A 57,671-nucleotide genomic window follows, 5' to 3' on the forward strand; every position below is an offset into this window, starting at 1 on the left:
CTTAAACTTCTTTTCAATTGCAGTATTATTTACAAAAACCCCATATTGATAATAATATAGTATTTTATTGATCTTTTTTGAAAATTTATCTCCTAAAAAGCTATACACTTTATTGTTTATTCTAAGAGTCTCAATATCTGTATAGCCAGTACCTTTGCGATGAAATGCTGTCTTATATAAGCTTAAGAATCCATTTTGTACTAATTTTAAATTATGAAAATAACAATCCAAAAATTCCTTTTTAGCTATCCAATGACCTTGTACTTTACGCTTAACAATACTGCCAAAATCAACAAACATTGGCTGATTATACTTAAATAAAATATTATATGGATGCGCATCTTTTAACTCGTAACCATATTTATTTGCACATTCATTTACTTCTAAAACACACAATGCTGCTTTACGTAACATTTCCGGTGACCATTCAAAAGGATAAATAACTCGGCTAATCTTTTCATGCTGTAGAACAAATTCATCGCCATTTATTTGTTTTTTTGAAATCTCTGTTTTTGGAAAAATACCTCTTGAAGTTAATTCTTTTATCAAACCAGAATCCAGTAATTTCTTTACATCATTCACATGATCAAAATTAATCACTCGATAAATATATTCTTCCCCAATATAAACAGTACCAATATCATCAACAACACTTAAATTAGATCTGATAATTCCATCCTCACTTATTTTTCTCATTGTATAATCCCCCTCATTACTCACACTATATGTCATCTTAAGAAAATCTGTAAAATTAAAATTTTAAAAAACCAATTCTGATTAATATTCCCCACCTTCTATTTTTTAACTTTTAAACTATTCAAAAAAAAATATCCATCACACCCTGCTACTGCGCTTTCTCTATGTGCAATAATCACCATTGTTATTTTTCCATTGAGACTCTGAATCGCTTCATTGACAGCTTGCTCAGTTTCCGTATCTAACGCACTCGTTGCCTCATCCATAAAAATAACTTGTGGTTGCTTATATAGAGCACGTGCAATCCCCAAACGTTGCCGTTGTCCACCAGACAATAAAATGCCACGTTCCCCAATCATCGTATTATAGCCATCTTTCAAATTTTGAGTAATAAACTCATCTATTTGAGCAAGTTTTGCAACATTTTTGACTAATTGAAAATCAATCTGATCTTTAGCAATACCAAATGCAATATTTTCAGCAACTGTCATATCTGCCAAATAAATAAATTGTGGCACATAACTCACTAAACTTTGCCAATCTTGCACATTACTATCATTGATTACTTGACAATCAATTTTTAAAACACCAGATGTGGGTTTTAAAAGTCCCAACAAAATATCCATCAACGTACTTTTACCAGAACCACTTTTTCCTGTAATCCCTAAACTGCTATTTTTATCTATTTTAAGGTTAATATGTTCTAAAATTTTCTTCTCAGGACTATTAGGATAAGCAAAGCTCACATCCTCTAACTCAACACTATGATTAAACTCAATCACTTCCTGACGAATACTATGCTTCGCTTCATTTGAATCAAGTTCAAACTCACGACTGACACTATTTAAAATATGCTCAGAAAACTTATAAGTTGTGATCGCTCGATAAATATTTTGTGCCGCAGGTAACATTCTATATGCTGCTACTCCATACAATCCTATAACAGGTAAAATTGTTCCAACATTGTGATTCTGTAAAACTAAAAAAATAGCCAAAAGAATCAAACAGCCATAACCAATCGTTTCTATAATATGTAATGGTATTTGCCCCAATGATTCTTGTGAAGCTAGATGGCGTGCATGTATTCTGGAGTTTTGATTAAATCGTTTAGAATAATAATCATGCGCATGATTGATCATGACATCTTTTATACCACCAAAAACTTCTTGACAGCTTTGGTAGCGTTCTTGGTTTGCTTTAGAATACTCCTGACTGATTCTTTTCATAAATTTTTTCACGACAAAGAACATTAGTGTATAAAAAGCAATAATTACACTGGCGATCGTCAATGCCATTAAAGGATCATAAAAGATCAATATCAAGATCATTGCAATCACAATAAAACCATACGATAAAATCACTAATAATGGTTGAAGCACCCCCCATACGACTTGATCTACATCATTTAATATAATTTTTATCAAATCTGCACTATTTCTCTGAATAAAAAAGCTGTAATTCTGTTTTAAATAAATATCGAGTAATCGACTGGAAAAATAATGACGTTGTAAATTTGAAAATCGATTTAAACTATGCTGAGTTATAATTTTTATAACAGCTGAAAAAACAACAATGAATAATGAAATACCTCCCAAATAAATAATAAATTGATTACTATTATTTACACCCAACAGTATATATATTTTTTTTAATAAAAAATTTTGTTGAATACTCTCAGGATTTGCCAATACAGCTAAAAAAGGCATTATAGAAACCACACCTAAAGACTCAATAATTGTCATAAAAACAACTAAAACGGAGACAATACTAAGCTTTCGCTTATCGAGTGGTGTTAATATTTTCCAAATATTTTTTAGACTAGAGATCAAAATAAATCTCTCTCATCTTTCTTATACATCAAAGCTGTAATCTGTTCTGAAATTAACCCCATCAGAAAAATCATAATACTTCCTGTGTAAAGTAAAGCACTCATATTTGTAAATCTTTGATATTCATACAAAGTATAACCATACCAACCTGTAGCCATCATAAATAAAAGAACCGCGATTGGAAGGAACATTTTTAAAGGTGAATACAACGTTGCAATTTTAAAAATAATTAAAAAGAAACGTACACTATCCTTTACTGGATGAATATGACTTTTACCAATACGCTTTGCAGCATGTATCGGCACATAAGTCACAGAATAACCGGCTCTAAAAAACGCCATGGTGCTGGTGGTGGGGTAAGAAAAACCATTAGGCAAAAGATAAACAAACTCTCTAAATTTTTCTGCACGTACAGCTCTAAAGCCCGATGTTAAATCCTCAACTTTATGATCAGACATATATGTTGCAAGATTATTATATAAGCTATTTGCAACACCACGACCTACACTTGCTTGTGATCCCTTCTGGCGAGCACCTACAACGAGATCATACCCTTGTTCAATTTTCTCTATTAATTTTTTAATATCGTTTGGATCGTGTTGACCATCAGCATCCATAAAAATAATAATATCACCCGTTGCATTTCTAGCACCAGTCTTAATTGCTGCACCATTACCCTTTGAATATGGATGAGTAATGACTTTTGCCCCAGCTGTTTCTGCAATATCTTGGGTATTATCTGTAGACCCATCATTAATAACAATAATTTCATCTACTAATTGTAATTCCTGAATTCGTTCAATTGTTTGACCAATTGCTCCAGATTCATTCTTAGCAGGAAGAACGACAGAAATAGCCATTAAAAATCCTCAGATTTAGCCTTAAATGCAAAATACTTTGCATAATAAAAATTAAATATTAAAGTAATTCCTGCAGCCATAAAAAATCCAATATTCTGATTTTCAGTAAAATAATAAACCACACTAAAAACAAAAATATTTATTAAAAATCCTTTCACTTGCCCTAATATATACGCAGTATAAATTGCATTAGAGCGAGAAAAAGTAATAAATTTATTCATAAAATATGTAAGCTGTACAGCACACATAAATCCAATAAATTTAGAAAAATGAGTCTTAAGAAATATATTTGCTGCAAGAAAAACAACGTAATCGCATATAAATCCAGCGCCTCCGACTAAACAAAAAAAGTAAAACTTTTTCATATAGTTTTAATTGATCGATAAAAAAGCTAATTTTTTCATCTCACGTCGCGACTTTGATATCGCACTCAGAACAATACCAATAAAAGCAGTGAAAATACCAATAGTAACTAATGCTGAAGCCAAGATTGCACGAGGAAATTTTGGCACCAAACCTGTATAGATATACTCTAAAACTACCGGTATTCCAATAAAAAAACCCATCAAGATAAAAGACATAGCCAAAATAAAGTACACAACTTTCGGGGAATAATCTTTATAAAGCTGAAATATTTCTTTACTGATTTTGAAACCATCGTGCCATGTATTAAGCTTGCTTTCAGTACCTTCTATACGCGGCAGGTAAGTGATTGGATGTTCAATTATTTTTGCCCCAACTTCAATTGCATGAACAGTCATTGCTGTTTCTACCTCAAAACCTTTTGAAAATAACGGCATCGTTTTTACATAACGTCTAGACATTACTCTATATCCGCTCAGCAAATCATAGGCTTCAGTTGCAAATAATTTATTCACTGTATTTGTTAGCAACACATTACCTAAAAAGTGCTTCTTCCTGCTTTGACTGCTTTTATAAGTTCCCAAGCGACTTCCTATCACTAAATCAGCATCATGGAGCATAAGTAAATCAACCATTTCTTTGGCTTCTTTTGCAGGATATGTACCATCTCCATCCGCAAGAATATAAATATCCGCATCAACATCCCGAAACATCGCTTGAACAACATGCCCCTTTCCTTTCATCTTGACGACTCTAGTCAATGCTCCAGCAGATTTAGCTTCTTCTATCGTATTATCTGTTGAATTGTTATCAAATACATATACTGTACAATTTTCGACATGCTCGATAAACTCCCGCACAACACTCGCAATAGCCTTTTCTTCATTCAAACATGGCAGGATTACGCAAACTTTCTTTTGACCCACTTTATTATCTCACTGAATGTAATTGCAAATATAATCATTGCTGGAATTTTAAAAGGAATACCATAGCGGGGAAATGGGGCGACAATAATATGAATCAAAATAGCATATAAAAAAACTGCACTAATGACTATAAGAGCAAAACTCAAAGTCTCTCTTTTTAAAAACCTTTTAATAACAACAATCAAACCAGAAAAAGCACCTATCAACCAAAATAAATGAATAAATTTATTTACAGAATATGTAAATAATGAAATCTTTTCCCCATAATAAGGTGAAGCTAAAGTTGGATAAATAAAAATATCACCTTGACCAGCAATGATACTCCATTGCCATAAGAAAAATTGCTTCCCAACCAGATACCAAGATAGGTAATTTAGAGGGTCTGCAATAAATCTCTCAAAAATAATTTCAAGGGTTCTGCCAATACCTTGATAGACTTCACTTGCTTGTGGATCAAAATGGTAAGGAAAACCAAAACTTTCTGGAATATCATTGTACATAAACCATGGAAAACTCCCATGATACAACCCATTAATCATTAAAGTCGGATCCGACCATTGACCAATAACTAAAATGTTGCGCCCTCCCCACAACAGCATCGGAAGTAGGGAAATAATCAAGATCCAAACTGCGGAACGAGTAATTTTTCGGTAATAAAAATAGAAAATAAAAAATAAAAAAATTGGGAAATATTGCAATGTTGGACGTACAAGAATTGCAAAACCTAATAACAATGCAAAAGCCATATAATAAAGTATTTTTTTTCTCTCGGAAAAATGAGATAAAACAGCCATCCCAATTAAGGAAGCTAACAATGATGTGAACAATGATTCTGATAAAAAATAAATATTAATGTTTACAAAATGTGGAAATGTCCACAAAAACCAACCTGTTATTAACGAAACAAGCGCCCCATAAAAACGATATAAAACAAAAAAAAGAAATGCAAAGGAAACTATTTGTAAGATAGTTTGAGCAATAAGAATATTTTTAACAAATATATCTTGATTTGAATTATAAAAAATATAGGCAAAATCAGGAAATCCTGGACTTCTTAGTGAGTCTGGTTTTGGGCTAACACTTGCTTTATATTCATTTGAATATACCCCCCACTCTCGCATATTTACTGCGTAACTGTAATAATCCTGTGCATCTGCCCTAACTGGTGAGTCAACAATAGAGTATTGAACAGCCAAATAACGAATATATACGCCAAGCATTATCATTAAGAGCATAGATAAATAAATAAAATGCTTTCGCTTCAATACCATTTCAATCTCCAACCCCATAAGAACAAACATTAAATTTTGCTTTCAATATCATTAAAACCAAGATTAATATTTCAAATTTTATGTTCTATGCCATTTTTTAAAACTATTTTTAATCTTTTAATTTCAAAATCATATTCCGCTTTACTGCGCTTTAATGTGTTAGCATCTTGATTCATATATATCCCCTCTACCCTCTGAAGAAGATATAATGCCTCACTGTAATTTCTGGTTGCCCCAATTTCAGCCACCATCATCATTCCCGCCTCAACATCATTATATAGAATTATTGCATCACTATAATATTTTAAAGAATTTTCTATATTTCCTTGCTCTAAATAAATTTTAGCTTTCAAATAAGGTATTAAACGTTGAAATACTGAATAATTTTTATATTCATTATTTGTCTCTAATTCATTTATCAGCTGTAATGTCCATTTACCATAATACTGCGTTTTATGATTATCTGTAATATATTCAACTAAATTACGTAAAGCCTGAACAGCTTGTGCATCAAAAGGCTGTTTTCTCAGCATTTGAGACGCTATTAAAAAATCTTGTTCTGTTGCTATATCTGAATAAACTTTTTGCAATAGTAAACGCATGTTCAATAAAGCACTTTCAGGCATGCGTTGAGTTGCTTTTTCTAAAAAGAGATTAGCCTCAAGCACTCTACCCTGATCAAATAACATACCCGCTATAGAGCTTTGAGCCCGAGGTGAATTAAGTGAGTTTTGGGCCCAATACAACTCTAAAGCAGGAGTATTTCCCCAGAGTTTAGCTCTTTCATAGGTAAAGAAGCTCAACCCACTTAAAATGAAAATAGTGATCAAATTAACCAATTGAGCATCTATTTTCTCTTTGAGAATGACAAGACCGCTTACTATGGGTAAAAATAAGAAAATTGCAGCTAAATAGTTACGATGCTCAAAATATAATTCCAGACCAATAACTGTTGACTCCATTAAGTGCGCAGTTAAGAAAAACAATACTGCTAATGCATATAATGGATATTTCTTTTTAAATATTAATGCTGATAATAGTAATGTTATTAAAAAAACTATTGAATAAAGCGTAGTAATAGGTTTAAAAATATTTTTTGATACAACGAAAGCATCTTGATATAGTCCTCTTAATTCAATTTGAGGAATAATCAAGTTAAATAAATATTCACATAATATTCGACTTTCACTATAAAGCCGTTCGATCATATTAAAGTTTCTATTGGGCCATGGGTCTTCCGCAAAAGTCACATACTTACTAAGTAAAACCAGCATAGCTATTGATGGAAGCCACAAAAATATAGCTCTCCATTGCCAAATAGGATTATTTTTTTTATTAGGATTACAAAACTCGATCATTAAAATCAAAAATGGGAGTAAAGCTCCATTTTCCTTACTATATGTTGCAAGAATTGTACCTAATCCTAGAAATATTGTCATACCAACGTATGCTTTAATAGGCTTAGTAGCTAGATATAGTCTATATTTTAAATATCCTGCGATTCCAATTAAGCTAAATAGCGTAGCAAGTTGAGCCATTCTTTGTACAACATATAATGTTGTTGAAACAAAATATGGATGTAATAACCATATAGCTGATGCTATCAACGAAATATATAAAGTCTTCGTTTCATTATAATTATAATTTTTAAGAAGTAAAAATATTACCCAATATAAGATAACACCATTTAACAAGTGAATCATTAAATTAGTATATTTAAATGAATATGGATCTGCTGGCCAAGTATTAGCATCAATCAAAAAACTGAGTAAGGATATAGGCCTTCCAGTAGGACCAGAAAAACCATTTAAAATAAAACTTCGTGCCTTATCCCAACTATCAATAACGCCATAAGTCCCTAAATCTTGTAAATTTGGATAATCATCAAAAAGAAAATCCCCTTTCAGCCCAGACCAATAAACGAATAATGTTATAAACAAAATAAGATAAAATAAAATACCTAGACCATATTTTTTATACATATTCTACTCACAAATTGATTCGTTTATAAAAAAAGCGCCCATCTTTGATGGGCGCTTTTTTTATATTAAATATTAACGGCAGTTTGTTGGAACAAATTTAGTATCAATACCTGATGCACCAGTTTGTGCTTTACAAGTCCACTTCACGCCACCAATAGATGTAATTGGACTTAAAATTAAGTCTTTTTTAGTACCATCAATTTTAGCATTATATTGAATTAAAATTTGACCATCTGCTACACCACTTGAACTTCCAGAACCAACAAATACTTTATCAACTGCATTACCAGTAATTTTGTCAGCATCCGCCAAACCAACACTTGAGTTAGCCTTTGGTAAACGGTTATTAGAAGAATAGAATTCTGCAACGGCTGCTTTCGCACCGCCAGCAAGACTTAGACCTTCAGAAACGTGAGCACGCTTCGTATAGTTTTGATAAGCAGGAATCGCAATCGCAGCAAGAATACCGATAATTGCCACCACGATCATTAATTCGATCAGGGTAAAACCCTTTTGAACTGATTTCATAACATTCTCCACAAATGTTTTTTAATTTAATTATTAAGCTTTCAGCTTATTTTATGTATAGCACTATTTATGCCAAGATTTATTATATTTATTTTGTGAAAAAAAACAGCACTTTAAAAAAATATTTTTATTTTTATGTACTTTATGTTTCTTTATGTGTGCAAAAGTGACGATTTACGTCACTTATTTACCAACAATACACCTAGTCAAAAATGACCGGTGTGTTGCTCAGTTCATTTTCGGCATCCGGCCGGTCATATTGATAGAAATCACTCAGCACATTGCCAATCTCAAATACACCGCGCAAGATTGCCTGACGGTGCTGCTGCTGCTTCATCAGCTCAATAATCTGAATGCAGATTCCCTCCCAAACCTGCTGCTGAGTTGCATTTTTAATGCCGCGGTCAATCACAATCTCGACTTGACGCTCACATAGGTTCAAATACAGCAGCACGCCGCTGTTATATTCTGTATCCCATACGCCCAGTTCAGCAAAGAGCTGTTCGGCCCGGCCGCGGGTATTCAGATGATAGGCATGGTTCGCTGGGATATGCCCCTCAATCACCACCTGTATTTCACCCACATGACCCTGTTCAGCTTGCGCTACAGCATGCGCAATCGCGTGCTGATCCTGTTTATTAAAATAGCGCTTCGTGGCCGGCAGGTAAAAAAAATGCTTCAGCCAGCGCTTTAAGCTGGGCTGATTGATTTCCAGCAGTTTGGGCTGCGTTAAAATTTCTGTTGTTTCAGATTTAGTTACCATGAGCCTGATGCCCCTCCCCCGCCAAAACCGCCGCCTCCGCCGCTGTAGCCTCCACCGCCGCCAAATCCTCCGCCAGAACCGCCTCCGCCGCTGCGTCCAGCGCCAGACAGAACCGCCTGAAAGATCAGCTGCGCCAAAGCTGTAATGAGCAAAAAGAATATCCCGCCGCCGATCAGCAGACTGGTGAGCAATCCCGCACCATTCACTAAGCCGGCAACCGTTCCAGCGACCGCGGCCGTTGCCGCGCTTAAACGGTTGCCCACCACATAAGATCCAATAATGCCCGCAACCAGGATAATCAAGGCTGTGCTGAAGGTTTTTTGCTTGGCCTGCTGTTCATGCAGCGCCTGTTCTTGACGTTCTTTCAGCTCCTGCGCCGCCTTCGCCGCCACCTCCGGATCCATATTCAAGACTTTTTCAATTTCATTCAGCCCGGACTGGATGCCTTGCGCATACTGATTTTGCTTAAAATACGGAGTAATTTGATTGCGGATGATCCGGCTCAGCACAATATCCGGCAGCACGCCTTCCAAGCCGTAGCCGCTGAGAATCTGTATTCGATGGTCATTTACCGCAATCGCCATCAATAGGCCATTATCCTGTTTGGCTGAACCCAGCTGCCATTGTTCCGCCGCGCGCATCGCAAAACCGAAGATGTCTTCCTGCCCTGTTGTCGGCACAATAATCACGCCAATTTGCGCCTTGCCTGAATCATGCAGCTTTAAAATCTGCTGGCTGATGGCCTGCTTGTCTGCAGGGCTAAGCAGATTCGCCTGATCCACAACCGGCTCATTCAGCGTTGGCAAATGCCGTATCGACTCACCATCCGCCAGATCATTGGCAATTTCAGGCGCTGGCGGTGATTGCACGGCCGGACGATCGGCCGCAGATGAAGCGCTTGGCCCCTGTGCATTTTTTTGCTGATCCTGAATGATTTTACCGGCAGCAACCATTTCGGCGTCATCCGCGGCGGCCGTTTCACTCCAGGCATTTGCACTGAGCGCAAATACGCTTGCGATGAATAAAAATACGGCACAAAGCTGCGGCCATCTCATCGAAATGTCTGGATTATCCTTATGGCGCAATTTAGACCATGCAAGCATCAGCATTCCTTCTCATATTCAGAATCGGGGCATTCAATCAGTTGAATGAAACCTTTGGCGCCGTTTGCGCGCCCTGCTCCGCACTGAAGTTCGGCTTCGTATCCATGCCAATGACTTTTGCCGTCATCACTTGCGGGAACTGGCGTGCATAGCCATTGAAATCCTGCACCGTAGTAATATAGCGGTTGCGCGCCACAGCAATGCGGTTTTCGGTGCCTTCCAGCTGAACCTGCAGATCTTTAAACTGCTCATTGGCTTTTAAGTCAGGATAATTTTCCGACACCGCAATCAGGCGGGATAATGCGCCAGTCATCTGCGCCTGCGCTTCCTGGTATTTTTGGAATAAAGCCGGATCTTCCAGCACTTCTTTGTCAACTTTCAGCCCAGCCACATTGGCGCGCGCCTGAGTGACTTCTGTCAGCACCTGCTCTTCATGCTTGGCATAGCCTTTGACTACATTCACCAAATTCGGCACCAAGTCCGCACGGCGCTGATACTGGTTCTGCACCTCAGACCATGCCGCAGTCACAGCTTCATCTTTGACTTGCAACGTGTTGTAACCGCAGCCAGTCAATATCAAGGTGCTGGCCAACGCAATGGCCAATGCACTGTTTTTCATTAAGTTCATCTGCCCAGTCCTCAAGTATTTATTTGTATTTGTTTAAGTATTTTTTCATTCTAGCGGGAATTCCGCATCAATATGTAGCTTTTTTTTAATGAACGCCCATTCCGTAAAAAAGCCCAGCGTGCTGCTGAGCTATTTTTGAATGGAATCATGAACGGCATTCATGCATTTTAAAAACCGCCCTCCGCGCTCATCAGCTGAGCCTCTGCGGCAGCATTTCATCCTGAAAGCTTTCCAGCTGATACTCCTCCGCCATGCGGGTTTTCCAATACTGAATGATCTGACTGCAGTCAATTTCAGCAGGATGAAAATCCTTTTTATAATAGGATAAATACTCCGGCAGCATCTGCACCAGCATTTTGCCCAATAAATACGCGCCGAAAAGATTGCCGCCGACTTTAGGCAGGCTGTTTTTGCGGTCCTGCATGAATAACTTGGAAGCGGAATAAAAAGTCAGGCTGGCAAAGCCTGTGGTGACGCTGCGCATAATCATGCGGCGGATCCGGTCATCGCCATATACCGCCTGATAGACATCAAAAGCCACGGCGCGGTGCTCAATTTCCTCAATCGCATGCCAGACCCAAAGTTTCACCGCATCATCATCCAAGGTGCTCAGCACTTCGGGGTGGCGTAAAATATAGCCGCCCAGCAGCGCTGTAAAATGTTCAAAGGCGCAGGTGATGGCCAGCTGGATTTTCGGATGCAGATTTTTCACATAGCTGTCTTTACGCGCCAGCCAGGCCTGAAAACGGTCTAAGTTGTAATCCTCCCTGCGCCATGCATCATTAAATTCGGCATGCGCTTTAGAATGCATGGCTTCCTGGCCAATAAAGGCTGCAATTTGCGCCTGCAGGCGTTCATCTTTCACCTGATCACGCACATTGCGCACACTGTGCACAAAAAACTGCTCGCCAATCGGAAAGGTGGATGACAATGCCGTCAAGACATGCGACATCACTGGCGAATTGGCAAAGTAGTGCCGGCGGATCGCTTTCGGATTGAACTGCGGCCTGCGCACCGTAATGCCAATGGCTTTAGGACGATTTTGATATGATTTTTCTGCCGTCACGGAAGTCATTTGAGTATCTCAATATGCAATACATTCACTCAGTATGGACAGCAATGACGCTTGCACACATGGCGAAAATGCTTAGCTCATTTGCATAATCCAACAATTTAGCGGCGATTTCTGCCATAAAACTGCAGTTTTATCCGCATAATCCTCAAAACAGTCATTTCAGGCATAGCCCATCTTTTTAAGCATGGCCCGATTGCCGCAAATAAAAAAACCCGCCGAAGCGGGTTTTCCAGTTTATCTGCAGCGGAATGCATTCACATCCGCATTCTGCATTACAGCTCTAAATAATCCAAGATGCCTTCAGCAGCCTGACGGCCTTCCCAGATAGCCGTCACCACGAGGTCAGAACCGCGCACCATGTCGCCGCCGGCAAAGATTTTTGGATTAGAGGTCTGGAATTTATACGCTTGCTGTTCTGGCGCAACCACGCGGCCTGAACCATCCAAGTTGATTTTCACATCATTAAACCAATCTGCAGGGCTGGTGCGGAAACCGAACGCCAACAGCACTGCATCCGCAGGAAGCACCTCTTCAGAACCTGGAATCGGCTCTGGGCTGCGGCGGCCGCGGCTGTCCGGCTCGCTCAATTGCGTTGTGACGAATTTAACCCCTGTCACTTTGCCGTTTTCACCGACAATTTCAATCGGCTGGCGGTTGAACTGGAATTCAACGCCTTCTTCACGCGCATTTTTCACTTCGCGGCGCGAACCCGGCATGTTTTCTTCGTCACGGCGGTATGCGCAGATGACTGATTCAGCGCCTTGACGGATGGAGGTACGGTTACAGTCCATCGCGGTATCGCCGCCGCCGAGCACGATAACTTTTTTGCCTTCCATGCTGATGTATTCAGCAGGATCTTTTTCCCAGCCTTGCGTCCGGTTGACATTGGCAATCAAGAAATCTAGCGCATCCACGACACCATTCAGATCTTCGCCGGCAAAACCGCCTTTCATGTAAGTGTATGTTCCCATCCCCATGAATACCGCATCGTAATCGGCAAGCAGCTGATCAATCGTGATATCGGTGCCGATCTCCGTATTTAAGCGGAACTCGACGCCCATGCCGGTGAAGATTTCACGGCGGCGTTTCATCACGTCTTTTTCCATCTTGAATTCTGGAATGCCGAAGGTCAGCAAGCCGCCGATTTCAGGGCGCTTATCAAACACCACCGGCTTAACGCCGTTGCGCACCAGAATATCTGCACAGCCCAGGCCTGCTGGGCCTGCGCCGATGATGGCGACTTTTTTATCGGTCCATTTTACAGAGGACATATCTGGACGCCAGCCTAAAGCAAAAGCGGTATCGTTGATATATTTCTCTGCATTGCCGATGGTCACTGCGCCAAAACCGTCATTCAGCGTACACGCGCCTTCACACAAGCGGTCCTGCGGGCATACACGGCCGCATACTTCAGGCAAGGTATTGGTCTGATGGCACAGTTCTGCCGCTTGGAAAATACGGCCTTCCGCAATCAGTTTCAGCCAGTTCGGAATGTAGTTGTGCACCGGGCATTTCCATTCACAGTACGGGTTGCCGCAGCCCAAACAGCGGTGTGTCTGATTGGCAGCAATTTCAGCTGTAAATGGCTTATAAATTTCCACAAACTCAGCTTTGCGGACAGTGAGATCTTTTTTCTCTGGATCTTGGCGTGCTACATCCAGAAATTGAAAGTCATTATTTAGGCGTTCGGCCATGTCTCTCTCCGTGGGTGAGCGTGGATAACTTTTTTCTCTTGATCAACTTGTGCATAAGTTGAAAGTTATCCACACCTACCTAATATTTGAGTAGTGGAATTATTGAGGATCAGCTTGAGTTGTTTTCAGCAAAGTCTGCAAATTCGCAGCTTTTGGTTTCACCAGCCAGAATTTACGGCTGTAGAAATCAAACTCATTCCGGATCTTATACGCCCAAGCACTACCTGTTTCTTGAATATGCTCATCGAGGATGCGGCACAGGAATTCTTTGTGCTCTTCCATCGCTTCAGTTGAAATACGGTTCAGCTCGATCAATTCGTGGTTGTAATGGTCAACAAAATCGTTATCTAAATCCAGTACATAAGCAAAACCGCCAGTCATGCCTGCACCGAAGTTGTGTCCCACTTTACCAAGAACAGTCACAATACCGCCAGTCATATATTCACAGCAGTGGTCACCCGCGCCTTCAATCACCGCAAACGCGCCAGAGTTGCGCACCGCAAAACGCTCGCCCGCAGTCCCCGCAGCAAATAATTTACCGCCAGTTGCACCATATAAGCAGGTATTGCCGATGATGGCGGTATTCTGCGTTTGGAACGGCGAACCTTTCGGCGGGAAGATCGAGATGCGGCCGCCCGCCATGCCTTTACCCACGTAGTCGTTGGCATCGCCTTCAAGGCTGATATGCAAGCCGCCTGCGTTCCACACACCCAGTGACTGGCCGGCTGTACCGTTCAAGTTCACTTTTACTGGATGCGCTTCCATGCTCAAATTGCCATAGCGTTTCGCAATTTCACCCGAGATGCGCGCGCCGATTGAACGGTCACAGTTGCCGATATTGAAGCTGTATTCACCGCTGGTGCTTGCTTCAATCGCAGGAAGCATTTCTGCCACCATTTTTTCAGCCAGCAGGCCTTTGTCAAAGGGCGCATTGCCTTCCACTTGGCAGTACTGCGCTTTGCCGTCCGCAGCCGGATGCGACTGAAGCAAGGCGCTGAGATCCAGATGCGCATGCTTATCCGTTTCACCCGGCAGAATTTCCAGCAAGTCGGTACGGCCAATCAAATCTTTCAAGCTTGCTACGCCCAGCGCCGCCAGCCATTCACGGGTTTCTTCCGCAATGAAGTGGAAGAAGTTGATCAGCATTTCAGGCTCACCGATATAGTGTTCCTGACGCAAGTGATCCTGCTGTGTCGCCACACCGGTCGCACAGTTGTTCAAGTGGCAAATACGCAGGTATTTGCAGCCCAAGGCGATCATTGGTGTAGAACCGAAGCCGAAGCTTTCTGCGCCCAAGATGGCTGCTTTCACCACATCCAGACCAGTTTTCAAGCCGCCATCGGTTTGTACACGCACTTTACCGCGCAGGTCATTGACGCGAAGCGCCTGATGCGCTTCAGACAAGCCCAGCTCCCAAGGCGAACCTGCATGGTGAATGGAAGAAAGTGGAGAAGCCGCTGTACCGCCGTCATAGCCAGAAATGGTAATGAAGTCGGCATACGCTTTCGCTACACCGGCCGCAATCGTACCGACACCCGGCTCTGAAACCAGCTTAACGGACACCATCGCCTGCGGGTTAACCTGTTTCAAGTCAAAGATTAACTGTGATAAATCTTCGATTGAATAGATGTCGTGATGCGGCGGCGGAGAAATCAGCGTGACACCCGGCACAGAATAACGTAAACGCGCAATTAAGCCATTCACTTTACCGCCCGGCAACTGACCGCCTTCACCCGGTTTTGCACCTTGCGCCACTTTAATTTGCAGCACTTCTGCAGAGGTTAAATACGCAGGAGTGACGCCAAAACGGCCCGATGCAATTTGTTTGATTTTCGAGTTGCGGATGGTGCCGTAACGCGCAGGATCTTCACCGCCCTCACCTGAATTTGAACGGCCGCCGATCGTATTCATGGCAATCGCAATCGCTTCATGCGCTTCAGGAGACAAGGCGCCCAAAGACATGCCTGCAGAGTCGAAGCGCGGCAGAATCGCTTCTACAGATTCCACCTCTTCCAAGGCGATTGAATTGTCCGTTTTCAGCTTGAATAAATCACGGATGGTCGCAATCGGACGGTGATTCACCAATTCTGCATATTCTTTAAAGTCTGCATATTTGCCTGAACGAACAGATTTATGCAGCGCATTGATCACGTCCGGGTTGAAGGCATGATATTCCTTGCCGAAGACAAATTTCAGCATGCCGCCCTGATCGATTGGCTTGCGGTTTTTCCACGCAGTATCCGCCAATTTTTTCAAATCATTTTCAAGGTCAGCGAAGGTTGCGCCTTTAATACGGCTTGGAACGCCAGTAAAGCATTTGCCAACCACTTCATCCGACAAGCCCACGGCTTCAAACAATTGACCGCCGCGGTAAGACGCTACTGTCGAGATGCCCATTTTTGAAAGCACTTTCAGCAGGCCTTTCTCAATGCCTTTGCGGAAGTTTGCTTGTGCATGAATTGGGTCGCCCAGCAATTCGCCTTTGGCAATCAAGTCATTGATGACGTCATAGGCCAAGTACGGATAGATCGCTGTCGCGCCGAAGCCCAGAATCACCGCAAATTGATGCGCATCACGGGCAAGGCCGGTTTCCACAATAATATTGGCATCGGTACGCAGGCCAGCATTGATCAGGTGGTGATGCACGGCGCCGGTCGCCATTAAAGCATTGGCAGGCAAGTAGCCTTCACGGATTTTCTTATCAGAAAGCACCAGCAATGTTTTGCCGTCACGGATTGCTTGCGCCGCTTCTTCACAGATGCGGCTGATGGCAGCTTCAAGCCCTTCAGCTTCTGCATAGTTTAGGTCAATATCCGCCATCTCGTAGCCTTTACGGCCGATGGTGCGGATTTGATGCACTTTTGAATTCGACAGCACTGGGCTGGATACAATCAAACGGTCTGCATGCTCTGGGCCTTGTTCAAACACGTTTTGCTCACGGCCAAAACAGGTTTCCAATGACATCACGATGGATTCACGCAATGGATCGATCGGCGGATTGGTGACCTGAGCGAACTGCTGACGGAAATAGTCAGAGACGTGGCGCACTTGACGCGACAGGACCGCCATCGGCGTATCATCGCCCATTGAACCGACCGCTTCCTGACCGCTTTCAGCGATTGGGCGCAGCAATTGGTCTCGCTCTTCAAAAGTGACCAGGAACATTTTTTGCGCCGCTTTCAGGTCATCGCCTTTCAAGCCTTGATCGCATAAATATTCTTCCAGCTCTGGGCTGCCTTGAACGCGCACTGAGTTTTCACGCAGCCATTCACGGTATGGACGCATGCGTTTCAGGTGATTGCTGACATCATTGGTGTCGAGCATTTTGCCTGTGTGCGTATCTATCACCAGAATTTGCCCTGGGCCGACGCGGCCTTTAGACACCACATCTTCAGGTTCATAACCCCATACGCCAATTTCAGACGCTAAGGTAATGTAGCCATTTTTGGTGATGACCCAGCGCGCTGGACGCAAGCCGTTGCGGTCAAGCATGCAGATCGCATGGCGGCCATCCTGGATCACCAGACCCGCAGGGCCATCCCAAGCTTCCATATGCTTCGAGTTGAACTCGTAGAATGCGCGCAAATCAGCATCTAATGTTTCCACGTTTTGCCATGCCGGCGGCACCAGCATGCGCAGCGCGCGGAATAAATCCATGCCGCCGCCGACCAGTAATTCCAGCATATTGTCTAAGCTTGAAGAATCCGAACCGGTGCGGTTCACAATTGGATTCAGCTCAGTGATGCCCGGCAGCAATGGGTTTTCAAATTTTGGCGTGCGCGCTACAGCCCAGTTGCGGTTCGCAGTAATGGTATTGATTTCACCGTTGTGCGCCAAATAGCGGAATGGCTGAGCCAAAGGCCAGCGCGGCAATGTGTTGGTCGAGAAACGCTGATGGAAGACCACAATATGCGATTCTAAACGCTCATCAGCCAAGTCTGTATAGAAGTCTGCAATATAAGCAGGCATCATCAAGCCTTTGTAGCTGATCACAGTGGAGCACAGCGTGGTCACATAAAAATACGGGTCAGCTGTCAGCTGCTCTTCCGCACGGCGGCGTGCCATAACCAGCTTGCGGTTGAATTCAACCTCAGTCACGCCCATTGGGCAGTTGACAATAATCTGCTCAAAGCCCGGCAAGGACTGCATCGCAATTGAGCCCAAAGCGCCGTTATTGGTCGGCACGACACGCCAGCCCAATACCTTGCAGCCTTCAGCTTCAATTTCTTTGCTTAAAATTTGTTTTGAGTGTGCGGCAATCGCAGGATCAAGATTCAGGAAAACCGTACCGACCGCAAAAATTTCACTTAAAGTAATATCGCTGATCTTCTTCGCTTCTTCACGGAAGAATTTCTTTGGCATAGCCAAAAGCAGGCCGCATCCATCCCCTGTCTTGCCGTCGGCAGCAATACCGCCGCGGTGGGTCATACAGCTGAGGCTGTGAATAGCGGTCTTTAAGAGATCATGGCTTGCATCACCCTGCATATGGGCGATTAAACCGAAACCACAGTTATCTTTAAACTCATCCGGTTGGTATAAACCTTGAGCGGGAGCTACAGTATTAGGCGATGGCATGTGCATAGCGTACCCTTCTTTTCTACACTGCTCTTTCGAGCCAATAACAATCTAAATTCTTTTTTTGCGATTTAGTCTTAATCCACTCACATGAATTGTGATGCTGAGCAAAGATGATTCTTCTGTCGCATACTTAAGATAAACCGAATTTACCTTTTATGCATGGCCATGAAGAAACAAATTGCTTCTGTTTAAATTCAGTCTGTCAGCATGACTGTTTCGCACACTCATCGAATCATTTTCGCGCCAAAATAGGGAGATTAATTCAACTCATGCACCATTAAAGCAATATGCATGCCAATATGATGCATTTAGCCGAAACATTACTGATTTAAAACACTTTAAATTATGAGTAACCTCGTACCCAGCGTATTCTTATTCTTTTTCGCACCACAATCGAGCACAACAACCTGCAGCGGCATGAAAATGCTCTATTTTGGCTCCTTAATTAAAAGGATCTGTGACTTCCTGCTGCGCTGGAGAGTTTTTAGAATGCGGAGCTTCCGCACCGCTTTGCGACTGCTGTACATTCACTACATTGCCATCCGCATCACGGCGAGTCACCGTCGTGGTCGTGGTTGCAGCAGAATCCGCTTTAGCCTCTGCTGCCCGCTGCGCCTGAGCTTCGGCGCGTTTCGCGGAGATTTGCGCTTCATCCACCGCCGGCAATGGCGCCGCTTTTAAATTCACCGCATATTGCTTCGAACCGGCTTTCAGTTCATCCGAACCCAAATCATTGACATAAGGCTGATACTGGCCGATTTCAACCGCAACCGGCTTGACAGAGGCCGGCAGATTCAGCTTCAGCTCAGACAATGCCTGCTTTGCATCGCCAGCGCTGCGGTAAACGCCATACAGCAGCACATACTGTTCCGCGTGATCTTCACCCGACAGCCTCAAATAGAGGAATTTGGATTTATCTGCTTGTTTTTTTAAAAAATTCTTTAAAATCGCTTCATCAGAAACCCGAAATAATTCAATCGTATACGATTTCTTCTGATCATTGACAAACTTTGTGCCGCGGAATTCAGCTTCATGCTGGGCGGTTGCCACCACGCGCGCTGTCATATCGAGCGGTTTCACCTCATCCGTTAATGCACCAAGATGGTTCATTGCTGACACTTTTTCAGGCTGAATCTGCAGTTCAACTTCAGTTTCAGCCTTTTTTTCAACCTCAACCAGCTCATCTTTATCCGTAATTGCCCAAAACACCAAAGCAAAAAAAAGACAGGCTCCGCCGAACACAAGCCAAATATAATTCTGTATCTGCTGCCAATGTGTACGGAGAGCCACGCTGTATTCCTTCTTAATTACTGCTGATTTGCTAAAATTGCCTGTTTCATCAATTCCGCATCAAATTCTTTAGTGATGACGGCTTGGCCCAATTGCTTCATCAGCACAAGGCGAAGCTGGCCATTCAGCACTTTTTTATCATGCGACATATAAGCCAAGAATTCATCCAAAGGAATTTTAGGGCATTTGACCGGTAAATTGGCGCGTAAAATGATTTTTTTTGTACGCTCCAGATCGGCCGCTGAAATCCAGCCCATGCGCTGCGACAGATCTGCCGCCATCACCATGCCGGTTGCCACCGCTTCGCCATGCAGCCAAACACCATATCCCATATAGGATTCAATGGCATGGCCAAACGTATGCCCCAAATTCAGCAGCGCGCGCTCGCCTTGCTCTTTTTCATCATTGGCGACAATACGCGCCTTATGCGCGCATGACCGGTAAACCGCTTCCGCTAAAAGCGCCGCATCACGCTTTACCAGGCCATCCATATTGGCTTCGAGCCAGCTCAAGAAATCCACATCGCCCAGCAACGCGTATTTAATCACTTCCGCCAGACCGGCAGACAGTTCACGCTCCGGCAGGCTGTTCAGCTGCGCCATATCCGCCATCACCACCTGCGGCTGCTGAAAAGCGCCGATCATATTTTTACCCAGCGGATGATTGATGCCAGTTTTTCCGCCGACACTGGAATCCACTTGCGAAAGCAAGGTGGTCGGCACTTGGATAAAATACACGCCGCGCTGAAAACATGCTGAGGCAAAGCCAGCCATATCCCCAATCACGCCGCCGCCCAATGCCAGCACCGTACAGTCGCGGTTAAAGCCAGCCTCAAGCAAGGCATCAAAAATCAGATTCAGGTGCTCAATGTTTTTATACTTTTCACCATCTGGCAAAGTGCAAACTGCAACCGTTTTACCCAAAGCCTCAATGGCATGCTGATAATGCACCAAATATAAAGGCGCAACAGTTTCATTGGTCACAATCATGACTTGCTTGCCATGAATATAAGGTGCTAAAAGCGCTTGAGGATCCAACTGGCTGCCAATAAAAATAGGATAACGGCGTTCACCGAGTTCAACATGAAGGGTTTGCATGATTCTAACCAATAGATTTACTTGGAAACATTTTGTGAAATAATCAAGTTTAAGATTTTTTGCGCCAAATCGCGGGCAGCGCCTTGATTGGTTTCAATAATATGATGCGCCACTTCCCGATAAAGCGGGTCGCGGATTTTCAGCAAGTCCCTTAATTTTTTTTCTGGATTTTCGACTTGTAAAAGAGGGCGGTTTTTGTCGCGGTAAGTCCGCTGCAGCTGAATTTCTACTGGAGTATAAAGATAAACAACAATACCCCGCTGTTTTAAAAACTCCCGATTAGGGGCTTGAGTGACGGCGCCGCCGCCGGTCGCTAAAACCAGCTGTTTGCGTGCTGTCAGCTCATCAATGACAACCGTTTCCCGGCTGCGGAAACCCTGCTCCCCTTCTTTTTCAAAAATCCAAGGAATGGTTGCACCTGTCTTGCGCTCAATTTCATGATCACTGTCCAGAAACTCGCGCCCTAACAATTCCGCCAAATGCCGGCCTACAGTTGTTTTTCCTGCCCCCATTGGCCCTACCAAATAAATATTTGGCAGGGTATCAAACTCTTTGCTTGGCAAGGAGTCACCTATTTATTCTGCTAAATTCAAAATATATTAATGATTTCTGGTAACACTGTCATTAACAATTCGTGGTGTAACAAAAATTAGCAACTCTGTTTGCGCACTGCTTTTCACATTATTTTTAAATAATGCTCCAAGGTAAGGAATATCACCTAAGAATGGCACTTTTTGATATTGGTTTTGCTTAATATCATCAAAGATGCCGCCAAGGACTACAGTTTCACCATCTGCCACCAATACATTTGTTTCTAATTTATTGGTGTTAATCAAAAAACCCGCTGAAGTTAAACGGCCTACCGTATCTTTATTCAGCTTCAACTCCATCTGTACTTTGCCATCTGGTGTGATGCTTGGTGTCACTTCAAGTTTTAAATTTGCATCCACAAAACTTGTAACTGTGCCGCCCTCAGCGCTCCATGACTGATAAGGAATCTGATCACCGCGCAAAATAGATGCTTTCTGCTTATCGCCAGTCAATACTTTAGGCGCGGACAGCACTTCGCCATGGCCGTCAGACTGCAATGCCGTCAACTGAAGATCCAGCATAAAGTCCGAAATTTTCAATAAGCCAAAATTAAATGTTCCAGCAGTTGCCGTACCCAGATCAACACCTAAATCAAATTTCGGTGAAAACTCTCCGCCCCAGATATTAGAGCCATTAGCGCCTGCATTTAAGCTTGGGTTATGGCGCTGTAATCCCCAGTTAATACCTAACTCACGGGAGAAGTCAGTTTGAGCCGTAACAATACGCGCTTCCACCATCACCTGCTTGACTGCCACATCAAGCAAATCAATCATCTTACGGACTTTATCAATATTCTGCGCCGTATCATTCACAATCAATGTATTGGTTCGATTGTCTGAAACCACACTGCCCCGTGAACTCAGCAAACCTTCCAACGCAAGAGAACCCGAACCTGCCGTGCCATTTGAAGCCGCTGACTTGCCGTCTCTTGAATCTTCCAGCAACTTCAATATCTCAGCTGATTTTGCATAGCTTAACTGAATATATTCCGTTTGAATCGGCGCCAATTTAATACTTTGCGCCATGGCTTTAGCTTCATCATCTTCTGCCTTAATCAATTCAGCAACAGGCGCAATCCAAATCACATTGCCATTGCGGCGCTTATCCAGATTCTTGGTTTTCAGTACAATATCCAATGCTTGGTCCCAAGGCACATCTTTCAAGCGCAAAGTAATATTGCCCTGCACACTGTCCGACGCCACCATATTGATGCCAGTAAAATCTGCCAGCAGCTGCAGTACACGGCGCACTTCAATATCTTGAAAATCTAGAGAAATCTTTTTACCCGTATAAGCATTTGACGCTTTAGGGCGCGCAGGGTTCTTATCTTCAGGACGTTTCAGGCTAACAGTCAGCTTATTGTCCGTTTGATAGGCCATATATTCAAAATTGCCTGCAGACTGAATGGTGATCACTCCATTGCCGCCGTCATTGCGTGCATCCACAGTTGAAACTGGAGTTGCAAAATCATTCACATTCAAGCGGCGCGCCAAATGTGCAGGAACCTTATTGCCCAAAGTGCGGATGACGATCTTGCTGCCCTGCTGCTGTACATCCACTGGCGTATTGCCGCCCAGCAAATCAACAACAACTTGCCCTTCACCATTTGGACCGCGGTTAAAGCCAATATTTGAAATGCCCTGAGCCTGAACTCTTGCTGCAGGCTGAACAGACGCATTGGCTGCTGAGTTGATTTTCAAAATAAAGGTGTTGCCTTCAACACGCGTAGTAAATGCGCCCGCATCTGCCAAATTCACCGTCAAGCGTGAACGCTGCGCATCGGAAGTGATATCCACCGAATCAGCTTCGGCTGTTGCCACTGGTATTGAGTTCTGCTGCAGCTTTTGGTCCGCTTTATCAAAATCCAGAATCAGCCGGGAAGGCTGTTCCAATTGATACGCTTGCGGCTGCGGAGGCAAGCCATTGAACATGACACGAATTTCAGTACCTTGACCAGGAATCTGCATCGGTACGATATTGGTCATACTGACTTGAGCGCTTGCAGCCTGCATCACAGCGATTGCCACAGCACCCATTGAAAACTGACGAAATACTTGATTCATTGTATTGCCATCCCCAAAAATAAAATTATGTACACTATTTTTCATTTTTATTCCTTTAAAACTTAAGGTGCTGGTCCAATTAATATAAGACTTCTAGGACGTTCAACATAACCTTCTCGCCCATCTGGAATAATCTCTACCACATCAATTTGTGTCGGCGTGATCTTCACAATCCGCCCTTGATTCAAGCCCATGTAATTGCCAACTTGAACACGTTCAACTTGGCCATCCGGTGTTTGAATCAGCGCCATAATCGCGCCTGACTGATTCAGCAGGCTGCCCTTCATATTTAAGTTTTCGATAGGAAAACTCTCTAAAGGCTGCGGCTGGCGGTTAAAGTTCGGATAAACCCGCTTGCCTGCCATAATTTTCAATTCAGAAGCCAAAGAGCTTGGCAAGAATGGGCTTCTTAACTGCTGCGCACCGTAATTAAAGGATTCTACAGGCACAAAATCCGGTGCTGGCTCAATTGGGATTGGCGGCTGATTGCGGATATTCGCCATTTCCTGATTAACGGCGTCAATCCTTGAATCACATCCAGCCAAGGACAGACCCAACACAACAAACATAGAAAGTTTTTGCATTTTCATTAGTTTGCCCCTTTTTCCGGTGTTGCAGCAGCGTCATTACCGACATAACGGTAAGTTTTCGCTTTTAAGCTGTAATCCACTTTAGGAATATCGCTCTTTTTCTCGCTATTTCCTGATGCAGTAATTGTAAAGTCATGCAAGGTCACAATTCGTGAAAGGCCAGCTATGCCGCTGACAAAAGCACCAAATGAATGATAGTCGCCCGTTGCATCAATCGCGATCGGCTGCTCAATAAAGAATTCCTGCTTCACTTCCGGCTCTAAACGGATGTTTTTAAATTTCAATCCAGAATTCACACCCGTTAAGTTGATGTCTTCAACTAGACCAGGAATTTCAGTTTCTTTCGGCAACTGCTCCAATTGCTGATTAAAGCGCGCTTCCATTTCCTGCAATTGCATTTGATATTGCTGCAGATTGCGAAGCTTAGAATCTTTTTCCCGGAATTCATTCAGCAGGTTCTGCTCTTGCGCATGCGCATTATCGATTTGATCCATCTTGCCTTTAATCGCAAGAAAATATCCTGCTGCCAAGACAAAAATAATGATAAAAATCCAGCAGGTAATTTTTACTGATAAAGGCCAGCTGCCATAGTTATTGGTATCCAGCGTATTGAATTGCTGCAGGAATTTATCCAAAGTCATTTTTTTCTTTGGCGCCAAAACAGCTTCTTGATTTAATTCTTCAAATTCTTCACGGCTCATTTGGCAGCCTCCGGTGCAGAAGTCGCTGTACCGCTTGGAGCAGCATTGCCTGCAGGCGCTGCAGCATCAGCTGCGCCTGTCAATTCAGGCTGCGCAATTGAATCCAAATCAGCAGTGACTGTAAAGGTTCCATAACTCTCCTCAACACGAGGCACAATCGAACTTTGCGCTTGATCTTTTTTCTCTTCACCCGCCAAGAAAGAGCTCATAAATGCGTTGCGGTACCAAGATGACGCTTCCAGGTTGCGAAGCAATTCAGCAACCGTATTCGGGCTTTCCGCTTTGCCTTCCAAGGTGAATTTATCCCCTTCACGGCTGAATCGAGTGATATACATATTGTTAGGAATAACCCGCACCAGCTCATCCACCAGATGCACCGCAATCGGACGCTGGCCTTGCAAGCCTTGAATCAGCTTCATGCGTTCTACAATCGCATTGCGCTGTTCCTGCAAACCTTCCAGAGATTTAAGCTGAATATCCAGATTTTGATTGGTGCTGACCACCAGCTGATTAGCCTGCTCTTGGTCCTGCAATCGGTTATCAAAATACATCCAGGTTGAGCCAATCCCTAAAACCCCAATCAAAAATGCCCCAATGCAAACCGCAATAAATTCTTTTTTTCGTTTCTCTCTTAGCCCATCGCGCCAAGGGAGCAGGTTAATTTTTGCCATTAATCAAAACTCCTCAATGCTAAACCACATGCCACCAAGAGCGATGAAGCGTCATTTTCAATTTTTTTAATATCAATTTGAGGGGAAAAACCCATTTGCAAAAATGGATTGGCAATAGTGACCCGATAGCCCAGCTTTTGCTGCAGCAGTTTTGCCAGGCCTGGAATGTTGGCATTGCCGCCAGCCAGCAAAATATGATCAATTTCGTTAAATTGTGAGGATGAAAAGAAGAACTGCAATGAACGCGCTGCCTGCTGCACAACCGCTTCTAGAAACGGCTCCAGCACTTCAATATCATAATCATCAGGTAAAGCGCGGGTTTTCTTGGCGCGGCCAGCTTCTTCAAAAGACAAACCGTAACGGTTTTGAATTTCCTGAGTCAGCTGCTTGCCGCCGAAGACCTGTTCACGGGTATAAATCACCTTGTTGTTCTGCAGCACCGACAGCGTAGTCATGCTGTGGCCGATATCCAGCACCCCAACGGTTTTCACCCCCATCGGCAAGGTATCGGAAAATACTTTAAACGCATTTTCTAAAGCAAAGCTTTCGACATCTGCAATTTTTGGCGTTAGGCCGCCCAGCTCGAGCACTTCTGAACGCGCTTCGATATTTTCGATCCGCGTTGCGACAAGCAGAACATTGACACGGTTTGGGTTTGGCAAACGGTCTGGGAGCACCTCAAAATCAAGGCTCGCTTCATCCAATGGGAAAGGAATATACTGTTCCGCATCATCACGAATCTGAACTTCACGTTCATCACTCGTCATATCGGCATCCATTTCAATGATTTTAGTAATCACCATTGAAGTTGGAATGGCGAAGGCGGCATTCACAGTCTGAGTATTGGCTAAATTAATCGCACGCTCTAATGAATCGCCTACAGCTTCAGGATTTAAGATGTTTTTTTCAACAACGCTTCCTTCCGGCAAAGGCACCAAAGCATAGCTTTCTACCCAATACCGTCCACTCTTTACAGAAAGTTCCAAAACTTTAACAGAAGTCGAACTAATATCGACTCCCATTAACCCCTTATTTGGCTTACGATATAACCTGAGCACAATATATTTCCTATTATTTTTTTATCCCCAAAAAGTAACTCACTAATTAGAATAGGTCTATAATTTTATACAGATACAATATCTCATATAACAATCTGCACGTCTTAAGGATATACTGACCGCTAATTAGTTTGCCATTAGCTCTTATTAAAACTTACTTGTTATGAAAAAGCTATCTTGTTCGGGCCTAGTTCATCCATTTTTTTTGATCCTAATTATTGTTTTGGTCTCAATTCCAATGGGTTTCTATGGCATGTATCTCTATATTGCCCCATCTTTGCCTGAAATGTCCACCTTAAAAAAGGCGCCGTTACTGAAGCCTTTGCAAGTATACAGTGCAGATAATGAGCTGATTGCCGAATATGGCGGCAAACTGTCCGTGCCTGTGGAATACCATCAGATTCCTCAAACCTTCATCCATGGCTTTCTGGCTGCCGAAGATTCTTCGTTCTTCGAACACAGCGGCATCAGCTTTAAAGGCATTGGCCGGGCGGTCAGCGAAACCATTACCGGTTCGGATGTGCAAACCGGCGGCTCCACCATCACCATGCAGGTCGCTAAAAACTATTATTTAAGCCCTGAACGCACGCTGAAGCGCAAACTGACTGAAATATTTTTGGCCCGAAAAATTGAAGAAAATCTCAGCAAAGAAGAAATTTTAACGCTGTATGTCAATAAAATCTTTTTGGGAAAAAATGCCTACGGCATCGCTGCCGCCGCCAAAATCTATTACAACAAGAACTTGGATGAGCTGACCACAGCGCAAATGGCGATGATTTCCGGCCTGCCGAAAGCGCCGTCCAAATACAACCCTGTGGCCAATCCCAAACGCGCTTTAGAGCGCCGCAACTGGATTTTAGGCCGCATGCTGCAGCTGGGCTATATCAACCAGACTGAATACCAAAAGGCCATTGCTGAGCCCATCAATCTGGACATGCCTGAACGCGGCGTCAGCAACCGCTTCCCCTATGTCGGTGAAATGGTCCGCTCAGAACTGGTCGAAAACTTAGGCGAACAGGCTGTAGATTCCGGCTACAAGGTCTACACCACCATTGACAGCAAACGCCAGGCCTATGCAGAAGAAGCGGTTCAAAACGGCCTGGAAGATTATGACCGCCGCCACGGCTGGCGCGGCGCTGAAGCGCATGATAAGCCGCTGTCTGACTTTATGGCTTATGCCAATACCTTCCCCGCAGAAGTCACCAAAGTGAATGCATCCAGCTTTGAAGCGCTAATGCAGGATGGCTCTACAGTAACTGTGCCCTGGTCCGGCATGTCTTGGGCCCGCCCCTACCGCAATGCCAACAGTGTAGGCAATGCGCCCAGCAATGCGTCACAAATCGTCAAAGTCAAAGATATTGTCCGCCTGCGTCCGAATCAAGACAAAACCTCTTGGTCCTTGATGCAGATTCCTAAAGCGCAAGGCCAGCTGATTGCGTTAAACCCAAACAATGGCGCGATTGAAGCCATTGCCGGCGGCTACAACTTTTATCAGTCCAAATTCAACCGCGCGCTGCAAGGCTGGCGCCAGCCGGGTTCAACAATCAAGCCTTTTGTTTATGCGCTTGCTTTAGAACGCGGCATGACGCCGTACACTATGGTGAATGACAGCCCAATCACTATTGGCAAATGGACACCCAAAAACTCGGACGGCCGCTATCTGGGCATGATCCCGTTGCGCCGCGCGCTGTACCTGTCCCGCAACACCGTTTCAGTACGCCTGCTGCAAATGGTCGGCATTGAGCGCACCCGCCAGCTCTTTATGGATTTCGGCCTGCAGGAAAATCAAATTCCGCGCAACTACACCATTGCGTTAGGCACCCCTCAAGTGCTTCCAGTGCAGATGGCGACCGGCTATGCAACTTTTGCCAATGGCGGCTACCGCATTCAGCCGCATTTTATTGACCGCATTGAAGATGCTTACGGCAAAGTGATTTATCAATCCAATCCAGATTATGCCTGCATTCCATGCATCAACGAGAAAGAACAGCCGCTGGATGCCGGCATGCCGGCAACGCCTGATGATGAAGCTTTCCAAGTCTCTGGCGCTGCTCAAATGCTGCCGGAGGAAAAAATCAATACAGCAGATTACCGCCAGGCGGCGCGGATTTTAAAATCCAGCTCTGCGTTTGACATGGCGAATATTCTGCGGGATGTCATTCAGCACGGTACAGGCCGTGCAGCGCTGAAAATTGGCCGGGATGACATAGGCGGCAAAACCGGCACCACCAACGATGCAAAAGATGCTTGGTTTGCAGGCTTTAACGGAAAATTAGTCGCCATTGCCTGGGTCGGCTTTGATCAGCCGTCAACGCTGGGCCGCCGTGAATACGGCGGTGTGGCCGCCCTGCCTGTATGGATCAGCTTCATGGCCAACGCGCTCAAAGGCACGCCGGAGTCATGGGTGCATTTAGATAAAAATGCGAAAGCGCCAATTAACCGCAATCAGGCTGTAAGCGCCGGAACCGCAGATCAGGCGCAAGACCGCTCATCTCCGCCGCTCGCGCAGCCGATTTACCGCCCTGCGCCAGCGCCTGCTGTGCGCCAGCCTGCGCAAAATGACTTTGAAGATCTGCCGGGGGAAGAAATTTTAGTGCCGGGCAATAGCGCGCCGCCGGCAATGCAGAACCGGCCTGCTGCAGCGCCCAAGCCGCACAATGATGCTTTAGGCGACCTGATTAAACAGGTCGAATAAATTACGGTCATAAAAAAGCCCTCATCTGAGGGCTTTTTTAGTTGGACTTGCTGATTTTCAGGCTGATTTCTTTTTCAGCAGCAAAATTTGAAACTGGGCCGTTAAGCTGAATGCATCCTGTTCTTCCAAGGCTTTTCTGCGCTCAGCTTTCGCTTTATAGGCGTACGGCGTCATTGCGATCAAATGCTTCAAATCCTGCTGCGGCAGCGTCATCGGCGCCTCAATCAGCAGTTCTTCGGCCAAATCAAAGGCATCTTCCAGCTGATGTACAAATTTGTGCGGATCGTGCGCCTGCACTTCTTCAAACAGCGCTTCACGCATGGCGAATAAATGCTGCGGACCCGGTGTCACCACCATCAAATAGCCTTCCGGTTTCAGCACACGCAGAATTTCCGCTTTCGGAATCGGGCTGAATAAGCTGGTGCATAAATCAATTGAATGATCCAGCACAGGCAAAGTCGAACCAGTCCCCACCACCCAAGTCACGCCCTTATTGGTTTTCGCTGCGGCCTGCACCGCATTCTTGGCGATATCCACCCCCACGCACTGCATCACTTCATGGCTCATGGCACTGGTGTAATAGCCTTCACCGCAGCCAATATCCAAAAGATTCTCGATCCGCAGCTCACGGATTTTTTGCACAGCTGCCTGCTGCAAAGGCGCATAATGCCCTGCGCCCAAAAACGCGCGGCGCGCCTGCACCGATTCCGGCGTATCGCCCGGATTTTTGCTGTGCTTATGCTGCACCACATGCAGATTGACATAGCCCTGCTTTGCTTCATCATAACTATGATTGTTTTCACAGCGCCAAGTTTTCCCTTCAAACTGCAATTGCTCGCGGCAAACTGGGCACATCAGCAGATTCATCATTCTCTCCAAAGCCATTTCGGCATTAAAAAAGCCGGCAATTGACCGGCTTTTCATTTCAATTTTGCTTAACGCAATTTTAAAGTCATCAGACCTAAAACTACCAGCATAATTGTAATAATCCAGAAACGGATCACGACTTGGGTTTCACGCCAGCCTTTTTTCTCATAATGGTGGTGCAATGGCGCCATCAGGAAAACCCGCTTATTGCGCATGCGCAGCGAACCGATTTGCAGGAACACGGAAATCGCTTCCACCACAAACACGCCGCCCATAATGGCAAAGACAATTTCCTGACGCACCATAACTGCGATGGTGCCCAGCATTGCGCCGAGTGACAGCGCGCCGACATCCCCCATAAATACTTGCGCAGGGTGAGCGTTAAACCATAAGAAAGCCAAGCCTGCACCGATCATCGCAGCACAGATCACCACGAGTTCAGATGCATATTTCACATAAGGAATATGCAGATAATCCGCAAAGCGTACATCACCTGCCAAATAAGCAAATACGCCCAAACCGGCAGCGACCAAAACAATCGGCATGATCGCTAAACCATCCAAACCGTCTGTCAGGTTCACCGCATTGGATGCGCCGTTAATCACTAAATACGTGAAAAGGATAAAGCCGATGCCCAGCGGAATCGCAGACAGCGGAATGCTGATTTCTTTAAAAAATGGAATCAGCACATCCAGCATGTCTGCAGTATGCACAGGATTGGCTTGATGCGTCGCAATCACATACAGCGCAATGCCTGCGCCGAGCGAACCCACCGATGTCCAAAAGAATTTCTTCTTTGCAGGCAGGCCGGCGTTATCTTTATAGCGGATTTTGATCCAGTCATCGGCCCAGCCAACCGCACCGAAGATCACCATGACCGCCAGCACAATCCACACATACGGATTGGATAAATCCGCCCACAGCAAAGTCGAGATGCCGATCGACAGCAGGATCAACACCCCACCCATGGTTGGCGTACCCATTTTTTTGGCATGATTTTCAGGCGCAAAAGAACTGACTGCCTGGCCGTATTTTAACGCTTGCAGCTTGCGGATCATGATTGGGCCGAGCGCCAAGCCGATCGTGAGCGCAGTAAGGACACTCAGCAATGAGCGCAATGTTAAATAACGAACAACTTGAAACGAACTGTGATAGCCCGCAAGATGCTCAAAGAGCCATAACAACATTTAGAGTTTCTCCATCAAGTCAGCCATCAGAGTTTCCATGTGGGTATAGCGAGAACCTTTAAACAGGAAACTCATGGACTGAGGCTGATGTGTTTCGACTAGGCTTAATAAAAGCGGCAAAGCCTGATCTTGGCTTAAAAACGCCTGCAATTTCTTGCCGTATTGCGTGCTGCGCGCGCCTTCCTGCACTGCAGGTGAAAACTCGCCCACTGCGACAACAAAGTTTACACCTTTTACCGACACCAGGTCACGGCCCAGCATATAGTGCTGCTGCGCAGCGCTGCCGCCAAGCTCGCCGATATCGCCCATCACCATCACTTTAACGCCTTCCTGCTGCGCCAGCACTTCAGCCGCTGCACGCATTGAGGTTGGATTGGCATTGTAGGTATCATCAATAAATAAATGATTTTTATGCTGAATAAAATTTAAACGTCCTTTGGCGCCCTTGGCCTGCGCAAGCCCAACAACAATATCATCCAAGGCAATGCCGATTGACAGCGCAAAGGCTGCCGCAGCACAGGCATTCTGCACATTGTGTTCACCGGCAAAGGGCAAGTCCACATGGCGCGCGCCGTCCGGGGTATTCAGCGTAAAGCTCGACGACTGCGGATGCAGTGCAACGTCAGCAGCAAAGACATCGCCGCCTGCGCCAAAGCTCAGGACTTTTTCAGTCTGCACAGCGCTGCGGATCGTTTCGCTGAAATCATCCGCTGCAGGCACAATCGATGTGCCCTTAGGATCAATATGCGCATATATTTCTGATTTGGCGCGGCAAATGCCGTCACGGCCGCCAAACTCCCCCATATGCGCAGTGCCGATATTGATAATGCCTGCGACATGCGGCTGAACCAAATTCGAGGTGTAGTCAATTTCACCTTGATGGCTGGCGCCCAATTCCATCACAGCATATTGATGCCCAGCGCGAAGCTCCAGCAGCATCATCGGCACGCCCAAATCATTATTCAGGTTGCCGCGGGTAATCAACGTCGGTGCAAGGCGGGACAGAATGCTGCCCAGCATTTCTTTGGTGGTGGTTTTGCCGCTGCTGCCAGTCAATGCAATGACTTTCAGCTGTGCATTTTGCGCACGGCGGAAGGCGCCTAAATGCCCCAAGGCTAAACGCGTATCTGCAACGACCAATTGGCAAATATCCGCATCAACTGGATGGCTGACAATCGCCACTTCACAGCCCTTCGCGGCGACTTGCGCAATGAAGTCATGCGCATCAAAACGCTCGCCTTGCAGCGCTAAAAAGGCATCACCTTGTTCTGCATGGCGCGAATCGCTCAAAATGCGCTTGATGCTGCCTTGCGGCGCCTTGTCATTGTGCCAATGGCCTTGTGTGGCCTGAAGCAACTGTTCTGCTGTCCAAGGCTCTAAAGCTACCGTACTGGTTGTTGAGGTATGCATGTGATTTCCTACTGAGCTGGATATGCTGAATCGGTATTGTGATGCTGTGAATCAATGGCGGATTGCACCTCCACCACATCATCAAACCAATGCCGGACGCCATCAATTTCCTGATAATTTTCATGGCCTTTACCGGCAATAACGACGATATCGCCAGCCTGCGCATTGGTGACCGCGAATTTAATCGCTTCACGGCGGTCATGAATTTCATGCACCGCCTGCTGGCCAAAATCAATGCCGGCTTTCATATCGGCAAAAATCTGTTCCGGATTTTCTGTCCGCGGGTTGTCCGAGGTGATCAGCGCAATATCGGCATGATCTAAAGCCGCCTGCGTCATCAGCGGGCGCTTGCCGCGGTCACGGTCTCCGCCGCAGCCAAAGACCGCCCAGAGATGATGCGATACATGGCGCTTCAAGGTTTGCAGCACTTGAATCAAAGCATCCGGCGTATGCGCATAATCGACAATAAACAGCCGCTCTGCATCACGGATCACCTGCATACGGCCCGGTGCGCCTTTCAATTGCGGCGCAGACTGAATCAAATCCTGCAGGGCGAAACCGGCCTGTTCAGCGGCGATCAGGCTGGCGACAATATTTTCGACATTGAAATGCCCCAGCAGCGGGCTGCGCACTTCAAATTCGCTTTCTGCGGTTAGTAATTTAAAATTCACCCCATGTAAGCTGTACTGAATATCCTGAACTTGATAATCCGCGGCTTGAGCCGTTGAATAGGTGAATATTTTCGGCTGCGCCGGATTATTCTTCGCAGCCGCCAGCATCACGCCGGCATGCGCATCATCAATATTGATAATCGCCGCTTTCAGCGAGGCAAACTGGAACAGGCGGGATTTGGCTTCCGCATAAGCTTCCAGCGTTTTGTGATAATCCAGATGATCACGGCTGAGATTGCTGTAGGCAGCGATTTCAATATCGCAGCCATTCAGGCGGCCCTGCTCCAAACCATGCGAACTGGCTTCAATCGACGCAAACGCCGCGCCTTGCTGGGCATACTGATGCAGCGCATTCTGCATATGCAGCGCATCCAGCGTGGTATGCGATGATGATTCCAGATTCGGCAAAATACCGTTTCCAGTGGTGCCCATCACCGCACATTTTTTACCTTGCAGCATCAGCAGTTCCGCAATCAATCGCGAAATCGTGGTTTTGCCGTTGGTGCCTGTGACCGCAATAATGCGCGCAGGCTGCACAGGTTCAGCCGCCTGCAAATACTGTTTCTGCCACTGCCCCATCAAATGGCGGACATTCGCAACGGCAAAGCTGTTTTCCAAGTCTAACTCAGTTTCAGAAATCACCCCCAGCGCGCCGCGCGCTAAGGCCGATTGCGCAAATTGGGCGGTTTTTTCAGGCTGGGAAAATGAAGTCAGGGCAATGAAAATTTGCCCTGACTTCATTTTCCGGCTATCCAGATTGAAGCCGCTGAAGGATTGCGTCATCCATTCAGCAGGCTGTTCAACGGTGTAGAGATCTTGAAATGTAATGGACATTCATCACCTATTTACTGGACTTTTGGAGTATCTAAAGGTTTATCGAGAGGCACGTTCATCAGGCGCAGCGATTCCTGCATCACCCGGGCAAAGACGGGCGCAGAAACGGTGCCGCCATAATAGGAGCCTTTCGGGTTTTCCACCACCACCACCATGGCAATGCGCGGATCGCTCACAGGCGCAACACCGGCAAATAATGCGCGGTATTCCGTGGTCGAGTAGCCTTTGCGGTCTGGGCGCAATTTATGCGCTGTGCCGGTTTTACCGGCCACACGGTAGCCGGATACGTTAGCGCGCGTCGCTGTACCGCCCGGCATGGTTGCAGATTCCATCATCATCAGCACATCGTCTGCAATTTTTGCACTGATCATCTGCTCGCCTTTGGACTGATCTTCCAGCTTATACAGGCTCAGCGGCATTTTGACGCCTTTGTTGGCAATCATGGCATAGGCATCGGAAATTTGCAGCACAGTCGCATTCAAGCCATAGCCATAAGCCATGGTCGCCACTTCGGAAACATTCCATTTGCTTTTCGGCAAAATCAAGCCGGCGCTTTCACCCGGGAATTTCACCGCAGAACGCTGGCCAAAACCTAAACGCTGATAGAAGGTCGGCAGGGTCGCATAAGGCAGAGACAAAGCGATTTTCGCCACGCCCACGTTGGACGATTTCTGAATAATGCCGCCCAGCGTCAAAGCGCCATAGTTATGCGTATCGCGAATGGTATGGTTGCCCACACGCATTGAGCCTGGCGAAGTATTTACGACCGTATTCGGCTGATATTTTCCGCTTTCCAGCGCCATCGCAATCGTCATCGGCTTCATAGTTGAACCCGGTTCAAAGGAGTCCACCGCGCCGCGGTTACGCATTGCATCTTTGTTGCCTAAGCTGTTTTTATCATTTGGGTTATACGACGGCCAGCTGGTCATCGCCAAAATTTCACCAGTTTTCACATCAACCGCAATGGCTGTTGCCGAACGGGCATTATTCGCCACGCCTGCAGCAGTCAATTCACGGTACATAATGTACTGCAAGCGGGAGTCGATGCTCAGGGTAATATTTTCACCCGGCTCAACTTCTTTGACAATTTCAGGATCTTTAACACGGTTGCCTTTTTTATCGCGGACAATCTGCTGCTCGCCGTCAATGCCTGCCAAACGGCTGTTCAGCTGCATTTCCAAGCCTTCGATCCCGGTGCCTTCGCTGTTGGTCAGGCCGATAATTTGCGAGTTGGGCTGCGGCTGCGGATAATAGCGTTTGTAGTTTTTCTCCATGTACACGCCTTGGAAATCGCGCTTGGTGATGAGTTCAGCCTGCTGCGGCGGAATTTCTTTTTGCAGCACCAGATAACGTGAACGCGGGCGGTCATTCAGCTTTTGACGCAAATCTTTGCGGTCAATGCCGACGGCATCCGCCAATTCATCCAAATTCAGGTTTTTATCCGGCAGCTGGCGTTTCAGCTTGCGGTTATTCGGCTCTTTTTCCAGCTGCGCGCTGATTTCTTCATAGAGTTTTTTATTGTCAAAGTAATCGCGCGGATCCATCACCACTTTCATTACCGGCGTACTGATGGCCAAAGGCACGCCATGGCGGTCGTAAATCACGCCGCGCATCGCTTTGACTTTTTCAGTTCTTAAAATATTGGCATTGGCTTTGTTCTGCAAAAAGTCCTTGTTAATGACCTGCACATAAAAAGCCCGGCCAACTAAGGCAATAAAGCACAGCAGCACCACGCCCCACATGAGGTAAAAGCGCCACATCTCAACATTAATGACATTGCGTCCTGTCACTGACTGCTGCTTTTTCCGTACTGCCTGCTTAATTTTTTTATCAACCATGGTACAGCTAGCCTTATTTTTTCTCTTCTGAAGTCTGCGGTAATGAAATCACAACGGTTTGCGCGACAGGCGGAGAATACATCCGCAGCTGCGTCACAGCCCGTGTGCCGATTTGCGCAGTAGCGCCGAAGGTCTGCTGTTCAATCAGCAGGCGGCCCCACTCTGCATTTAAGTCATCGCGCTCGCGCATGTAGGTGCTGAGCTTGCGATAATCCTGACGGTATTCAAAAACCTGAAATACCACAAACACGGCGCTTAAAAAGACCAAAGCCAGTAAAATGGCATAGGCTGCCGTTTTTTTCAGTTTTAAATTATCTGCTGCTTTTTCAAGTGCTTCAGTTTTCATTATTTGCCTTTTAAGCTAAACGTTCTGCCACACGAAGCCAAGCGCTGCGTGAACGCGGATTGGCTTTCACCTCTTCTTCGCTGGCGCGGATGCGGGCAATTTTTTTCAAACGGCGGGTATCTTCCCGCTTTTGAGGCAAGCCCCAGCCAGTATCTTCAGCCAAGGTCGATTCTTTTTGAATAAATTGTTTGATCAGCCGATCCTCCAAGGAGTGGAAGCTGATGACCGCCAAAGTTCCTTCCGGTTTCAGCACTTCAACCGCTTGAGGCAGGAAAGCTTCAATATCATCTAATTCTTTGTTAATGGCAATACGGATGGCCTGAAAAGTACGGGTCGCCGCATGTTTATTTTTTTCCCATTTCGGATGCGCCACTTTGACAATTTCTGCCAATTGGCCTGTGGTCTCAATATAGCCGGCATTTTTGATGGCTTTGGCAATGCGGCGGCTGTAGCGCTCTTCACCGTATTTAAAAATGATATTCGCCAGATCTTCTTCATCAATATCGACCAGCCATTGCGCTGCCGTCGGCCCTTGCGAATTGTCCATGCGCATATCCAGCGGGCCGTCTTTCATAAAGCTGAAGCCGCGCTCCGCCTGATCCAGCTGCGGTGATGACACCCCTAAATCCGCCATGACGCCATCCACCTGCGCTAAGCCGCGCGCCGCCAATTCCTGCTGCAGCTCAGCAAAGCTGGCATGAATAATGGTAAAACGTGAATCTTCAGCTTCTAAAATAGCGGCTGTTTCTAGCGCCTGCGGATCTTTATCAAAAGCATAAACATGTGAATTTTCATCTAACTTTGATAGCAATAAGCTCGTGTGTCCGCCGCGGCCAAAAGTACCATCAATATAAATTCCTGTATTGCGCCCGGCAAGCAAAGCGTCAACGGTTTCATGAAGTAATACAGAAATATGCGACATATAGATGGTTTCAGCACGTAAAAAAGTAACTGCACATTATTACCTTGTTTTAATAAAGCTCCAAACGACTTTTTGTAGGAAAATATTACTTTTCATGGGGAAAACCGTTTTTCATTTTAAATAGCGCCCGATCCGCCATTTTTTTATCCAACTGAAAGGGAGAATCCGCAGAATGCATATTTTCAGGCTGCGCATAAAACACAATGCAACGGAATTTCGGTAAGACCTGCAGTAGCGCTTGTAAAAAGAAGAACACGTTCAGCTCAACAAGAAAGGCTGAAGCATAAAAAAGCCAGTCCGGAGACTGGCTTGATCTAAACGCTTTCAATCCAGCGGATTAACGTTTTGCGCTATAAATCTGATCAAAGGTTGCGCCATTGGCAAAGTGCGCCTGCTGCGCCTTGGCCCATCCGCCAAACACCTCATCAATCGTGAACGTTTTCAGCGGCGGGAACTGGGATTTGTATTTCGCCAGAATTTGCGCGTTGCGCGGACGGTAGAAGTGCTTCGCCGCCATATCCTGACCTAGAGGGGAATATAAATAGTTGATATAGCCTTTCGCCAGCCATTTGTTGCCGTCTTTCTCAACTGTTTTATCCACGATGGCCACTGAAGGCTCGGTCAAAATTGAAATGGACGGGTAAACAATATCAAACTTGCCTTTGCCTAAAGTTTTCTGCGTCACCAGCGCTTCATTTTCCCAAGTCAGCAAGACATCGCCAATGCCGCGCTCAGCAAACGTTGTCATCGATGCACGGGCCGCAGAATCCATCACTTTAACATTGCGGTACATTTTGCTGACGAACTCTTTCGCCTTTGCATCATTGCCGCCCGGCTGTTTCAGTGCATAGCCCCATGCAGACAAATATACCCAGCGAGGCAAACCGCCTGTTTTCGGGTTCGGCGTAATAATCTGCACGCCCGGCTTGGTCAAATCAGACCAATCTTTAATATGTTTCGGGTTGCCTTTGCGCACCATGAACACAATGGTCGAAGTATAAGGCGCAGAGTTGTAAGGAAACTCTTTTTGCCAGCCCGGCTGGATCTGGCCGGATTTCACAATTTCATCAATATCATTGGCCAGCGCCAAAGTCACCACATCGCCTTTCAGGCCATCCACCACTGAACGGGCCTGTTTGCCTGAACCGCCATGAGATTGCTTAAAATCAACAGTTCTGCCTGTACGCTGTTTCCAATACGCGCCAAAAGACTTGTTGAATTCATCGTAAAATTCACGTGTTGCATCATAGGAGACATTTAAGAATTCACGGTCGGCCGCGTGTGCTGAACCTGCGCTCAGCGCAAAACCGGCAGAAAGCAAAGCAGCGCTCAGCAGCGCTTTGAATTGAGTTTTCATATGGGCACAAAAAAATGTTTTTTAATGCCGCCCAATATATGAAATAAAATCATCAACTTCAATGCAGCCTGCAGGCTTAAAATGGCATAAAAATGAATAATTTCGGACTTAATTATTTGTTTTAAATCGAAAAAAATCAAAACAGATTACTTATTCCTCATATATACCGTTTTATTCTTTAGATATAACAAAAATGGATAAATAAAATTATATATCTCATCTTTTTCCATTTTACAGCATCTCTCAATAAGATCTTAATTTATGCTGTTCCCTGCAGATCTGATCAAGTGCCGCGCCATGCACCGAATGCGTTTTCTGAATCTTGGCCCGACGGCCAAACGCCTGATGATCTCTGCCTGATAAAATGTACACATTGGGCCGCGGTCAATCTTTAAGATTTTTTGACCGCCTAGACCTGAGTGCCTGCACCCGTTAAAATCATAAAACCTCAAGATGCCGGCAAATAGTCTTGTTTTCCTGCGGGCTGCCCTGCCTGCATTCACAGCGCCATGCAGATCAATCAATCTCCAGCATCCTGCCGCAGTTGGCGTATTTCCGATAAACCTTTTCAAAGATCCGGCCGATCTCCACGTTATCTCCACAGTTGTCTGTTACAAATACTCACAGTCGGAGTAAAACCTGACTTCTTTAGTATACTCACCTTAGTTATTGCTTAGGTTTTTTGTAAAAAGTGTGACGTAGTTCTACTTTTTTATTGCTAAAGATGGTTTAATCGTTGTACTAATATTAAAAATAGCCAAACCAGTACCCAAATGGCTGAAAGAATGAACTCAGGGGGAAGTTTAAAATGAAATCACCTTTAATTCGCGCATTGGGCTTAGGCTTGAGCCTGACTTTGGCAGCGCAGGCTGGACATGCAGCAGCCACCGGCAAAACAGCAATGCCCGCTGAAAAAAAATCCTTGATTGAAAAAGCGCTGTATCAGCAAAAAAATGAAAGCAAACTGCAGTCCGATGACAATTTGAAAGTGCTTACCGCATTAAAAGCTGCGCCAACCCAAAGTTTCTTTGCATCGCAAAACCAAAGCTTTACCCGCTTTGTACAGTCGCTGTTTTTGCAAAACAACTCTTAAGCAAGCGCAAAATCGATTCGGGCTTTCCCCCCAATTAAAGCCCGTCAATCAGCCTAGTCACGGAATGTTGAATTAAACATTAAGTGATTAGGCTTTTTCGTTATAATAGTTCCCAATTTACATTCTGAATCATTTCCAGTTATGACCGTACGTACCCGTATTGCACCTTCTCCTACCGGTTTTCCGCATGTAGGCACAGCGTATATCGCCCTGTTCAACTTATGCTTCGCAAAGCAGCATGGCGGTGAATTCATTCTCCGTATTGAAGACACAGATCAGCTGCGCTCTACGCCTGAATCTGAAAAAATGATTTTGGACTCATTGCGCTGGCTGGGCCTGAACTGGTCAGAAGGTCCAGATGTCGGCGGGCCGCATGCGCCGTACCGCCAATCTGAACGTATGGATATTTACAAGCAGTACGCCTTGGATCTGGTTGAAAAAGGCCATGCCTTCTACTGCTTTGCAACAGCGGAAGAATTGGATCAAATGCGTGCTGAACAGCAGGCGCGCGGTGAATCTCCGCGCTATGACGGCCGCGGCTTGAAACATACCGCTGAAGAGGTTGAACGCCGCTTGGCTGCGGGCGAACCGCACGTCATCCGCATGAAAGTGCCAGAAGAAGGCATCTGCACATTCAATGACCTGCTGCGCGGTGAAGTGGAAATTCCATGGGGGCAGGTGGATATGCAAATCCTGCTGAAAACCGATGGCCTGCCAACCTATCACTTGGCCAATGTGGTGGATGACCACTTGATGGAAATCACCCACGTGATCCGCGGTGAAGAGTGGATTCCCTCTGCGCCGAAACACCAGCTGCTGTACCAATATTTCGGCTGGAATATGCCTGTGCTTTGCCACATGCCGCTGCTGCGCAACCCGGACAAATCCAAGCTGTCTAAACGCAAAAATCCGACTTCCATCAACTACTACAAAGACATCGGCGTATTGCCGGAAGCGCTGCTGAACTACTTGGGCCGCATGGGCTGGTCAATGCCCAACGAAAGTGAAAAATTCACTTTGGCCGAAATGATTGAGCATTTTGACATTCAGCGCGTATCTTTGGGCGGGCCGATTTTTGACGTTGAAAAACTCAATTGGCTGAACGGCCAATGGATCAAAGGCTTAACACCTGCTGAACTATTGAATACGCTGCTGGCGTGGAAATCTGACCGTCAAACCCTTGAAGAGATCGCCGCTGCCATTCAGCCGCGCATCAACCTCTTGTCTGAAGCGGTGAATTGGGCAGGATTCTACTTCAACCAATTCCCAGTGCTGAACAAAGAACAGTTTGAAAGCAAAAAGCTGACCGAAGAACAAGTCCGTCAAAGCCTGCAATTCGCAATTTGGCGTTTGGAAAGCCTGTTCACGTGGAATAATGATACCGTCAGCCAAACGCTGATGGATCTTGCCAATCAAATGGGCGTTAAGCTACGCGATTTCATGCCGGCGTTCTTTATTGCCATTGCCGGTTCTACTTCGTCTACCCCAGTCATGCAGTCCATGGTAACCATTGGCCCGGATTTGACCTTTGCCCGCCTGCGCCACGCGCTGGAAATTGTCGGCGGACCGAGCAAAAAAGAAGCAAAAGTCTGGGAAAAACTCAATGAAAGCCTAAAATTGCCGAAAAATGATGCAGTTGATGAAGCTTAATTGATTTTTTAGTTGACGTATGGGCGTTATATCCATAATATAGCGCTCACACAGACTGGGGTCATAGCTCAGTTGGTAGAGCGCTACAATGGCATTGTAGAGGTCAGGAGTTCGATCCTCCTTGACTCCACCAAAAATCCGTTTTACCTGTGTACGCCTCACTTGTCCCTATCGTCTAGAGGCCTAGGACATCGCCCTTTCACGGCGGTAACCGGGGTTCGAATCCCCGTAGGGACGCCATATTCCATATGGCATCAACGCTGTATGATAAAAAACCCAAGCATTGCGACTTGGGTTTTTTATTGCCTAAAAACTGCCTCAGGCAAGCAGCCATCCATGTTAGCCGTCTATTTTCATCAAGCATTTTTGCATTCTGCGTCATTGTGATTAAAATAAGCGATACATTAAAATTATGGAGTTGCAATGCAATACCGCTGCCCAAAATGCCAAAGCCCTAAAATCATGCCTGTTGCTCAAGCAGGCGAGCCAGCAGCGCGTCCAGTGGTGCCTAAAAGCTTGGTGTTTTTAATTCCTGCCATCTTTGTTTTGCTGCTGCTGGTGATTATCAGCATTGCAATGTGGATTTTTGGTGATGGCGCAGGCACAACGTTGCAAATGGCGACTGTCGCTGTATTTATGGTCTGCGTAATTGCCGGTTTTCTGTTTTACCGCGACCTGCCTGACTTTAAAATCTCCATGCAGGGTTTCATGCAATCGCAAAAGAAATGGAAATGCCGCGAATGCAGCCATGAGTGGGAAATTTAAACAGCCATCACATCAGCATCAATGCTGATGTGATTCCTCTGGAGCGCGATCCGGCTCCGCATGATGTGCGTGCGCATCCTCTCCGTGCCGGTGCTCATGCGCCGCACAGATATCGTCTTCAATCTGCAGCGTCATCTCAGTAATGCCGTGTTTATGGCTGAGCATTTCCAAAGCGTCCTGATATAAAGCATTGCGGTCCGCGCAAGGCGCCAGCAAATGCACCGTTAAATGCACATTCTTTGACGTAATAGCCCAAACTTTCAGCTGATGGATGCTTTCTACGCCCTGCAAATTCAGCAGATCATTGCGCAATTCTTCAATATCAATTTCTTCAGGCACCCCTTCCAGCAAAATATTGATGCTTTGCTTGAGCAGAATCCATGTTCGCGGCAGCACCCAAAAGCCGATCAACACAGCAATCAGCGTATCCACCCACATCCAGCCGGTGAAATAAATCAGCGCCGCGCCTATAATCACGCCAACTGAGCCCAAGGCATCACTCAGCACCTCTAAATAAGCCCCTTTCACATTCAGGCTGTCTTTCGAGCTTGAAAATAAAATCCGCATGGCAATGAGATTGATGATCAGCCCAATGACCGCCACAATCAGCATGCCCATGCTTTGAATTTCCGGCGGATGGCTGAAACGCTGGTAAGCCTCATACAGGATATAAACCGCCACCATAAACAGCATGGAGGCATTAAACAGCGCGGCTAAAATTTCAAAACGCTGGTAGCCGAAAGTGCGCTTATTATCTGCTGGCAATTTGCCGATTTTAATCGCCGCCAGCGCAATCGCCAGCGCCGCCGCATCGGTAAACATGTGCGCCGCATCAGACAGCAGCGCCAAGCTCTGCGTGATAAAGCCTGCAATCACCTCAATAATCAAGAAGGTGACTGTCAGCATCAGCGCAAAAGTCAGTTTTTTGGCATTGCCTTCCGTCACTACAGCATGGCTATGATTGTGCCCGTGGTCATGCCCATGATGTTCCGCCATAACAACTCCTGAATTGATGCTGCAGCTTAGCTTAGCAACTGAAATGAATGTAATACCATTCCAACAGCCCGCAAAAGGTTAAACTTTCGTAAAGTTTTTTCTGCTTAGACAGCAATCTCAACTAACCTGAACTGAGCCTGCCGGCTCTTAACCAAAGCTTTTTTCGCTATAATGCAGCTCTTAAAATTCTACATTCAAATAATTAAAATACCCCATTACTTTCAGCAGAGTATTGCGCTGTTGCTCGCCATGTTATTGCCCGCCTGCAACGCCCCAGCAAGACAGCACCAACTTCTCAAAATGAAAAAATCATCTTGCTTGTCAAAACGGATCATCTTCAGCCTAAAATTTTATTGATTGCCGAACAATATACGCTTCTCGCCCATCAAGATAGCAGCAGTATTGGGCGCTGGAGATCCAGACGCCTGGCACTAATTTTCAGCACTAAAAAACCAGCCCTTAGGCTGGTTTTTTAAAACAATTTCAGCGTTTAGCTGCCAATTTTGCGGTATTTTTGACGTTTGGTTGCCAAGTCATCACCATCGCGTTTGCGGCGGTACTCTTCAAACTCGTGATAGTTGCCGGTGAAAAATTCAGGCGTTTCAGTTTCGAATGACAAGATATGTGTTGCAATACGGTCAAGGAACCAGCGGTCATGCGATACCACCATTACAGTGCCTGGGAAGACCAGAATCGCATCTTCAAGCGCACGCAATGTTTCAATATCCAAGTCGTTTGACGGTTCATCGAGCAAGATCACATTGGCGCCCATTTGCAGGATTTTCGCCAGCTGCAAACGGTTACGCTCACCGCCTGACAATTCGCCGACACGTTTTTGCTGATCTTGGCCCTTAAAGTTAAAGCGGCCGATATACGCGCGCGATGCGATTTCGTATTCACCGATACGCAGGATATCCAAACCGCCGGAAACTTCTTCCCAAACCGTTTTGTTGTTATCCAAGGTGTCACGAATCTGACCGACATAAGCCACTTTAACCGATTCACCCAGCGTTACCGTACCGGTATCCGGCTGCTGTTCGCCTGTCATCATGCGGAACAGTGTCGTTTTACCTGCGCCGTTCGGACCCACGATACCGACAATCGCAGTTGGCGGCACAGTGAAGGTCAAATCTTTATACAGCAAGCGGCCATCAAATGATTTGCTGATGCCTTCAACCTCTACCACCTTGTTGCCTAGACGCGGGCCAGGCGGAATGTAGATTTCAGAAGTTTCGTTACGCTGCTGGAACTCACGCGAGTTAAGCTCTTCAAAACGCTCCATACGCGCTTTGTTTTTCTTTTGCTGGCCTTTGGCATTTGAACGAACCCATTCCAGTTCTTTTTTCAATGCTTTAGCAAACGATTCTTCCTGCTTGTTCTCTTGTTCTAAGCGGGCATTTTTCTGCTCCAGCCAAGAAGAGTAGTTGCCTTGATACGGGATGCCCATACCGCGGTCAAGCTCCAGAATCCACTCAGCCACGTTATCCAAGAAATAACGGTCATGCGTAATCGCAACGATGGTGCCGGTGAAGTCTTTCAGGAAGCGTTCCAGCCAAGAAACCGATTCTGCATCCAAATGGTTCGTCGGTTCGTCAAGAAGCAGCATGTCCGGTTTAGACAGTAGCAAACGGCACAGCGCTACACGGCGGCGTTCACCGCCTGAAAGCAAGGTGACATCCGCATCCCAAGCCGGCAGGTTCAAAGCTGCAGCCGCTTGATCCATTTGGTTCACAATGTTGTGCGCATCCCAAGCATGGATAATCGCTTCAAGCTTTTCTTGTTCTTTGGCAAGCGCATCAAAGTCAGCATCTTCAGCTGCATACTCTGCAAACACTTCATCCAAACGCGCTAAGGCATCCAGCGGTTCACGCAGGCCATCTTCCACGTTGCCGCGGACGTCTTTGTTTGGATCCAGCGGCGGCTCTTGCTCAAGATAGCCGATTTTGATACCCGGCTGAGCGCGCGCTTCACCAGAGAAATCTTTATCTACGCCCGCCATAATACGGAGCAAAGTCGATTTACCTGCACCGTTTAGACCAAGCACACCAATTTTTGCGCCTGGGAAAAATGATAAAGAGATGTCTTTCAGGATTTCGCGCTTCGGCGGAACCATCTTCGACACACGGTTCATCGTGTAAATATATTGGGCCACGCAGGACTCCTCAATAGAAAAACCAGATTCGGGACAGCAAAAGCGTCCCAGCTCAATTGAGCGAAAAAATAATCGGAGCATTATACGATAAAAGCGCCGAAAACATAAGAAATGCTGAAGAACTTCCATAGTTTGTTACAACTAAGGCGGTGTTTATTTTTTAAACGCGGTATTGCACACTCTAATCTGCTGGATTGGCTGCAATTAAACGCATTGATATGAATAAAATCGATTTTCTTTTCCTGAATGACTGCTTTTATTCATATTGCAAAATGATAGACTGATGCAATAAGAGCCTCATTAACCAACTCACCTAGATGGCACACTCATGACTTATAAAGATGAAACTTTAGCGATTCACGCAGGGTACAGCCCAGAAGCAACCACCAAAGCAGTGGCCGTGCCGATTTATCAAACAACATCTTACGCTTTTGACAATACGCAGCATGGTGCAGATTTATTTGATTTAAAAGTTCAAGGCAATATTTATACCCGCATCATGAACCCGACCACAGCTGTGCTGGAACAGCGCCTGACTGCGCTGGAAGGCGGCATTGGCGCTTTGGCTTTAGCCTCAGGCATGTCTGCGATTACCTATGCCATTCAAACCATTGCTGAAGCAGGCGACAATATTGCCTCTGTTTCCACGCTGTATGGCGGCACTTACAACCTTTTTGCCCACAGCCTGCCGAAACAGGGCATTGAGGTGCGTTTCTTTGATTATCAAAATCCGGAAGCGCTGCGCGGCTTGATTGATGAAAAAACCAAGCTGGTTTTTGTTGAATCGATTGGCAACCCGCTCGGCAATATTATTGATCTTGAAGCCATTGCAAAAATTGCACATGAATACGGCGTGCCGGTGATTGTGGACAACACCGTTGCAACACCTGCCCTGCTGAAGCCTTTTGAGCATGGCGCAGACATCGTGGTGCACTCCCTGACCAAATATATTGGCGGTCATGGCAACACCATTGGCGGCGCTATTGTCGACAGCGGCAAATTCCCGTGGGGCAAATATCCAGAACGCTTTAAAGTTTTGAATACCCCAGATCCAAGCTATCACGGCGTCAACTATGTTGAAGCTTTGGGCGAAGCAGCCTACATCGCCCGCGCGCGCGTGGTGCCTTTACGCAATACCGGCGCGGCCATCAGCCCGCTCAGCGTATTCCTGATCCTGCAAGGCTTGGAAACACTCAATCTGCGCATGGAGCGCCATACCTATAATGCACAAAAAGTAGCTGAATACCTGCAGGCGCATCCAAAAGTGAAATGGGTGAACTATGCCGGACTGAAAGACCATCCGCAGCACGCTCTGGCGCAAAAATACGTCAAAGGCACACCGTCTGCGATTTTATCGTTTGGCGTACAGGATGGCCGTGAAGGCGGCACCCGCTTTATTGATGCCCTGCAGCTGTTCACCCGTTTGGTGAATATCGGTGATGCGAAAAGCTTGGCCTGCCATCCAGCCACCACCACACACCGCCAGCTGGACGAAAAAGAGCTGAAAGCGGCCGGCGTCAGCATCGACATGGTTCGCCTATCGGTTGGCATTGAACATATTGATGACTTAATTGCCGATTTAGAACAGGCTTTGGCAGCTGTTTAAGCAAGCCTTAAATACCTTCAAACTGCATCTGATTCTCACCGGCCTTTCGTCAGAACGGCCGGTTTTTTACCTCAAGCGCGATGATTTTACAGATAATCCTGAAATTCAAAATTATCATTTACTTTGGAATTGACATCAGAACGCTCCATTTCAATTTGCATCAATTTAAAAGCATCCATGCATGCACATTAAAAAACCGTCAAAACCATGCTTAAGTGCGGGTTTAAAATAAGTAGAAAAACTGCGTTCAGCTCGCCTGATCCGTCCGTCAAAATTACAAAAATTATTTTTTGCGCATCAGCGCAATGCGCACTGTTTTTTCACAGATAAAACATCTTCTCTTTCACATATTTATATGTTAAAAATGAGTGAATCAAGGATTTTAATTTAGAGTAAAAGCTCTAAATATTATTTTATTATCAATTACTTATCATATAGCTTTTTTTAAATAATCCGCTATCATACGGCGAATCCAATACCGCTCTGCAGCATGCCTTGCCGGGCCGATAAATGAATACAATAAAATTGAGTGAATAGGGAACTGAACGTGAAACAAAGATTAGAACAACGCTTTAAAGAAAAAGTGAATGGCAAAGTCGTCCTCATTACCGGCGCGTCCAGCGGCATCGGCTTAACAGCAGCGCACCGCTTAGCGGATGCAGGCGCGCATGTCTTGCTGGTTGCCCGCACCAAAGAAACACTGGACGAAGTAAAAGCCGAAATTGAAGCCAAAGGCGGACAGGCCTCAGTCTTTCCATGCGATTTGAACGACATGGACTCTATTGATGAAGTATCCAAGCAGATTTTGGCTTCCGTCGACCATATCGATATTCTGATCAACAATGCCGGCCGCTCAATCCGCCGTGCAGTGCACGAATCAACAGACCGCTTCCATGACTTTGAGCGCACCATGCAGCTGAATTACTTTGGCGCGATCCGCCTGGTGATGAATATCCTGCCGCAAATGATGATCCGCCGTGACGGCCATATCATTAACATCAGTTCAATCGGCGTTTTGGCCAATGCCACACGCTTCTCGGCCTATGTCGCCTCTAAAGCCGCTTTGGATGCGTTCAGCCGCTGCCTGTCTGCCGAAGTGCACTCGCATAAAATTGCCATCACCTCTATTTATATGCCTTTGGTGCGCACCCCGATGATCGCGCCGACCAAAATCTATAAATATGTGCCGACCCTGTCGCCGGAACAGGCGGCTGACCTGATTGCCTACGCGATTGTGAAACGCCCGAAAAAAGTGGCAACCAATTTGGGCCGCCTTGCATCCATTACCTATTCCATTGCGCCGGACATCAACAACAAACTGATGTCAATCGGCTACAACCTGTTTCCAAGCTCTTCAGCTTCTGTCGGCCAGCCGCAAAAACTGAACTGGGTGCAGAAAGCCTATGCCCGCCTGTTCCCTGGCGAACACTGGTAAAATCCGGAACATTTAAAATGCAAAATAAGCCCAATCCACGGGCTTATTTTTTTGGCCAGCGCCCGGCTGATCCAATGGAAACTCCCAGCAAAGCGACAGACGGCCGCCGCCTTTCAAAATTTGCTTAAGAATTAGCTCCTCTATTCCAGCCTGATGCCGTACACTATGCCTTGCGCTTTTAAGCGCAATTTATCTATTTGAACAATTTTGGGTGCAATCCACATGAACAATCTGCAATGGCTCGATGAAGTAAAATTTAACGAACAAGGCTTAGTGCCTGCTATTGCTCAGCATCATCAAACTGGCCGTATTTTGATGGTGGCGTGGATGAACCGTGAAGCGCTGGCGCTGACTGCCGAAAAAAATCAGGCGGTGTATTTCTCGCGCTCACGTCAAAAATTGTGGCATAAAGGCGAGGAATCCGGCCATTTCCAAACCGTGCATGAAATCCGCCTTGACTGCGATGCAGACGTCATCGTATTGCAAATTGAACAGCACGGCGGCATTGCCTGCCACACAGGCCGTGAATCGTGCTTCTACCGCAAGCTCACCGCAAATGGCTGGGAAATTGTCGATGCGCAGCTGAAAGACCCAAGCCAAATCTACGGTGAAAAGTCCGCAAACCCGCATACGCTGGCCATGAATGCATCAAATGCGCAGTCTGAACAGGTCGAGGTGCTGGATTATTTAGGCAAAATGATGGCGGAGCGCAAACAGGCAGATCCGGACTCCTCATATGTCGCAAAGCTGTACCACAAAGGCTTGAACAAAATTTTAGAAAAAGTCGGCGAAGAAAGCGTCGAAACCATTATTGCCGCCAAAGATTTTAAATCTGAAGCGAATGAAGACAATAAAAATGACTTGATCTACGAAGTGGCTGACCTGTGGTTCCATACCATTGTGATGCTGGGCTACTTTGACCTTGACCCGCAATTGGTCTTGAATGAATTGGCGCGCCGCCAAGGCTTATCCGGTCTGGCTGAAAAAGCCAGCCGCGCGCACTGAACCGGCATACCGCTTTGACTGAACAAAAAAAACCGAGCGCGACCTATGAGCAGGCCACTGCCATCGATAACGCTCGCCTCGGAAAATCGTTTAAAGTCATTGCCTATGCAGGCACAGGGAAAACCACTACCCTGCAAATGATCAGTGACGCCATGCCGCAGCGCCGCGGCATGTATCTGGCCTTCAACAAAGCCATTGCCACTGAAGCGCAGCAGAAATTTCACGGCAATGTCGACTGCCGCACCTTTCACTCTTTGGCTTTTCGCAGTGTTCCACGTGGAGTCACGGACAAGCTGCGCCTGCCGCGCCTGAGCCCAAGCTTTATTGCCAAAGAATACCGTTTAGCGCCGATTACTTTGCGCCGCATGATGGGCGGGCGCTATGAGCAGTATGTGCTGATGCCGTCCCGCCTCGCCAGTTTGGTGGCCAATGCCGTCAGCCATTTCTGCTCAACCAATTCGCAGTATCCCGCGCCGCGCCATTTGCAGGCGCCGAGCTGGCTGCATCCGGATGATATCGACGCGCTGCAAAAGCACCTTTACCCGGCGGTCGAACGGCGCTGGCTGGAATCGATTGACCCGCATCATCAAGCCGGCATCGGGCATGATATTTATCTGAAGCTTTGGGCGCTGTCCGAACCGAATATCCCCGCCGATTATGTGCTGTTTGATGAAGCGCAGGATGCTGACCCGCTGATGCTGGGAATTTTGCTGAAGCAGCGCAGCACGCAAGTCATCTATGTCGGCGATGCGCATCAGCAGATTTATGCTTGGCGCGGCGCAGTGAATGCCATGCAGCAGCTGCCTTTGCCGGAATCCCGCCTCACCACATCGTTCCGTTTTGGCGAAGAAATCGCGCTGAATGCCAATGCCATTTTAGGCGCGCTGAATGAAAAAGTGCCGCTACTCGGCAATCCGCTGATGAATTCCAAAGTGGTCAACAAGCCGCACACCAAACAGCGTGATGCGATTCTCTGCCGCACCAACGCCCGCGCCATGGAACTGCTGCTGGCAGGCTTGGTGCACGGCGAAAAAGTCAGCCTGCAGGCCGATCATGCCAAACTGAACCGCTTTGTCGATGCGGCGTCGATGCTGAAGCAAGGCAAGCGCGTCACCGATGTACCTGAATTGGCCTGGTTCAATTCCTGGCATGATGTGCATGAATATTGCGAAACCAATGACGGCAGCGACATTAAGCCGCTGGTGAAACTGGTCGATGATCACGGCACTGACCCGCTGAAACGCGCGCTGGCCAAAATCACCCCGATTGACCAAGCCGACTACATTATCTCTACAGCACACAAAGCCAAAGGCTTGGAATGGGAACGCGTACACATTGAAGATGATTACCAATTCAGGCTGAACGAGAAAGACTATAAAATTAGTGACGAAGAGTTACGGCTGCTTTACGTGGCCTGCACACGTGCTAAAGTAAGCTTAAACATTCACCATATTTATGATCTGATGCAGCAGCTCAAGCGCGAAATGCCGCAGTCATTGCGCCGTGCCGTCAGTTAAGCCGCCAGCGATCAAATAATCAGCAGCTGAAGGTGAGTTATGAAAGTCAAATCGATCCAGCTTAAGCACACCTTGCACTTTGCTGACCTGCATGCTGAATTCCAATATTCAGACCCGCCCATCACCTTGATTTTGGGCGATCAAAGCTCAGGAAAAACCTCCATACTGCGCTTCACCTATCAGGCGCTGACTTGGTTTGCCGCGCGCTATAAAGACCTGCGTACCGCAGGCGTCGTCATGCTGGATCATGACATTATGCTGAACCGGCTGCAGTCGAAAATTGATATTGAAATCAGCTATCCTGCAGAACTGGGCCCGCTGTCCAGCCGGCAGGATTTGGCAGAAACTGATCAAAACGTTGCGCTGCAGACGCCTGAACCGGAAAGCTACCCCTGCGCATGGCAGCTGTACAAAACCCTGAACAGCCAGGGCATCGGCATCAGCAAAGCCGAAACACAGCCGCTGGAAGAGCTGGCTGCCCGCTATCAGCGCGCCTTAAAAGACGACCCGCTGCTGGGCCTGCCGCTGATTGCCTATTACCCCGCAGAGCGCTTTGTCAATGAAGTGAATTTGCTGAATAAAAACAATCCGGCAATTTTTCAGCCGGCGCATGCCTATGAAATTTCCGCGATTCCGTTCACCACCTTCAGCCGCTTTTTTGAATGGTTCCGTGAAATTTGCGATATTGAAAATGCGCAAAGCGCGCAAATCGTTCAGGACATTCTCGATAAAAATCATCTGGCGTCCGCTTCAGGCAGCATGCCGCCAGACTTCTTAGCCAGCCGCATTGCGCAGGCGCATGCAGAGATTCACGCGCCGGCCCTGAAATCGCTGAAACGCGCGCTGGCCATTGTGCTGCCTGAATTCAGCAACATTTATCTGCAATATCACCCCAAACTGCAGCTGATGGTCCACTATCAGGGCAAAACCCTGCAATTTATCCAGCTGTCCAACAGCATCCGCAATTTAACCGCAATGATCGGCGATATTGTCCGGCGCATGTGCCTGCTCAATCCCGCCAGCCTCTATCCATGTGAAGAAGGCGAAGGGATTTTGCTGATTGACGCCATCGACCATCAGCTGGATCAGAATATGGCGGAAGCCATTCTGCCCCGCCTGCATCAGGCTTTCCCTCGGCTGCAAATTATTGCCGCCGGCAACCGCCCTGAACTGCTGGAACACGCCGCATCCTATCAATGCTTAAAGCTGGAAAATCAGCAGCTCATCCCTCTTCAGCCCGATCGCGCGCAGCAGCAGTTTGACGAAATTTATGCTTCCCTTTATTCAGAAGACAGCTTAACGGCTGAAGCGGAAAGCCCGCCTGCTGTGCTGATCGAGCCTGCAGAAAATATGCCGAGTGCAGAATCGTGGCTGCTGCAGATTCAGGAACAGCTGAATCCGGAACAGCAGCAGGAACTGATCCGCTTATTAAATGACGGCAATCCCAGCACGAACCCCAATCATCAGCTTTAAATCTGCTGACCTTAGTCAGTCCGTCATGATTTTACTGAATAATTGCAGAACTTCATCAGACTGTTTAAGCCTTAGCCCCACAGCGGCCTGCAGTCGGGATATAATGACGAAATGATGTGCAAAAAAGATTGATGTTGCGTCTTGCCTGTAATATGATCGGTTTTATTTGCAAATTTCGCTATAGAATCGGAATTTGCAATCATTTGCATGCTGCGCAACACAGCAAATTTATATTTTTAAACACATTGGCTTTCAAGATTGAACATTTTGGATGGCTCCTTGCCGTCCTGCAATCCTTGAAAGATAAAGATTCACTCTAGGCCTAGCCTAATCACCACAATGGATACGAGTGTGCTGCCGATTATTATCTTGTTACCGCTGCTGCTGGGGACATTTTTAGTCTCTTGGCTCAAGCGATTCTCCCGCGGAGCAACCGCCTTAGGGGCCATTGGAGTCAGCCTCAGCAGTTTGATCCTGCTCCTGACTCAAGCAAAAGCTGTCTTTAATGGGCAAACTGTGATTCAAACATGGGCTTGGCTTCCTCAGCTGGGCCTCGATTTCAGCTTCCGGCTCGATGCGCTTGGCCTGCTGTTTTCACTGCTGATCACCGGCATCGGCACACTCATTTATATCTACGCTTACTATTATCTTAGTCCGAAAAACTCACTCAGCAAGCTGTATCTGCTGTTGATGCTGTTCATGGCAGCCATGCTCGGCATTTCCCTCTCCAATAATTTAATGCTGCTGCTGGTGTTTTGGGAGCTGACCAGCATTTCGTCTTTCCTGCTGGTCGGCTATTGGAGCAATTACGAAGCGGCGCAGCGCGGCGCGCGCATGGCGCTGACCATTACCGGCATGGGCGGCCTCTGCATGCTGGGCGCATTCATTCTGCTGGGCCAAGTCACGGGAACGTATCAAATTGACCAGATTCTCGGCATGCGTGAGCAAATCCAAAACCATGCCTTATTTGTGCCGATTTTACTGCTGATCTTAATGGGCGCATTCACCAAAAGCGCGCAGTTTCCATTTCATTTCTGGCTGCCCAATGCCATGGCGGCGCCCACACCGGTGTCCGCTTATTTGCACTCCGCCACCATGGTGAAAGCAGGGATTTTCCTGCTGGCACGCTTGCTGCCGATTTTTGCCGGCGCAGCGCTGTATCACAATATTGTGACTTTTGTCGGCCTGCTCACCCTCTGCATGGCGGCATTCTTCGCCATCTTTAAAGAAGATTTAAAAGGTTTATTGGCTTATTCCACCATCAGCCACTTAGGGTTGATTGTTTGCCTGCTGGGCATTGGATCGCCTTTGGCGGTGGCTGCAGCCATCTTCCACATCATTAACCACGCCACATTCAAGGCGGCGCTGTTTATGATCGCCGGCATTATTGACCATGAGTCCGGCACCCGTGATCTGCGCAAGCTCAGCGGCCTGTGGCAGCTGCTGCCCTTTACCGCAACCTTGACCATGATCACAGCAGCCTCAATGGCAGGTGTACCATTAACCAATGGTTTCTTGTCGAAGGAAATGTTCTTTACCGAGCTACTCGCAAACTTATCTGGTCCGGTGATGATCCTGTCTGCAATCATTGCAACCTTTGCAGGGATTTTTGCCGTTGCCTATTCGGTCAGACTGGTGCATGGGGTATTTTTTGACGGCCCGCTCGGCAAAGACGTGCCGAATAAAGATGCGCATGAACCGCCGTTCGGCATGCGTGCGCCCGCCACATTGCTGGCTGTACTGTGCATTTTAGTCGGACTATTCCCTGCCCTGCTGATACAGAATATTGTCAACAGCACCGCGCAGGCCAGCACGCAAAACTTTGCCTTTGAAGGCGCGCATATCGCGCTTTGGCATGGCTTTAATCTTCCGCTGCTGATGAGTGCGATTGCACTGCTGGGCGGAGGCATCTTCTATTTTGCGCTGGCCAAAGGCGGACGCATCCGCAGCATTGACCTCGATCCGGTGTTAGGAAAACTGCAGGGCAAGATTTTATTTGACCTGTTTCTGAAGCATCTGCTGATCAATTCACGCAAATTCAAACGGGCAACAGAAAATGGCTCATTGCAAAGCTATTTGATGTGGATTGTCTTATTCAGCATCGCGCTCACCGCTTGGCCGCTGCTGTCACAAGGCATCAGCACCGGCACGCGGGAACTGACGCATGCGCCGGCGATTGCCATTGTGCTGTGGCTGCTGCTGTTCTCCGCCTGCTGGATGATGCTGTGGTTCCATCATGAACGCATCAAAGCCGTGCTGATCAGCGGTGCCGTCGGGCTTGTAGTGACCATGGTGTTCATCTGCTTCTCTGCGCCGGATTTAGCCCTGACGCAGATTACGGTCGATGTGGTAACCACGGTGCTTTTATTGATGAGCTTATCCTTGCTGCCGCAGCTGACCCCGTATGAATCCAGCGTCTCACGGCGCTGGCGTGATGCGATCATCGCCATTGCCGGCGGCGGCGGCATTGCCTGGCTGACTTGGCTGATTTTGACCCGTGACCATAATTCAATTTCATGGTTCTTTATCCAGCAAGCCATTCCGCTGGGCGGCGGCACCAATGTGGTCAACGTCATTTTGGTGGATTTCCGCGGATTCGATACCTTTGGTGAAATTACCGTACTCGGCATCGCCGCGATTGGCGCGCTGTGCCTGATGGACGGCATGCGCGCCCACGGCACAACAATTACTCAAGGCCTCACCTACCGCTTCAATCCTTCACCTTTGATGTTCCGGATCACGGCATCCTGGGTGCTGCCGCTGGCGCTGGTGGTCAGCCTGTATATTTTCCTGCGCGGCCATAACCTGCCGGGCGGCGGCTTTATTGCCGGCTTAATTACCTCTTTAGCGCTGGTCATTCAGTATATTGCTTTAGGTCAAGACCAGGCCGAACGCCTGCTTCACGCAAAATCCGGCCGCCTGTATGAAATCTGGATCGGCGCAGGCCTCGTGACAGCAGGGCTGACCGGTGTCAGCGCATGGTTCTGGGGACGTCCATTCCTGACCAGCGCGCATATCTATGTCCATCCGCCGCTGATTGGAGAAATGCATTTAGCCAGCGCAGCGCTGTTTGATCTTGGCGTTTATGCCACGGTAGTCGGCGCCACCATGCTGATGATTTCAGTATTGGGCGACTCCCGACACTCCAGCATGTCTGGCCCAGTACCCAGAGGATAAGCCATGATCAGTATCGAATTTTTATTGACGACGGCCATTGGCTTGCTGACAGCCACAGGCATCTACCTGATCCTGCGAGCGCGCACCTTCCCCGTCGTGCTGGGCTTATCGATGATCGGCTATGCCGTGAATCTGTTTTTATTTGCGATGGGCCGCATTCAAATCAATGCTCCGGCGGTGTTGACTGAAACCGCCAAATCGACCGACCCATTGCCGCAGGCGCTGGTGCTGACCGCCATTGTGATCGGCTTTGCCACCACTGCCTTTATTGTGCAGCTGGCGTTACGCAGCCGCTTTGAATCAGGAACGGACCATGTCGACTCCAAAGAAGAAATACCGCAAATTGACCCGCGGGAGGATGAGCCATAATGAATGACTTCATCCAATTTTGGACGCAGCATACGCCCATTTTCAGCATTTTAATTCCTGCATTTACCGCCTTTATTCTAGTCTTGCTCGGCAACCCCGGTTCCGGTTCACTGGCGCATGACTGGCGCCAGCCATGGCGCCGCGGCATCAGCTTTGTTTCCTCTCTGCTGGGGCTCGGCACTGCCATCAGCTACCTGATTTTTGCTAGTTCCGGTCAAATCAGCGTTTATAACCTCAGCGAGTGGGCCGCGCCTTTCGGCATTGTTTTGGTGCTGGATCAGCTCTCGGCTTTCATGCTGGTGCTGACCTATGGCCTGGCTGTGCCGATCATGTGGTATGCCAGCAAAGAATGGGATGAACGCGGGCGCTATTTCCACGCCATGTTCCATTTTCTGCTGATGGGCCTGTGCGGCGCCTTTTTAACAGGCGACTTATTCAACCTGTTCGTCTTCTTTGAAATTCTGCTGATGGCGTCTTATGTGCTGCTGCTGCACGGTCAAGGCAAAGCACGTTTTCAGCTCGGCATTCATTACGTCACCATCAACCTGCTCGCTTCTGCTCTGTTCCTGATCGGCCTCGGCCTGATTTACGGCAGTGTCGGCAGCCTGAATATGGCTGATGTGGCGCGCCTCATGCCTTTGCTGGAAGCCGATCAGCACCGCTTGGCCGTTGCCGGCGGGCTGCTGCTGTTTGTGGTCTTTGGCATTAAGGCTGCTATGCTGCCGGTCGGTTTCTGGCTGCCGAAAACTTACGCTGTGGCCACAACACCGGTCGCCGCCCTTTTTACCATCATGACCAAAGTCGGCATTTATGCCATTCTGCGCGTCAACGGCACCGTCTTTGATGATGCCGTCAGCCGTGAAATCCTGCAGAACTGGCTGCTGCCAATCGGCTTGATCACTTCCGTCTATGGCGTCATTGGCGCCATCGGCGCAGAACGCCTGCGCCGTTTTGTCGGCTTTATGATTCTGTCGTCGATCGGCACCATTCTGATCGCCATCTCGCTCTTCAATACTCAAGCATGGGCAGCCGGCCTGTATTATCTGGTGCACAGCACTGTCGCAGGCGCAGCCTTTTATCTTCTTTGCGGCTGGATTACGTCACAGCGCGGTGAGTTTAAAGACCACTTTAAAATTGCGCCGCAAATGAAACAGCAGAAAACCGTTGCCCTGATCTATTTTATTATCGCATTGATGATGGCAGGCCTGCCGCCATTCAGCGGCTTTTTGGGCAAAGTCTTTATTTTGCAGGCCACCTCTTCATCACCATACCAATTGCTGATTATCCTCACGGTATTGGCCGTGAGCCTGCTCAGCATCATTGCCATGACACGGGTTGGCTTTATCCTCTTTTGGCGCGCAGCCAAGCCGGAAGATGATCCGGATACCGCCGAATATGCAGCCTATCAAGCGCTGCCGCCTGCTGCGCCGAAACGCAATGATCATGCGGTTTATATGCTGCTGGCCGGATTGATTGCCTATATGGCCTGCGCGGCGCCGATTTATCAATACGTGTTAAATACTGCGCAGCAGATGCAGGATAATTCGATGTATGAAGGCATGCTGCTGAAAAAAGATGCTGAAGGCCAAGTCATCAGCGTGCAGCCATTTGATCCGGAAAACCTGCCGGAAACCAAATATGGCGGTGAAACCGCGGATCCCAATGCGCATTTAATTCCGCAGCTGATTGCGCCTGCCACCTTAAATGGCGAGCATATTTCTGACTATAAAAAGCGTCAAATGCAGCAGCAGAACCTGCAGGATGAACCTGCTGCAAATACGCAGCTGAAACCGATGGAGGCGCAATAAATGAAAAAGCATTCATTCTTAGAGCGCTGGTTCCCGCACCCGCTGGTTTCCGTGATTGCCGGCCTCAGCTGGCTGATGCTTGGCCACAGCTTAGACGCGGGCGCGGTCATCATGGCGCTGATTCTCGCGGTTCTGATCCCG

45 protein-coding genes and 2 tRNA genes (1 of these 47 running past the window's edge) are annotated in these 57,671 nt (G+C 46.8%); 15 read left to right on the forward strand and 32 right to left on the reverse strand.

Annotated elements, in window-relative coordinates; translation table 11 throughout:
- The 22 genes from ACE3T3_RS04020 to ACE3T3_RS04125 form a co-directional block, all read right to left on the reverse strand.
- The coding region (locus ACE3T3_RS04020; RefSeq protein ID WP_374664310.1) for a hypothetical protein at window positions 1-696 on the reverse strand (696 nt) is incomplete at its 3' end.
- Between the two features lie 98 nt (window positions 697-794).
- Window positions 795-2,525 carry an ABC transporter ATP-binding protein gene (locus ACE3T3_RS04025; RefSeq protein WP_374664312.1) on the reverse strand — a complete coding sequence of 577 codons (1,731 nt, stop codon included), beginning with the start codon at window positions 2,523-2,525 and terminating at the stop codon, window positions 795-797.
- Window positions 2,522-3,385, reverse strand: a complete 864-nt coding sequence (locus tag ACE3T3_RS04030; protein ID WP_374664314.1) for a glycosyltransferase family 2 protein — start codon at window positions 3,383-3,385, stop codon at window positions 2,522-2,524. Before ACE3T3_RS04030 ends, ACE3T3_RS04025 begins: the two co-directional genes overlap by 4 nt.
- Window positions 3,385-3,750, reverse strand: coding sequence for a GtrA family protein (locus tag ACE3T3_RS04035; RefSeq protein ID WP_374664316.1), 366 nt, complete (start codon window positions 3,748-3,750; stop codon window positions 3,385-3,387). Before ACE3T3_RS04035 ends, ACE3T3_RS04030 begins: the two co-directional genes overlap by 1 nt.
- A gap of 6 nt (window positions 3,751-3,756) precedes the next feature.
- The gene (locus ACE3T3_RS04040; RefSeq protein WP_374664318.1) at window positions 3,757-4,674 is read right to left on the reverse strand and encodes a glycosyltransferase; all 918 of its coding nucleotides are present in this window, start codon (window positions 4,672-4,674) and stop codon (window positions 3,757-3,759) included.
- The gene (locus ACE3T3_RS04045; RefSeq protein WP_374664320.1) at window positions 4,650-5,975 is read right to left on the reverse strand and encodes a hypothetical protein; all 1,326 of its coding nucleotides are present in this window, start codon (window positions 5,973-5,975) and stop codon (window positions 4,650-4,652) included. The genes ACE3T3_RS04040 and ACE3T3_RS04045 overlap by 25 nt, the downstream gene beginning before the upstream one ends.
- Before the next feature lie 41 nt (window positions 5,976-6,016).
- Window positions 6,017-7,927, reverse strand: coding sequence for a tetratricopeptide repeat protein (locus tag ACE3T3_RS04050; protein WP_374664322.1), 1,911 nt, complete (start codon window positions 7,925-7,927; stop codon window positions 6,017-6,019).
- 72 nt (window positions 7,928-7,999) lie between these two features.
- On the reverse strand, window positions 8,000-8,455 hold the full coding sequence (locus tag ACE3T3_RS04055) for a pilin (RefSeq protein ID WP_374664324.1): 456 nt from the start codon (window positions 8,453-8,455) through the stop codon (window positions 8,000-8,002).
- Window positions 8,456-8,657: 202 nt separating this feature from the next.
- Window positions 8,658-9,218 carry a TPM domain-containing protein gene (locus ACE3T3_RS04060; RefSeq protein WP_374664326.1) on the reverse strand — a complete coding sequence of 187 codons (561 nt, stop codon included), beginning with the start codon at window positions 9,216-9,218 and terminating at the stop codon, window positions 8,658-8,660.
- The gene (locus ACE3T3_RS04065; protein WP_374664563.1) at window positions 9,212-10,273 is read right to left on the reverse strand and encodes a YgcG family protein; all 1,062 of its coding nucleotides are present in this window, start codon (window positions 10,271-10,273) and stop codon (window positions 9,212-9,214) included. The genes ACE3T3_RS04060 and ACE3T3_RS04065 overlap by 7 nt, the downstream gene beginning before the upstream one ends.
- An 85-nt stretch (window positions 10,274-10,358) precedes the next feature.
- A complete protein-coding gene (locus tag ACE3T3_RS04070; RefSeq protein WP_374664328.1) occupies window positions 10,359-10,949 on the reverse strand; it encodes a LemA family protein in 591 nt (196 codons plus the stop codon).
- Window positions 10,950-11,139: 190 nt separating this feature from the next.
- Window positions 11,140-12,024: a metal-dependent hydrolase gene (locus tag ACE3T3_RS04075; RefSeq protein WP_374664330.1), complete on the reverse strand. Its 885-nt coding sequence runs from the start codon at window positions 12,022-12,024 to the stop codon at window positions 11,140-11,142.
- Between the two features lie 272 nt (window positions 12,025-12,296).
- Complete coding sequence (locus ACE3T3_RS04080; RefSeq protein ID WP_374664332.1) at window positions 12,297-13,718, reverse strand: FAD-dependent oxidoreductase; 1,422 nt, start codon at window positions 13,716-13,718, stop codon at window positions 12,297-12,299.
- 99 nt (window positions 13,719-13,817) lie between these two features.
- The gene (gltB, locus tag ACE3T3_RS04085) at window positions 13,818-18,293 is read right to left on the reverse strand and encodes a glutamate synthase large subunit (protein WP_374664334.1); all 4,476 of its coding nucleotides are present in this window, start codon (window positions 18,291-18,293) and stop codon (window positions 13,818-13,820) included.
- A gap of 444 nt (window positions 18,294-18,737) precedes the next feature.
- Window positions 18,738-19,586: a hypothetical protein gene (locus ACE3T3_RS04090; protein WP_374664336.1), complete on the reverse strand. Its 849-nt coding sequence runs from the start codon at window positions 19,584-19,586 to the stop codon at window positions 18,738-18,740.
- Window positions 19,587-19,603: 17 nt separating this feature from the next.
- Window positions 19,604-20,683: a 3-dehydroquinate synthase gene (aroB, locus tag ACE3T3_RS04095; RefSeq protein WP_374664338.1), complete on the reverse strand. Its 1,080-nt coding sequence runs from the start codon at window positions 20,681-20,683 to the stop codon at window positions 19,604-19,606.
- A 17-nt stretch (window positions 20,684-20,700) separates the two neighbouring features.
- Window positions 20,701-21,246, reverse strand: a complete 546-nt coding sequence (gene aroK / locus ACE3T3_RS04100; protein WP_374664340.1) for a shikimate kinase AroK — start codon at window positions 21,244-21,246, stop codon at window positions 20,701-20,703.
- Window positions 21,247-21,282: 36 nt separating this feature from the next.
- Window positions 21,283-23,382, reverse strand: coding sequence for a type IV pilus secretin PilQ (locus tag ACE3T3_RS04105; protein ID WP_374664342.1), 2,100 nt, complete (start codon window positions 23,380-23,382; stop codon window positions 21,283-21,285).
- A 17-nt stretch (window positions 23,383-23,399) separates the two neighbouring features.
- On the reverse strand, window positions 23,400-23,927 hold the full coding sequence (locus ACE3T3_RS04110) for a pilus assembly protein PilP (protein ID WP_374664344.1): 528 nt from the start codon (window positions 23,925-23,927) through the stop codon (window positions 23,400-23,402).
- Window positions 23,927-24,628: a type 4a pilus biogenesis protein PilO gene (locus ACE3T3_RS04115; protein ID WP_374664346.1), complete on the reverse strand. Its 702-nt coding sequence runs from the start codon at window positions 24,626-24,628 to the stop codon at window positions 23,927-23,929. Before ACE3T3_RS04115 ends, ACE3T3_RS04110 begins: the two co-directional genes overlap by 1 nt.
- Entirely contained in the window at window positions 24,625-25,299 is a 675-nt protein-coding gene (locus ACE3T3_RS04120) for a PilN domain-containing protein (RefSeq protein ID WP_374664348.1), read from the reverse strand. The genes ACE3T3_RS04115 and ACE3T3_RS04120 overlap by 4 nt, the downstream gene beginning before the upstream one ends.
- A complete protein-coding gene (locus ACE3T3_RS04125) occupies window positions 25,299-26,357 on the reverse strand; it encodes a pilus assembly protein PilM (protein ID WP_374664350.1) in 1,059 nt (352 codons plus the stop codon). The genes ACE3T3_RS04120 and ACE3T3_RS04125 overlap by 1 nt, the downstream gene beginning before the upstream one ends.
- Window positions 26,358-26,520: 163 nt before the next feature.
- Here ACE3T3_RS04125 and ponA point away from each other — a divergent pair, with 163 nt between their 5' ends.
- On the forward strand, window positions 26,521-29,052 hold the full coding sequence (gene ponA / locus ACE3T3_RS04130) for a penicillin-binding protein PBP1a (protein ID WP_374664352.1): 2,532 nt from the start codon (window positions 26,521-26,523) through the stop codon (window positions 29,050-29,052).
- 57 nt (window positions 29,053-29,109) lie between these two features.
- Here ponA and ACE3T3_RS04135 read toward each other — a convergent pair whose 3' ends face one another.
- From ACE3T3_RS04135 to ACE3T3_RS04170, 8 genes are all read right to left on the reverse strand, one after another.
- Window positions 29,110-29,919 (reverse strand): putative RNA methyltransferase, encoded by an 810-nt coding sequence (locus tag ACE3T3_RS04135; RefSeq protein ID WP_374664565.1) that lies wholly within the window; start codon window positions 29,917-29,919, stop codon window positions 29,110-29,112.
- A 68-nt stretch (window positions 29,920-29,987) separates the two neighbouring features.
- The gene (gene mraY / locus ACE3T3_RS04140) at window positions 29,988-31,106 is read right to left on the reverse strand and encodes a phospho-N-acetylmuramoyl-pentapeptide-transferase (RefSeq protein ID WP_374664355.1); all 1,119 of its coding nucleotides are present in this window, start codon (window positions 31,104-31,106) and stop codon (window positions 29,988-29,990) included.
- Entirely contained in the window at window positions 31,107-32,516 is a 1,410-nt protein-coding gene (gene murF, locus ACE3T3_RS04145; RefSeq protein WP_374664357.1) for a UDP-N-acetylmuramoyl-tripeptide--D-alanyl-D-alanine ligase, read from the reverse strand.
- Between the two features lie 8 nt (window positions 32,517-32,524).
- Entirely contained in the window at window positions 32,525-34,021 is a 1,497-nt protein-coding gene (locus tag ACE3T3_RS04150; protein ID WP_374664359.1) for a UDP-N-acetylmuramoyl-L-alanyl-D-glutamate--2,6-diaminopimelate ligase, read from the reverse strand.
- 11 nt (window positions 34,022-34,032) lie between these two features.
- Window positions 34,033-35,859, reverse strand: coding sequence for a penicillin-binding protein PBP3 (gene ftsI, locus ACE3T3_RS04155; RefSeq protein ID WP_374664361.1), 1,827 nt, complete (start codon window positions 35,857-35,859; stop codon window positions 34,033-34,035).
- 13 nt (window positions 35,860-35,872) lie between these two features.
- A complete protein-coding gene (gene ftsL / locus ACE3T3_RS04160; protein ID WP_374664363.1) occupies window positions 35,873-36,205 on the reverse strand; it encodes a cell division protein FtsL in 333 nt (110 codons plus the stop codon).
- A gap of 10 nt (window positions 36,206-36,215) precedes the next feature.
- Window positions 36,216-37,127, reverse strand: coding sequence for a 16S rRNA (cytosine(1402)-N(4))-methyltransferase RsmH (gene rsmH, locus ACE3T3_RS04165; protein WP_374664365.1), 912 nt, complete (start codon window positions 37,125-37,127; stop codon window positions 36,216-36,218).
- A gap of 337 nt (window positions 37,128-37,464) precedes the next feature.
- The gene (locus tag ACE3T3_RS04170) at window positions 37,465-38,484 is read right to left on the reverse strand and encodes a sulfate ABC transporter substrate-binding protein (protein ID WP_374664367.1); all 1,020 of its coding nucleotides are present in this window, start codon (window positions 38,482-38,484) and stop codon (window positions 37,465-37,467) included.
- 808 nt (window positions 38,485-39,292) lie between these two features.
- On the opposite strand from ACE3T3_RS04170, the gene ACE3T3_RS04175 reads away from it, so the two are divergent.
- From ACE3T3_RS04175 to ACE3T3_RS04195, 5 genes are all read left to right on the forward strand, one after another.
- Window positions 39,293-39,577 (forward strand): hypothetical protein, encoded by a 285-nt coding sequence (locus ACE3T3_RS04175; protein WP_374664369.1) that lies wholly within the window; start codon window positions 39,293-39,295, stop codon window positions 39,575-39,577.
- A 141-nt stretch (window positions 39,578-39,718) separates the two neighbouring features.
- Window positions 39,719-41,227, forward strand: coding sequence for a glutamate--tRNA ligase (gene gltX, locus ACE3T3_RS04180; RefSeq protein ID WP_374664371.1), 1,509 nt, complete (start codon window positions 39,719-39,721; stop codon window positions 41,225-41,227).
- 57 nt (window positions 41,228-41,284) lie between these two features.
- Window positions 41,285-41,360 (forward strand) — tRNA-Ala (locus tag ACE3T3_RS04185).
- Between the two features lie 31 nt (window positions 41,361-41,391).
- Window positions 41,392-41,467: transfer RNA gene (locus tag ACE3T3_RS04190), tRNA-Glu, on the forward strand.
- Between the two features lie 183 nt (window positions 41,468-41,650).
- Window positions 41,651-41,992 (forward strand): hypothetical protein, encoded by a 342-nt coding sequence (locus ACE3T3_RS04195; protein ID WP_374664373.1) that lies wholly within the window; start codon window positions 41,651-41,653, stop codon window positions 41,990-41,992.
- An 18-nt stretch (window positions 41,993-42,010) separates the two neighbouring features.
- Here the strand turns inward: ACE3T3_RS04195 and ACE3T3_RS04200 are convergent, their stop codons facing one another.
- Together ACE3T3_RS04200 and ettA are read right to left on the reverse strand one after the other, a co-directional pair.
- Window positions 42,011-42,988 carry a cation diffusion facilitator family transporter gene (locus tag ACE3T3_RS04200; RefSeq protein WP_374664375.1) on the reverse strand — a complete coding sequence of 326 codons (978 nt, stop codon included), beginning with the start codon at window positions 42,986-42,988 and terminating at the stop codon, window positions 42,011-42,013.
- Window positions 42,989-43,478: 490 nt separating this feature from the next.
- Entirely contained in the window at window positions 43,479-45,140 is a 1,662-nt protein-coding gene (gene ettA, locus ACE3T3_RS04205) for an energy-dependent translational throttle protein EttA (RefSeq protein ID WP_374664377.1), read from the reverse strand.
- A 328-nt stretch (window positions 45,141-45,468) separates the two neighbouring features.
- On the opposite strand from ettA, the gene ACE3T3_RS04210 reads away from it, so the two are divergent.
- The 9 genes from ACE3T3_RS04210 to ACE3T3_RS04250 form a co-directional block, all read left to right on the forward strand.
- Window positions 45,469-46,746 (forward strand): O-acetylhomoserine aminocarboxypropyltransferase/cysteine synthase family protein, encoded by a 1,278-nt coding sequence (locus ACE3T3_RS04210; protein WP_374664379.1) that lies wholly within the window; start codon window positions 45,469-45,471, stop codon window positions 46,744-46,746.
- 547 nt (window positions 46,747-47,293) lie between these two features.
- Entirely contained in the window at window positions 47,294-48,181 is an 888-nt protein-coding gene (locus ACE3T3_RS04215; RefSeq protein WP_374664381.1) for an SDR family NAD(P)-dependent oxidoreductase, read from the forward strand.
- Between the two features lie 222 nt (window positions 48,182-48,403).
- On the forward strand, window positions 48,404-49,186 hold the full coding sequence (gene hisIE, locus ACE3T3_RS04220; RefSeq protein WP_374664383.1) for a bifunctional phosphoribosyl-AMP cyclohydrolase/phosphoribosyl-ATP diphosphatase HisIE: 783 nt from the start codon (window positions 48,404-48,406) through the stop codon (window positions 49,184-49,186).
- 14 nt (window positions 49,187-49,200) lie between these two features.
- Entirely contained in the window at window positions 49,201-50,703 is a 1,503-nt protein-coding gene (locus ACE3T3_RS04225; RefSeq protein WP_374664385.1) for a UvrD-helicase domain-containing protein, read from the forward strand.
- Window positions 50,704-50,742: 39 nt separating this feature from the next.
- Window positions 50,743-52,176, forward strand: coding sequence for an ATP-binding protein (locus ACE3T3_RS04230; RefSeq protein ID WP_374664387.1), 1,434 nt, complete (start codon window positions 50,743-50,745; stop codon window positions 52,174-52,176).
- A 339-nt stretch (window positions 52,177-52,515) separates the two neighbouring features.
- On the forward strand, window positions 52,516-55,353 hold the full coding sequence (locus tag ACE3T3_RS04235) for a monovalent cation/H+ antiporter subunit A (RefSeq protein ID WP_374664389.1): 2,838 nt from the start codon (window positions 52,516-52,518) through the stop codon (window positions 55,351-55,353).
- A 3-nt stretch (window positions 55,354-55,356) separates the two neighbouring features.
- Entirely contained in the window at window positions 55,357-55,722 is a 366-nt protein-coding gene (locus tag ACE3T3_RS04240) for a Na+/H+ antiporter subunit C (RefSeq protein WP_374664391.1), read from the forward strand.
- A complete protein-coding gene (locus tag ACE3T3_RS04245; protein ID WP_374664393.1) occupies window positions 55,722-57,530 on the forward strand; it encodes a monovalent cation/H+ antiporter subunit D in 1,809 nt (602 codons plus the stop codon). The genes ACE3T3_RS04240 and ACE3T3_RS04245 overlap by 1 nt, the downstream gene beginning before the upstream one ends.
- Window positions 57,531-57,671 carry the 5' portion of a Na+/H+ antiporter subunit E gene (locus ACE3T3_RS04250; protein ID WP_374664395.1) on the forward strand. It continues 381 nt past the right edge of the window, so only the first 141 of its 522 coding nucleotides appear in the window; its start codon is at window positions 57,531-57,533; its stop codon lies beyond the right edge, outside the window.

Source organism: Acinetobacter sp. (genome assembly GCF_041919735.1).
Lineage (GTDB): Bacteria > Pseudomonadota > Gammaproteobacteria > Pseudomonadales > Moraxellaceae > Acinetobacter.

Coding starts and splice junctions, on each gene's coding strand:
- ACE3T3_RS04030 (WP_374664314.1), bottom strand. CDS start 3,385: ATGGCTATTTCTGTCGTTCTTCCTGCTAAGAATGAATCTGGAGCAATT.
- ACE3T3_RS04035 (WP_374664316.1), bottom strand. CDS start 3,750: ATGAAAAAGTTTTACTTTTTTTGTTTAGTCGGAGGCGCTGGATTTATA.
- ACE3T3_RS04045 (WP_374664320.1), bottom strand. CDS start 5,975: ATGTTTGTTCTTATGGGGTTGGAGATTGAAATGGTATTGAAGCGAAAG.
- ACE3T3_RS04050 (WP_374664322.1), bottom strand. CDS start 7,927: ATGTATAAAAAATATGGTCTAGGTATTTTATTTTATCTTATTTTGTTT.
- ACE3T3_RS04055 (WP_374664324.1), bottom strand. CDS start 8,455: ATGAAATCAGTTCAAAAGGGTTTTACCCTGATCGAATTAATGATCGTG.
- ACE3T3_RS04060 (WP_374664326.1), bottom strand. CDS start 9,218: ATGGTAACTAAATCTGAAACAACAGAAATTTTAACGCAGCCCAAACTG.
- ACE3T3_RS04065 (WP_374664563.1), bottom strand. CDS start 10,273: ATGAGATGGCCGCAGCTTTGTGCCGTATTTTTATTCATCGCAAGCGTA.
- ACE3T3_RS04070 (WP_374664328.1), bottom strand. CDS start 10,949: ATGAACTTAATGAAAAACAGTGCATTGGCCATTGCGTTGGCCAGCACC.
- ACE3T3_RS04075 (WP_374664330.1), bottom strand. CDS start 12,024: ATGACTTCCGTGACGGCAGAAAAATCATATCAAAATCGTCCTAAAGCC.
- ACE3T3_RS04080 (WP_374664332.1), bottom strand. CDS start 13,718: ATGGCCGAACGCCTAAATAATGACTTTCAATTTCTGGATGTAGCACGC.
- gltB (WP_374664334.1), bottom strand. CDS start 18,293: ATGCCATCGCCTAATACTGTAGCTCCCGCTCAAGGTTTATACCAACCG.
- aroB (WP_374664338.1), bottom strand. CDS start 20,683: ATGCAAACCCTTCATGTTGAACTCGGTGAACGCCGTTATCCTATTTTT.
- ACE3T3_RS04105 (WP_374664342.1), bottom strand. CDS start 23,382: ATGAAAAATAGTGTACATAATTTTATTTTTGGGGATGGCAATACAATG.
- ACE3T3_RS04110 (WP_374664344.1), bottom strand. CDS start 23,927: ATGAAAATGCAAAAACTTTCTATGTTTGTTGTGTTGGGTCTGTCCTTG.
- ACE3T3_RS04115 (WP_374664346.1), bottom strand. CDS start 24,628: ATGAGCCGTGAAGAATTTGAAGAATTAAATCAAGAAGCTGTTTTGGCG.
- ACE3T3_RS04120 (WP_374664348.1), bottom strand. CDS start 25,299: ATGGCAAAAATTAACCTGCTCCCTTGGCGCGATGGGCTAAGAGAGAAA.
- ponA (WP_374664352.1), top strand. CDS start 26,521: ATGAAAAAGCTATCTTGTTCGGGCCTAGTTCATCCATTTTTTTTGATC.
- ACE3T3_RS04135 (WP_374664565.1), bottom strand. CDS start 29,919: ATGAATCTGCTGATGTGCCCAGTTTGCCGCGAGCAATTGCAGTTTGAA.
- mraY (WP_374664355.1), bottom strand. CDS start 31,106: ATGTTGTTATGGCTCTTTGAGCATCTTGCGGGCTATCACAGTTCGTTT.
- murF (WP_374664357.1), bottom strand. CDS start 32,516: ATGCATACCTCAACAACCAGTACGGTAGCTTTAGAGCCTTGGACAGCA.
- ACE3T3_RS04150 (WP_374664359.1), bottom strand. CDS start 34,021: ATGTCCATTACATTTCAAGATCTCTACACCGTTGAACAGCCTGCTGAA.
- ftsI (WP_374664361.1), bottom strand. CDS start 35,859: ATGGTTGATAAAAAAATTAAGCAGGCAGTACGGAAAAAGCAGCAGTCA.
- ftsL (WP_374664363.1), bottom strand. CDS start 36,205: ATGAAAACTGAAGCACTTGAAAAAGCAGCAGATAATTTAAAACTGAAA.
- rsmH (WP_374664365.1), bottom strand. CDS start 37,127: ATGTCGCATATTTCTGTATTACTTCATGAAACCGTTGACGCTTTGCTT.
- ACE3T3_RS04170 (WP_374664367.1), bottom strand. CDS start 38,484: ATGAAAACTCAATTCAAAGCGCTGCTGAGCGCTGCTTTGCTTTCTGCC.
- ACE3T3_RS04175 (WP_374664369.1), top strand. CDS start 39,293: ATGAAATCACCTTTAATTCGCGCATTGGGCTTAGGCTTGAGCCTGACT.
- gltX (WP_374664371.1), top strand. CDS start 39,719: ATGACCGTACGTACCCGTATTGCACCTTCTCCTACCGGTTTTCCGCAT.
- ACE3T3_RS04195 (WP_374664373.1), top strand. CDS start 41,651: ATGCAATACCGCTGCCCAAAATGCCAAAGCCCTAAAATCATGCCTGTT.
- ACE3T3_RS04200 (WP_374664375.1), bottom strand. CDS start 42,988: ATGGCGGAACATCATGGGCATGACCACGGGCACAATCATAGCCATGCT.
- ACE3T3_RS04210 (WP_374664379.1), top strand. CDS start 45,469: ATGACTTATAAAGATGAAACTTTAGCGATTCACGCAGGGTACAGCCCA.
- hisIE (WP_374664383.1), top strand. CDS start 48,404: ATGAACAATCTGCAATGGCTCGATGAAGTAAAATTTAACGAACAAGGC.
- ACE3T3_RS04230 (WP_374664387.1), top strand. CDS start 50,743: ATGAAAGTCAAATCGATCCAGCTTAAGCACACCTTGCACTTTGCTGAC.
- ACE3T3_RS04235 (WP_374664389.1), top strand. CDS start 52,516: ATGGATACGAGTGTGCTGCCGATTATTATCTTGTTACCGCTGCTGCTG.
- ACE3T3_RS04240 (WP_374664391.1), top strand. CDS start 55,357: ATGATCAGTATCGAATTTTTATTGACGACGGCCATTGGCTTGCTGACA.
- ACE3T3_RS04245 (WP_374664393.1), top strand. CDS start 55,722: ATGAATGACTTCATCCAATTTTGGACGCAGCATACGCCCATTTTCAGC.